General features: G+C 70.2%; 33 protein-coding genes and 2 rRNA genes. 17 read left to right on the top strand and 18 right to left on the bottom strand.

Translation table 11 applies throughout. The annotated features are described in order from the left end of the window. Together BFN33_RS48450 and rrf are read left to right on the top strand one after the other, a co-directional pair. Window positions 1-205: ribosomal RNA gene (locus tag BFN33_RS48450) — 23S ribosomal RNA — on the top strand; the annotation flags it as partial. A gap of 69 nt (window positions 206-274) precedes the next feature. Next, a 5S ribosomal RNA gene (rrf, locus tag BFN33_RS48445) occupies window positions 275-391 on the top strand. Between the two features lie 99 nt (window positions 392-490). Here the strand turns inward: rrf and BFN33_RS48440 are convergent. Genes BFN33_RS48440 through BFN33_RS48420 form a run of 5 tightly spaced genes read right to left on the bottom strand, consistent with a single transcriptional unit; the run spans window position 491 to window position 6,047 of the window. Continuing rightward, the gene (locus tag BFN33_RS48440; RefSeq protein ID WP_069766615.1) at window positions 491-1,801 is read right to left on the bottom strand and encodes a DUF58 domain-containing protein; all 1,311 of its coding nucleotides are present in this window, start codon (window positions 1,799-1,801) and stop codon (window positions 491-493) included. Beyond that, window positions 1,801-2,790, bottom strand: coding sequence for a MoxR family ATPase (locus BFN33_RS48435; protein ID WP_088245557.1), 990 nt, complete (start codon window positions 2,788-2,790; stop codon window positions 1,801-1,803). Before BFN33_RS48435 ends, BFN33_RS48440 begins: the two co-directional genes overlap by 1 nt. Continuing rightward, complete coding sequence (locus BFN33_RS48430) at window positions 2,790-3,992, bottom strand: DUF4350 domain-containing protein (RefSeq protein ID WP_069766613.1); 1,203 nt, start codon at window positions 3,990-3,992, stop codon at window positions 2,790-2,792. Before BFN33_RS48430 ends, BFN33_RS48435 begins: the two co-directional genes overlap by 1 nt. Next, window positions 3,989-4,705, bottom strand: a complete 717-nt coding sequence (locus BFN33_RS48425; RefSeq protein ID WP_069766619.1) for a DUF4129 domain-containing protein — start codon at window positions 4,703-4,705, stop codon at window positions 3,989-3,991. The genes BFN33_RS48430 and BFN33_RS48425 overlap by 4 nt, the downstream gene beginning before the upstream one ends. A gap of 31 nt (window positions 4,706-4,736) precedes the next feature. Beyond that, window positions 4,737-6,047, bottom strand: coding sequence for a glycerophosphoryl diester phosphodiesterase membrane domain-containing protein (locus BFN33_RS48420; protein WP_069766612.1), 1,311 nt, complete (start codon window positions 6,045-6,047; stop codon window positions 4,737-4,739). A gap of 140 nt (window positions 6,048-6,187) precedes the next feature. Here BFN33_RS48420 and mtnA point away from each other — a divergent pair, with 140 nt between their 5' ends. The 4 genes from mtnA to BFN33_RS48400 all read left to right on the top strand — a co-directional run bounded on the left by mtnA (window position 6,188) and on the right by BFN33_RS48400 (window position 12,080). Then, entirely contained in the window at window positions 6,188-7,336 is a 1,149-nt protein-coding gene (gene mtnA, locus BFN33_RS48415; protein ID WP_069766611.1) for an S-methyl-5-thioribose-1-phosphate isomerase, read from the top strand. Window positions 7,337-7,494: 158 nt separating this feature from the next. Then, window positions 7,495-8,172: a two-component system response regulator MtrA gene (gene mtrA / locus BFN33_RS48410; protein WP_009333493.1), complete on the top strand. Its 678-nt coding sequence runs from the start codon at window positions 7,495-7,497 to the stop codon at window positions 8,170-8,172. Between the two features lies 1 nt (window position 8,173). Then, window positions 8,174-10,246 carry an MtrAB system histidine kinase MtrB gene (gene mtrB / locus BFN33_RS48405; RefSeq protein WP_069766610.1) on the top strand — a complete coding sequence of 691 codons (2,073 nt, stop codon included), beginning with the start codon at window positions 8,174-8,176 and terminating at the stop codon, window positions 10,244-10,246. Continuing rightward, window positions 10,236-12,080, top strand: a complete 1,845-nt coding sequence (locus BFN33_RS48400; protein ID WP_069766609.1) for an LpqB family beta-propeller domain-containing protein — start codon at window positions 10,236-10,238, stop codon at window positions 12,078-12,080. The genes mtrB and BFN33_RS48400 overlap by 11 nt, the downstream gene beginning before the upstream one ends. 919 nt (window positions 12,081-12,999) lie before the next feature. Here the strand turns inward: BFN33_RS48400 and BFN33_RS55785 are convergent. Next, a complete protein-coding gene (locus BFN33_RS55785) occupies window positions 13,000-13,749 on the bottom strand; it encodes a hypothetical protein (RefSeq protein WP_069766608.1) in 750 nt (249 codons plus the stop codon). A 1-nt stretch (window position 13,750) separates the two neighbouring features. On the opposite strand from BFN33_RS55785, the gene BFN33_RS53580 reads away from it, so the two are divergent. The 3 genes from BFN33_RS53580 to BFN33_RS48385 all read left to right on the top strand — a co-directional run bounded on the left by BFN33_RS53580 (window position 13,751) and on the right by BFN33_RS48385 (window position 16,102). Further along, window positions 13,751-13,918, top strand: coding sequence for a hypothetical protein (locus tag BFN33_RS53580; RefSeq protein ID WP_176742664.1), 168 nt, complete (start codon window positions 13,751-13,753; stop codon window positions 13,916-13,918). A gap of 545 nt (window positions 13,919-14,463) precedes the next feature. Beyond that, window positions 14,464-15,156 carry a ribosome hibernation-promoting factor, HPF/YfiA family gene (gene hpf / locus BFN33_RS48390; RefSeq protein ID WP_069766607.1) on the top strand — a complete coding sequence of 231 codons (693 nt, stop codon included), beginning with the start codon at window positions 14,464-14,466 and terminating at the stop codon, window positions 15,154-15,156. Window positions 15,157-15,355: 199 nt separating this feature from the next. Continuing rightward, complete coding sequence (locus tag BFN33_RS48385; protein ID WP_069766606.1) at window positions 15,356-16,102, top strand: response regulator transcription factor; 747 nt, start codon at window positions 15,356-15,358, stop codon at window positions 16,100-16,102. Window positions 16,103-16,114: 12 nt separating this feature from the next. On the opposite strand, the gene BFN33_RS48380 is transcribed toward BFN33_RS48385, so the two are convergent. After that, on the bottom strand, window positions 16,115-17,326 hold the full coding sequence (locus BFN33_RS48380; protein WP_069766605.1) for a winged helix-turn-helix domain-containing protein: 1,212 nt from the start codon (window positions 17,324-17,326) through the stop codon (window positions 16,115-16,117). Window positions 17,327-17,376: 50 nt separating this feature from the next. Beyond that, window positions 17,377-17,949, bottom strand: a complete 573-nt coding sequence (locus BFN33_RS48375) for a GNAT family N-acetyltransferase (RefSeq protein WP_069766604.1) — start codon at window positions 17,947-17,949, stop codon at window positions 17,377-17,379. A gap of 270 nt (window positions 17,950-18,219) precedes the next feature. Here BFN33_RS48375 and secA point away from each other — a divergent pair, with 270 nt between their 5' ends. Further along, entirely contained in the window at window positions 18,220-21,060 is a 2,841-nt protein-coding gene (secA, locus tag BFN33_RS48370) for a preprotein translocase subunit SecA (RefSeq protein WP_069766603.1), read from the top strand. Between the two features lie 133 nt (window positions 21,061-21,193). On the opposite strand, the gene BFN33_RS48365 is transcribed toward secA, so the two are convergent. Next, entirely contained in the window at window positions 21,194-21,967 is a 774-nt protein-coding gene (locus BFN33_RS48365; RefSeq protein WP_069766602.1) for an Rv3235 family protein, read from the bottom strand. A 305-nt stretch (window positions 21,968-22,272) separates the two neighbouring features. On the opposite strand from BFN33_RS48365, the gene BFN33_RS48360 reads away from it, so the two are divergent. The 3 genes from BFN33_RS48360 to BFN33_RS48350 all read left to right on the top strand — a co-directional run bounded on the left by BFN33_RS48360 (window position 22,273) and on the right by BFN33_RS48350 (window position 28,993). Then, window positions 22,273-22,788 (top strand): hypothetical protein, encoded by a 516-nt coding sequence (locus BFN33_RS48360; protein WP_069766601.1) that lies wholly within the window; start codon window positions 22,273-22,275, stop codon window positions 22,786-22,788. Between the two features lie 88 nt (window positions 22,789-22,876). Beyond that, complete coding sequence (locus tag BFN33_RS48355; protein ID WP_069766600.1) at window positions 22,877-23,542, top strand: HAD family hydrolase; 666 nt, start codon at window positions 22,877-22,879, stop codon at window positions 23,540-23,542. Window positions 23,543-24,043: 501 nt separating this feature from the next. Next, window positions 24,044-28,993, top strand: a complete 4,950-nt coding sequence (locus tag BFN33_RS48350; RefSeq protein WP_069766599.1) for an NAD-glutamate dehydrogenase — start codon at window positions 24,044-24,046, stop codon at window positions 28,991-28,993. A gap of 91 nt (window positions 28,994-29,084) precedes the next feature. Here the strand turns inward: BFN33_RS48350 and BFN33_RS48345 are convergent, their stop codons facing one another. Continuing rightward, the gene (locus BFN33_RS48345) at window positions 29,085-29,900 is read right to left on the bottom strand and encodes an ABC transporter ATP-binding protein (RefSeq protein ID WP_069766598.1); all 816 of its coding nucleotides are present in this window, start codon (window positions 29,898-29,900) and stop codon (window positions 29,085-29,087) included. Next, a complete protein-coding gene (locus BFN33_RS48340) occupies window positions 29,893-30,810 on the bottom strand; it encodes an ABC transporter permease (protein WP_069766597.1) in 918 nt (305 codons plus the stop codon). The genes BFN33_RS48345 and BFN33_RS48340 overlap by 8 nt, the downstream gene beginning before the upstream one ends. 280 nt (window positions 30,811-31,090) lie before the next feature. Between BFN33_RS48340 and BFN33_RS48335 the strand changes: the two genes are divergently transcribed. Beyond that, complete coding sequence (locus BFN33_RS48335) at window positions 31,091-31,729, top strand: TetR/AcrR family transcriptional regulator (protein ID WP_176742663.1); 639 nt, start codon at window positions 31,091-31,093, stop codon at window positions 31,727-31,729. A gap of 191 nt (window positions 31,730-31,920) precedes the next feature. Here the strand turns inward: BFN33_RS48335 and BFN33_RS48330 are convergent, their stop codons facing one another. After that, window positions 31,921-32,853 carry an ADP-ribosylglycohydrolase family protein gene (locus BFN33_RS48330; RefSeq protein ID WP_069766596.1) on the bottom strand — a complete coding sequence of 311 codons (933 nt, stop codon included), beginning with the start codon at window positions 32,851-32,853 and terminating at the stop codon, window positions 31,921-31,923. Window positions 32,854-33,198: 345 nt separating this feature from the next. Beyond that, entirely contained in the window at window positions 33,199-33,612 is a 414-nt protein-coding gene (locus tag BFN33_RS48325; RefSeq protein ID WP_062050787.1) for an organic hydroperoxide resistance protein, read from the bottom strand. A gap of 125 nt (window positions 33,613-33,737) precedes the next feature. Here BFN33_RS48325 and BFN33_RS48320 point away from each other — a divergent pair, with 125 nt between their 5' ends. The 3 genes from BFN33_RS48320 (at window position 33,738) to BFN33_RS48310 (ending at window position 38,439) form a co-directional block, all read left to right on the top strand. After that, window positions 33,738-34,214 (top strand): MarR family winged helix-turn-helix transcriptional regulator, encoded by a 477-nt coding sequence (locus BFN33_RS48320; protein WP_069766595.1) that lies wholly within the window; start codon window positions 33,738-33,740, stop codon window positions 34,212-34,214. A 133-nt stretch (window positions 34,215-34,347) separates the two neighbouring features. Continuing rightward, window positions 34,348-35,328 carry a UDP-glucose 4-epimerase GalE gene (gene galE / locus BFN33_RS48315; protein ID WP_069766594.1) on the top strand — a complete coding sequence of 327 codons (981 nt, stop codon included), beginning with the start codon at window positions 34,348-34,350 and terminating at the stop codon, window positions 35,326-35,328. 288 nt (window positions 35,329-35,616) lie between these two features. Then, complete coding sequence (locus BFN33_RS48310) at window positions 35,617-38,439, top strand: PKD domain-containing protein (RefSeq protein WP_256123099.1); 2,823 nt, start codon at window positions 35,617-35,619, stop codon at window positions 38,437-38,439. A gap of 189 nt (window positions 38,440-38,628) precedes the next feature. On the opposite strand, the gene BFN33_RS48305 is transcribed toward BFN33_RS48310, so the two are convergent. The 5 genes from BFN33_RS48305 to BFN33_RS48285 form a co-directional block, all read right to left on the bottom strand. Beyond that, window positions 38,629-40,887 (bottom strand): bifunctional glycosyltransferase family 2 protein/CDP-glycerol:glycerophosphate glycerophosphotransferase, encoded by a 2,259-nt coding sequence (locus BFN33_RS48305; RefSeq protein WP_069766593.1) that lies wholly within the window; start codon window positions 40,885-40,887, stop codon window positions 38,629-38,631. Between the two features lie 141 nt (window positions 40,888-41,028). Continuing rightward, complete coding sequence (locus BFN33_RS48300; protein WP_069766592.1) at window positions 41,029-41,937, bottom strand: carbohydrate ABC transporter permease; 909 nt, start codon at window positions 41,935-41,937, stop codon at window positions 41,029-41,031. Beyond that, the gene (locus BFN33_RS48295; protein WP_079141437.1) at window positions 41,934-43,277 is read right to left on the bottom strand and encodes a carbohydrate ABC transporter permease; all 1,344 of its coding nucleotides are present in this window, start codon (window positions 43,275-43,277) and stop codon (window positions 41,934-41,936) included. Before BFN33_RS48295 ends, BFN33_RS48300 begins: the two co-directional genes overlap by 4 nt. Window positions 43,278-43,281: 4 nt before the next feature. Continuing rightward, on the bottom strand, window positions 43,282-44,676 hold the full coding sequence (locus BFN33_RS48290) for an ABC transporter substrate-binding protein (protein WP_069766591.1): 1,395 nt from the start codon (window positions 44,674-44,676) through the stop codon (window positions 43,282-43,284). A gap of 188 nt (window positions 44,677-44,864) precedes the next feature. Next, on the bottom strand, window positions 44,865-46,012 hold a 1,148-nt coding region (locus tag BFN33_RS48285), incomplete at its 5' end, for an FtsK/SpoIIIE domain-containing protein (RefSeq protein ID WP_256123098.1).

Below are 46,012 nucleotides of genomic sequence, written 5' to 3'. Positions count from 1 at the left end.
GTTCTGCCAAGGGCATGGCTGGTTGGCTACGTTCGGGAGGGATAACCGCTGAAAGCATCTAAGCGGGAAGCCTGCTTCGAGATGAGTATTCCCACCCCCTTTGAGGGGTTAAGGCTCCCAGTAGACGACTGGGTTGATAGGCCGGATCTGGAAGCCCAGTAATGGGTGGAGGTGACCGGTACTAATAGGCCGAGGGCTTGTCCATATTTGCTCGCGTCCACTGTGTTAGTTCTGAGGCAACGACCGTGTTTTTTCCGGTCGAACTTCATAGTGTTTCGGTGGTCATAGCGTGAGGGAAACGCCCGGTTACATTCCGAACCCGGAAGCTAAGCCTTACAGCGCCGATGGTACTGCAGGGGGGACCCTGTGGGAGAGTAGGACACCGCCGAACAAATTTTAGACGGAAAGGCCCACACCTTATGGTGTGGGCCTTTCTGCATTTCAGATTCGTTTTCTTCAAGGGGGGCGCTAGGCGCCTCCCTTTTTTCGTTTACAGCCGTCCTGCCGCCTTCAATGCCAGATAGGCATCGGCCAGCGCTGGAGCCAGGTCGTCCGGTGTCGCGTCGACGACAGTCACCCCATGACGGCGGAGTTGTTCCGCCGTGCGATGGCGCTCCGTCTGTGCCTGGGCAGCTGCTGCGGCCTCGTAGACCGCATCGGTGTTTCCGCGGGCCGTGGCCATGCGGGCGATGTGGGGATCCGCCACCGAGGCCAGAAGGACCGTGTGCCGTTGGGTGAGCTGGGGCAGGACGGGCAGCAGGCCCTCCTCGATCGGTGCGGCGTCGAGACTGGTGAGCAGCACGATCAGTGAGCGGCGAGGGGCCGTACGCAGGGCTGTGGCTGTGAGGCCCCGGGCGTTCGTCTCGACGAGTTCGGGCTGAAGGGGGGCCATCGCGTTGACCAGGGAGGGGAGGAGGTCCTTGGCCGTTCGGCCTTGGACCAGGGCGCGTACTCGGCGGTCGTATGCGAGAAGGTCCACGCGGTCGCCGGCGCGGGCTGCGAGAGCGGCCAGGAGCAGTGCCGCGTCCATGGAGGCGTCAAGACGGGGGACGTCGCCCACGCGGCCTGCCGAGGTGCGGCCGGTGTCGAGGACCACGAGGATGTGGCGGTCGCGTTCGGGGCGCCAGGTGCGTACGGCGACGGACGTCTGGCGGGCGGTGGCTCGCCAGTCGATGGAACGGGTGTCGTCGCCGGGGACGTACTCGCGCAGGCTGTCGAATTCCGTGCCTTCGCCGCGGGTGAGGACGCTGGTGCGGCCGTCGAGTTCGCGCAGACGGGCGAGCTTCGAGGGGAGGTGCTTGCGGCTGGTGAACGGGGGCAGGACGCGGACCGTCCAAGGGACCTTGTGGGTGCCCTGGCGGGAGAAGAGCCGGAGGGGGCCGTAGGAGCGAATCGTCACCCGGTCTGCCTGGCGGTCGCCGCGGCGGGTGGGGCGTAGGCGAGTGGTGAGGCGTCGGCGTTCGCCGGCGGGGACGGTCAGCTGGTGGCGCGAGGCTTCCACTTCCGTGCCGGGCTGCCAGCTGCTGGGGGGCCAGGCGTCGCGCGCGTGGGCGCGGAGGGGGCGACCGGACGGGTTGGTGATCGTGAGGGTGACGTCGGCGGCTTCGCCCAGGCGGGCGGAGGTGTCACCGGAGCGGGCCAGGCTGAGTCGTCGTACGGGTGCCGCCAAGGCGAAGTCGCAGGCGCAGGCCACTGCCAGGGGGGCGTTGACGGCGAGCATGCCCGTCCAGCTGGGTTCCCAGATGCCGACAGGGAGAGAACCCAGGGCCGCGAGGAGTGCGGCGCGCCCGGTGAGTGCCATCAGCGGGGGACCGGGACGTGGGCGAGGATCGCGTTGATGACGGAGTCGGCCGTCACGCCCTCCATCTCGGCCTCCGGGCGCAGTTGTACGCGGTGGCGGAGGGTGGGGAGGGCCAGGGCCTTCACGTCGTCGGGGATCACGTAGTCGCGGCCGGTCAGCCACGCCCATGCGCGCGAGGTGGCCAGGAGGGCCGTGGCGCCGCGCGGGGACACGCCCAGGGTGAGGGAAGGGGACTCGCGTGTGGCCCGGCAGATGTCGACGACGTAGGCGGTGATCTCGGGGGAGATCGTGGTCTTGGCGACCGCGGCGCGTGCGGCTTCGAGGTCGGCGGGGCCTGCCACGGGGCGTACGCCGGCGGCGCGCAGGTCGCGGGGGTTGAAGCCCTCGGCGTGGCGGGTGAGGACGTCGATCTCGTCCTGGCGGGAGGGGAGCGGGATCGTGAGTTTCAGAAGGAAACGGTCCAACTGGGCTTCGGGGAGGGGGTAGGTGCCCTCGTACTCCACCGGGTTCTGGGTCGCGGCGACCAGGAACGGGTCGGGGAGGAGGCGCGGGGTGCCGTCGACGGTCACCTGGCGTTCCTCCATGGCCTCCAGGAGAGACGACTGGGTCTTGGGCGGGGTGCGGTTGATCTCGTCCGCGAGCAGAAGGTTGGTGAAGACCGGGCCGGGCTGGAAGGAGAACTCGGCGGAGCGGGTGTCGTAGACCAGGGAGCCCGTCACATCACTCGGCATGAGGTCAGGAGTGAACTGGACGCGCTTCGTGTCGAGTTCGAGTGCGGATGCGAGGGCGCGGACGAGCAACGTTTTGGCGACCCCAGGGACTCCTTCTAGTAGCACATGTCCGCGGCAGAGGAGGGCGACGACGAGACCGGTCACGGCGGGGTCCTGGCCGACCACGGCTTTGGCGATCTCGGCGCGCAGGGCTTCCAGGGAGGCCCGGGCGGTGTCCGGGTCCCCGGTGGTCCCGGCGTTGTCAGTGGTCGGGTCCATCATGAACGGCGTACCTCTCTTTCGAGGGCGTCGAGTTGGTCGGCTAGGGAGATGAGAGCTGCGTCGTCGCCGGGCGGCGGGCCGAAGAGGAGGGAGTGCAGGGACTGTCCGTCTCCGTCTGCGTGGAGATGGGCGGACAGGGCGGGGAGCAGTGCTTCGGGTGCGTGCGCCTGGGTGGCGGGGACGCCTACGAGGGGGGCGAGGCGGGTGCGTGTGGTGGAGCGAAGAGCGGCGGCCGCCCGGTCGCGGGCGTTGGCTTTGCGGTAGAGGCGAGCGCGGCCTTCGACGGTTTCGGAGGCGCGGATCGCCACGGGGAGTTTCTCGGGCACGAGCGGGCCCAGTCGGCGTGCCCTCCACAGGGCGGCGAGTGCCGCCGCGAAGAAGAGCTGCAGTGTGCCCCACAACCAGCCCGAGGGGAGCAGATCGAGGAAGCCCTTTTCCTCGCCCGGGTCGGTGGCGGTCTGATCGGAGAGCGAGGGGAGGTACCAGACCAAATGGGGGCGGGAGCCGAGGAGTTGGAGGGCGAGCGAGGCATTGCCCTGCTCGTCGAGGGTGTCGTTGTAGAGAATGTCGGGGGCGCCGAGCACGACGGTGTCGCCGTCCCCGGTGGCCGCCGGGACGCGGACCAGGGTGGGCAGCCGCTCGCTGGGGTAGCACTCGTCGTAGCCGGGGACTGTGACGGTGTAGCGGATGCCGCCGGTGTCGGCGGTGCCCGCGCGCCGGGCCGCCGACAGGGCGCAGTCGGGGGAGAGCGTCGAGTCGAGGCTGGTGGCGGGGTCCGCGACGACGCCGGGGGCCAGCCTTTCCACGGACCAGCTGCCGGGGGCGACGAGGAGGGTGCGGCCGTCGGAGTCGGCGGTCGCGGAGTGCAGTTGGCTCTGCTGGCGGTGCGTCAGGAGGTCGGGTACGGCGATCAGGAGCGTGGTGTCGGGGCCGGCCGCGGCGCGTGCTTCGTCGAGGGTCGTGACCACTCGGGTGTCGACGCCTCGGTCGGCGAGGAGTTCGGCGACGGCGCGGCTGCCGTAGGGGTCCGCGGAGCGCGGGTCGAGGCCGCCGTGGCGTTCGGTGGAGCGGATCGCCGCGATCGCCACGGCCGCGACGAGAAGAAGCACCAGGGCGAGCACGATGCCTCGCGCGCGGGTCCACACCTGGCGGGCGGTGGGCGAGGCCGCGGTGGACGGGAGCGTGGCCTCGGTGGTCATTCGGCGGCCCCCTGGCGGGCGTTGTGGGCCGCGCTGTGGCTGCTCGCACTGGCCGCGAGCACCGGCTTGGTGCGTTCCAGGTCGCGGTCGAGTTCGGCGATGCGGTGGTACGACTGCTCGGTCGCGGCCCGGCCGCCGTACGTGACGTCGTCGAAGTCCCGGGCCGCGGAGCGCAGCCGGTCCGTGTGGGAGGGCAGGGCGTGGCCCGCTTCCGCGGCGGCCTCGTCCGCGGTGCGGCCGGGACGGACGTCGAGGAGGGTGCGTTCCTCCAGGGAGCGGACGATGGCTCGCATGCGTTCCTGGACGGCCTGGTTCCAGTGGCCCTGGGCGGCGTGTGCCTCGGCGGCCGCGCGATGGTCGGCTGCGCTGCGTGGGCGGTCGTCGAACAGGGCGGCGGAGGGGGCCGGGCCGCGGCGCGGAGTGCCCAGGCGCCACCACAGCGCGCCGGCGACCAGGAGGACGGCGGCTATGACGACGACGAGGCCGAGTGGTCCCCCTGGTGTCGCGGACGCAGCGGAGTTGAACAGCTTGTCGACCCAGTCCCAGAACGCGTTGAGGGCGCGCTGGAACCAACTGGGGTCGTTCTCGTGGTACATGCGCTTGGACAGCTCGCGGCGGGCCGCCTCTCGCGCGGGGTCACGCGGGATCGTCAGAGGCGGTTCGTCGGCGGACCGTGCCAGTGACAGCACGGATGTGTCGCCGGCGCCCAGCATGGTGAGCACTCCCCCCGGCAGGTTCACCGCATCAGCTCCCGGGAGTGGGGCCGGTGCCGTAGCCCTGGACGCCGGCTGCCCGGGCCAGTTCGAGGTCGAGGCCCTCGCGGCGGATGCGCTGGTCGATGTAGAGGAGCACGGTGACGCCCGCCGTGATCGGGAAGGTGATCATGGAGCCGATCACCGAGCCGATGCCGCTGATGATGAGGAACGTCCAGCCGAGGTCGCCGGTGCCGTTGATGAAGCCGCCGACGCCCTCGCCGCTGAGCGCTGCGGCGAGGAAGGTGAAAGGGATGACGACGATTGCCGCGACGATGTTCGCGATGATCCCGGCCAGCAGCTGAATGCCGAGGACCCGCCACCAGGAACCGCGGACCAGCTTCGTGGAGCGGCTCATCGACTTCACGATGCTCTGCTTCTCCAGCATCAGCGCGGGCGAGGCCAGGGAGAAGCGGATCATTAGCCACAACGCGACGACGCCGGCGCCGAGGACGCCCAGGACGACGAGGGCGATGCCGCCGCCGTTCGAGCCCGCGGCGGCCACGAGGATGCCGGGCAGCGCCCCGACGGCAAGCACACCGAAGGTGATGAGCAGCAGCAGGAAGATCAGGCCGAACAGCCTGGGTACCTGCGGGCGGGCGTCGCGCCAGGCCTCACCGGTGGTGACCGGCCTGCCGAGCACCGCCCGGCTGGTGACCGTTGTCAGCAGCGCGGTCGCGGCGACCGTGCCGATCAGGGAGATCAGGAAGACGACGGTGCTGCCGAGCAGGGTCTCGCCCAGGGCTCGGGTGAGCTCGTCGGCGCTGGCGCTGGGGTCGTTGAGGGCCTCGGTCCCTGCGCTGTCGTTCAGGACGAAGCCCTGGAGCAGGATGACGAGAACCTCGGTCACGACAGCGACGGTCAGCGAGATGCCGAGGACCGTGCGCCAGTACGTGCGCATCGTGGAGACCGCGCCGTCGAGGATCTCGCCCACGCCGAGTGGGCGCAGGGGGATCACGCCGGGCTTGGCCGCGGGCGGGGGGCCTCCCCAGCCGCCGTAGCCGCCGCCCCAGCCCGGGGGAGGAACGTAGCCTCCGGGCGGGCCGGCGGGGGGCTGGGATCCCCAGCCCGGGCCGGGCGGCGGGGGCGGAGGTGTCTGACCGGGAGCGGCGGGGCCTGTGGGGGCGGACCACTGACCGGGGGGTGGTTGCTCCTGGGACCACTTCGAGTCGGCGTCCTGCGGCTGTTGTGCGGGGTTCGCGGTCTCTGGCCGGTCGGCGGGCTCGGCGGGCTCGGACGTGCCGGGCTTGTGCCCGTCGGGCGGGGCGGATCCGGGCGAGGCCCAGCCCGGAGTGTCGTTCATCGTCGCTCCTTCACGGTGCCCGTCCGCGGTCGCGGCGGCAGGTTGGCAGCCATCGTGCCATGGGGTGGTCGGCGAAGGACCAGCCGCGGTATGGGCTGCGCACCTTCAATACTCCGGCGCACAAGGGGCAGACTGACGACATGGCTGATCAGTACGCGCAAACCGGCGAGGACAGCAAGACCACCGAGGTACCGGCGATCCGCTGGGAGGAGCCACCCGAAGGCCCCGTCCTGGTGCTTCTCGACCAGACGAGGCTTCCGGCCGAGGAGGTCGAACTTGTTTGTACGGACGCGTCCGCGCTGGTGGAGGCGATCCGTTCGCTCGCCGTGCGCGGGGCGCCTTTGCTCGGTATCGCGGGGGCGTACGGGGTCGCGCTCGCCGCCGCGCGTGGGTTCGACGTGGACGAGGCGGCAGCCGCGCTGGCGGGCGCGCGTCCGACCGCGGTGAATCTTGGCGTCGGGGTGCGCAGAGCCGAGGCCGCGTACCGGGCCGAGCTCGCCAAGAGCGGTGACCAGGAGCTGGCGGCCGGGGCTGCGCTGGCGGCGGCACGCAGGCTGCACCGCGAGGACGCGGCGGCCAGTGCCGCGATGGCCGAGCGTGGGCTGGCTCTGCTGGACGAACTGCTGCCGGGCGGCGGGCACCGGATCCTGACGCATTGCAACACCGGTTCGCTGGTGTCGGGCGGTGAGGGGACGGCGTTCGCGGTGGCGCTCGCGGCTCACCGGGCGGGGCGGCTGCGGCGGCTGTGGGTGGACGAGACGCGTCCGCTGCTCCAGGGCGCCCGGCTGACGGCGTACGAGGCGGCGCGCAGCGGGATGGCGTACACCTTGCTGACCGACAACGCGGCGGGCTCGCTGTTCGCGGCCGGGGAGGTGGACGCGGTGCTGATCGGAGCCGACCGGATCGCGGCCGACGGTTCGGTGGCGAACAAGGTGGGGAGCTATCCGCTCGCGGTGCTCGCGCGGTATCACCATGTGCCGTTCATCGTGGTGGCGCCGGTGACCACGGTCGATCCGGACACGCCGGACGGGGCGTCGATCGAGGTGGAGCAGCGGGCGGGGCACGAGGTGACCGAGATCGCGGCGCCCCAGGTGCCGGTGGTGGGTGTCGAGGCCGGCGGTGGGATTCCGGTGGCGCCGCTGGGGACGCAGGCGTACAACCCGGCCTTCGATGTGACGCCGCCCGAACTGGTGACGGCGATCGTCACGGAGGAGGGCGTGGTGTCGCCGGTGACGGCTGAGGCTCTTGCTGAGCTGTGTGCAAGGTCCCGGGAGGTGACGACCAGCTGATCCGGATGTGGTGGCCACGTATTCCGCCTGAATCCATGGCGGATCTTCGCGGCGGCGGCCGAGGCAGACAGTGACGGTCCAGTACGACTAAGGTCACTGGTCGGTGAGCTGTCTCACCACTGCCTTCACCACTGTTATGAGAATGGGATGATGTCTTTATGAAGGGACGAGTCCTTGTCGTCGACGACGACACCGCACTTGCCGAGATGTTGGGCATTGTGCTGCGTGGTGAAGGTTTTGAGCCGTCTTTCGTAGCCGACGGTGACAAGGCGCTGGCCGCGTTCCGTGAGGCCAAGCCGGATCTGGTGCTGCTGGATCTGATGCTGCCCGGGCGGGACGGCATCGAGGTGTGCCGCCTGATCAGGGCGGAGTCCGGCGTGCCGATCGTGATGCTCACGGCGAAGAGCGACACCGTCGATGTGGTCGTGGGCCTGGAGTCCGGTGCCGACGACTACATCGTGAAGCCGTTCAAGCCGAAGGAGCTCGTGGCCCGGATCCGGGCGCGGCTTCGGAGGTCGGAGGAGCCGGCTCCCGAGCAGCTCGCCATCGGTGACCTGGTCATCGACGTGGCCGGGCACTCCGTGAAGCGGGACGGGCAGTCGATCGCGTTGACGCCACTGGAGTTCGACCTGCTGGTCGCGCTCGCGCGCAAGCCGTGGCAGGTGTTCACGCGTGAGGTGCTCCTCGAGCAGGTGTGGGGCTACCGGCACGCCGCCGACACCCGGCTCGTCAATGTGCATGTGCAGCGGCTGCGCTCCAAGGTCGAGAAGGACCCGGAGCGGCCCGAGATCGTGGTGACCGTCCGTGGTGTGGGTTACAAGGCAGGGCCCAGCTGACATGTCCGGAGACAGTGCTGCTTCGTCGCCGGGACGGACCGGGGCGGGAGCGGGGCGGCCTGTCGGGCGGAAGTCGGCGGGTTCCCGCTGGGGTCGTTTCGTCGAGGGTGGGCTGCTTCAGGGTGGAGTCCAGGGCAGCCCGGTCCTCAGGCTCTTCATGCGCTGGGTGCGCCGGCCGCTGCTGCCCGTGATGCGGCTGTGGCGGCGCAACATCCAGCTCAAGGTCGTCGCAACGACTCTGCTGATGTCGCTCGGTGTGGTGCTTCTGCTGGGCTTCGTCGTCATCGGGCAGGTGCGCAACGGGCTGCTCGACGCCAAGGTCAAGGCGTCGCAGAGCCAGGCCACCGGAGGGTTCGCGGTGGCCAAGCAGAAGGCGGACGAGGCCGGTGCCGGGACCGACGAAGCCGCCCCGGCGGAGGGGCAGTCCGACCAGTTCGTCATCGAGTGGATGAGCAACCTCGTCTACTCGCTCTCCAGCGGCGGTCAGGGCGCCTTCGATGTGGTGACCCTGCCCGTGGGCGGAGACAGCGGGAGCGGGCGCGGACCGCGTGCCTCGGGCGACGTGGACCCGACGGCCAGCGTCCCCGAGGCTTTGCGCGAGAAGATCGACGAGAGCACCACGGCCGCCCAGAGCTACACCCGCATCGTCTACGACCCCTACCAGGATCCGCAGCCGGCCCTGGTCATCGGCAAGCAGGTCAACGACCCCAACGGCGACCCGTACCAGCTGTACTACCTCTTCCCGCTCACTCAGGAGGAGAAGTCCCTCAGCCTGGTCAAGGGCACGCTGGCGACCGCCGGGCTCTTCGTCGTCGTACTCCTCGGCGCGATCGCCTGGCTGGTGGTGCGGCAGGTCGTCACTCCGGTGCGGATGGCCGCCGGGATCGCGGAGCGGCTGTCCGCCGGGCGGCTCCAGGAGCGGATGAAGGTCACCGGTGAGGACGACATCGCGCGGCTCGGTGAGGCCTTCAACAAGATGGCGCAGAACCTTCAGCTGAAGATCCAGCAGCTGGAGGATCTGTCGCGGATGCAGCGGCGGTTCGTGTCGGACGTGTCGCACGAGCTGCGGACGCCGCTGACGACCGTACGGATGGCCGCCGACGTCATCCATGACGCCCGCGAGGACTTCGATCCGATGACCGCGCGGTCGGCAGAGCTGCTCGCCGACCAGCTGGACCGTTTCGAGACGCTGCTCGCGGACCTGCTGGAGATCAGTCGCTTCGATGCGGGTGCGGCCGCGCTGGAGGCGGAGCCAATAGACCTCAGGGAGGTCGTACGGCGAGTGGTCGGCGGGGCCGCGCCCCTTGCCGAGCGCAAGGGCTCCACGGTCCGGATCGTGGGCGACCAGCAGCCCGTCGTCGCCGAGGCCGACGCCCGGCGCGTGGAGCGGGTGCTGCGCAATCTCGTCGTCAACGCCGTCGAGCACGGCGAGGGCAAGGACGTCGTGGTCAAGCTGGCTTCGGCGGGCGGGGCGGTCGCGATCGCGGTGCGCGACTACGGCGTCGGGCTCAAGCCGGGCGAGGCCACGCGCGTGTTCAGCCGTTTCTGGCGGGCCGACCCGGCACGCGCGCGTACCACCGGCGGTACGGGACTGGGGCTGTCCATCGCCCTGGAGGACGCGCGGCTGCACGGCGGCTGGCTGCAGGCGTGGGGCGAGCCGGGCGGCGGTTCGCAGTTCCGGCTGACGTTGCCGAGGACGGCCGACGAGCCGCTGCGGGGCTCGCCGATACCGCTGGAACCCAAGGACTCGCGCCGCAATCGTGGACTCGATGACGCCGGTCTGCCGCGTGGGGGCGGCGACAAGGCGGCCACTGTGCCGGTTCAGCCGACGGGTGACCAGGTGACCTCGCGTGACCCGATAACGCCCAGGTCGGCCTCTGTGACACCCACGGCCGATCCGACGGCGCTGCCCGGCAACGGCGCGCGCGTGGTGCCCCGGCCGACGTCCGGTGCGCCCCGGCCGGACAGCACGTCCGCCGGGAGCAGGCCCGGTGGAGAGACCGTGAGCCGCCCGGACGTCGCCGGGTCGCAGGAGTCGTACGAACAGCAGGGGGAGGCATTCCGTGGGCGCTGACCGCGAGGGGTGCGGCCGGCGTACGCCGGGGCGGGCCATGGCGTACGCCGCCTGTGGTGTCGTACTGCTGGCGGGATGTGCCTCGATGCCGGACAGCGGGGATCTGCGTGGGGTCGACGCCACCCCGCAGAAGGACACTCAGGTGCGGGTCTACGCGATGCCGCCTCAGGAGGACGCTGAGCCACTGGACATCGTGCAGGGCTTTCTCGAGGCGCTGACCAGCGATGATCCGGACTACGAGACGGCCCGCAGGTACCTGACCCGTAGCGCGGCGAAGCAGTGGCAGCCGGGGCTGTCCACCACGGTGCTCGACGACGGACCCGGGGCCGACGTCGTGCCGCCCGTGGGCCGTGAGCAGCGCGACGACACGTCGTTCACGCTGACCGGCACCGAGGTGGCCGTGGTGGACGCGCAACAGTCGTACTCGCCGGCCTCCGGCGAGTACCGGGAGACCGTGCACCTCGTGCACGACAAGAAGACCAAGCAGTGGCGGATCGACAGCCCTCCGCCGGGTGTCGTCATGGGGAAGTCGGACTTCCAGCGCAACTACGTGTCCGTCAACAAGTACTACTTCGCCTCGAACACCAGGGCGGCGACGGCTCCGCAGACCGTGGCGGTCGCCGATCCGGTGTATGTGCGCGAACGCGTGGACCCCATGACGCAGTTGGTGCGATCCCTGCTCAGCGGGCCGACGAGCTGGCTCGACCCCGTCGTCAGGACGCGCTTCCCGACCGGGACCGCGCTGAAGGACGGTGTCTCCTCGCTGACTCCGGACGACCAGAACACGTTGACGGTTCCGCTCAATGACAAGGCCAGGCACGTCGGCTTGGACCAGTGCGAAGCGATGGGGACCCAGCTGCTGTTCACCCTGCAGAACCTCAGCCCCGCCGTGGACGATGTCGAGCTGCAGGCGGACGGCAAGCAGTTGTGTTCCGTGAAGGAGAACCAGGCCAACGGCGCCGCCACGCGCGGGTCGGTCGAGAATCCCGCGTTCCTGTACTTCGTGGACGGCCGGCACCGGCTGGTGCGGGTTTCGGCCGAAGCGGGTGCCGGCGGTACGAAGGCCGAGCCGGTGCCGGTGCCCGGAGCGCTGGGCGACGGTGACAAGGACCTGCGGTCGGTGGCCGTCTCGCGTGACGAGCACACGGCGGCCGGTGTCGGTATCGACGGCAAGGCGCTGTACGTCGGGTCGCTGGTGTCGGGCGGGTCACTCGGGGACCCGGTGCTGGTCAGCAACGGCAAGACGGCCGAGGACCGGCTGACCACGCCGAGCTGGGACACCGAGGGCGATCTGTGGGTGGCCGACCAGAACTCCGCCGATCCGCGGTTGCTGCTGTTCAAGGAGGGCGCGGGCAAGCCGCTGGAGGTGGCGACTCCCGGGCTGGACGGGCGTATCAGGGACCTGCGGGTGGCCGCCGACGGGGTGCGGATCGCGCTCGTCGTCGAGAAGGGCGGCAAGCAGTCTCTGTTCGTCGGGCGGATCGAGCGGGAGGGCAGGACCGGGGACCCGCAGAGCGTCTCGGTGCGGGAGCTGCGCTCCACGACACCGGATCTGGAGGAGGTCACGACCATGTCCTGGGCCGGCGACAGCAGGCTCGTGGTGGTCGGACGTGAGCAGGGTGGTGTGCAGCAGACGCGGTACGTCCAGGTCGACGGCTCCACGCCGGAGGGGCCGCCGCCGGCCGTGCTCACGGGTGTGAAGGAGATCGCCGCGTCCGAGGACGACGAGATGCCGCTGGTGGCCTACTCGGAGGACGGAATCGTACGGCTGCCTTCCGGGGCGCAGTGGCAGAAGGTGGACGCGGACGGGACGGCGCCGGTCTATCCGGGGTGAGCTGACGGGACCGCGCTGTCGGGAGCGGCCGCTTTTTGCCGGGGTGAGGCCCTGGTGGGGGTGGCCGCTTTTGTTTTGGGGCGGGTGGGTTTCCCGGTTCATCGGCCGAACTGGATTCGCTGGGTGGGACGGGCCGGATTGTCGTACGGATTCGTTGTACGAGGAACTTATTAGCGGGCTGCGTTCGGCCGACCGACGGGCTGTTTGGGAGCCCGGAGATTGTGGTGGGAACTGTTGTTCGTGTTGAAGGGTTGGTTTTTCCACAGGGAGTTATCCACAGGGGTGGCCGGTCGGCTTCGGCATTGGCACAGTGGTGGGCATGCGGGGGTGGTGGCAGGACCTGACTGATCTGGTGTTGCCGGCCGATTGCGGAGGCTGTGGGAGGCCTCGCACGGTGCTCTGTCCGGAGTGCCGTGCCGCCCTGGACGGGGCCGCACCGAGCCGGGTGCGACCGGTGCCGGAGCCGGCTGGACTGCCGGTCGTGCACGCGGCTGCTCGGTACGCGGACTCGGTACGGGCGGTGTTGCTGGCCCACAAGGAGCGGGGGGCGCTGGGCCTCGCTGGGCCGCTCGGTACGGCTCTGGCGGGGGCGGTGTGGGCGGCGGTGCGGGAGGTCTGTGAGCCGGGCGGTGGGGGATGTGCGTCGGAGGGACCTCGGGGGGCCTGGGAGGCGGGATACGGGGCTTTGGTTGAGCCCGGTGGCGCGGCGGAGAGTGCCTCTTCCGGTCGGGTGACGGTGGGCCTTGACGGGGGTCGGGGTGGCGCGGTGGGCGTGTACCTGGGGCCGGGTGACGTGATGGGTGCGTGCGGGGAGCGGAATGGTGCTGCGGGTGCGTTCGTGGACCGAGCCGGTGGGGTGGGGTGGTCGTGGACGGTCGGCGGTACAGGAGAAGCAGCTTTCGTCCGTGGCGGTGGCGTGTCAGGGGCTGAGGTCTCGGCCACGGGTGGTGACGCGCCAGGAGCGCAGGCTCTGGCTCGGGGTGGCGGCATGCGAGGAGTAAAAGTCCGGGCCGGGAGTCAAGATGTGCCAGGAGCGCAGGCTCTGGCTCGGGGTGGCGGCATGCGGGGAGTAAAAGTCCTGGCCGGGAGTCAAGATGTGCCAGGAGCGCAGGCTCTGGCTCGGGGTGGTGGCGTGCGAGGAGTAGAAGCTCTGGCCAGGAGTCGAGATGTGCCAGGAGCAGGAGGCCTGGCTGCGGGTGGCGTGCTGGGTGGTGCGGGCTCGGTCGGGGGGCGTGGCCTGCGGGCGGGGGCGTTCGGCGGGGGCAGGTGGRGGGGGAACGGGCTCGGTGTGCCGGTGCTTCTTGTTCCCGTGCCGTCCGCGCGGCGGGCGGTTCGGGCTCGGGGGCATGATCCGGCGCGGCGGATCGCGCTCGCGGCGGCGGGCGTGCTGCGCCGGGCGGGGATGCCGGCGCGGGTGGTGGCCGTACTGCGGCAGCGGCGGCGGGTGGCAGACCAGTCGGGGCTCAACTCGCGGCAGCGGCAGGACAATCTCGCGGGCGCGCTGACCGTGGTCCCCGGTGGCGGACGTCTGCTCGCCGAAGGGCTGGTCGTGCTGGTCGACGACCTGATGACGACGGGCGCGTCCCTCACCGAGGCGGCGCGGGCCGTCCGGGAGGCGCGGGCTCGGGAGAACTCCGGGAACCGCGGTGAACAGATGAGGACCGGACACCGTGATCAACGGCAACGGTGTCGGCCGCCGGAGACGGGTGCGTGGCCTGGTGATTGCCGACCGGGAGCAGGGGCACGGGAAGGTCACCGGCAGCCGGGGACAGTCGGACAGCGAGTCCAAGGGCGCCGGGGAAGGGACGAACGGCGTGGGCAACAGCGGCAGGACGTGAGTGGGCGCCGTGGTGGACGTGTGGTGGCCGGATGCGACGGTGAAGGGGCGGGCGCCGTGTACACCGCCGCAACTCGGGAAAGCATGGGGGAACGGTTGGTCACAGTGACGGAGGAGGACCCGGACCGCGAGCGCTGCTCGGTGACAGCGGCGGGCGTCGGTGGCGCCCGTGACGCGATCTGCGCAGCTGTGGTCGCGGCCTCACCGGATTCCTTCGAAATAAACCGGAACTGACTGCGTAGTTGCATCGTTGCAGGTTACGAGAGGGTAAATTCGCCTGAACGGAGGTACGCCGCAGTAGAGGGTGACGACATCCGTCCCAGCGAGATATGTTCGGTTGTGAGAGAAAGGCGCAGGCCACGCCTCGCAAATCCGAATGCCGTGCCCGCGGGATTTCCACCACCATCCGCGACGGTGGAATGGAGATCTTGCTCGCGGGGGAGGAGGTGGAAGTCACCGAGTCCGAGGTTCCGGGGCTCACCGGAGCCTGGTGCAAAAGGGAGATGCTCCGCATCGAGGCGGAGCGATCCGGGAACGGAGTTCTGCGTGGACATCGTCGTCAAGGGCCGCAAGACCGAGGTGCCCGAGCGGTTCCGCAAGCACGTGGCCGAGAAGCTGAAGCTGGAGAAGATCCAGAAGCTCGATGGCAAGGTGATCAGCCTCGACGTCGAGGTGTCCAAGGAGCCGAACCCCCGACAGGCCGACCGTTGTGACCGAGTGGAGATCACGCTCCGCTCCCGCGGTCCGGTGATCCGGGCGGAAGCGGCAGCCAGCGACCCGTACGCGGCACTCGACCTGGCGGCCGAGAAGCTGGACGCCCGGCTGCGCAAGGAGCACGACAAGCGCCACACACGCAGGGGCGCACGGCGACTGACGGCCGCCGAGGTCGCCGACCACGTTCCGGGCGCGGCGACGCTCAACGGCAACGGGCAGGCCGTCCACGAGGAAGAGTCGGACGGTGTGCCCACCAAGAAGATCGGCTCGCTGGAGATCAAGGGTGAAGGCCCCCTCGTGGTCCGCGAGAAGACCCACGTCGCCTCCCCGATGACCCTCGACCAGGCGCTCTACGAGATGGAGCTGGTCGGGCATGACTTCTATCTGTTCGTCGACTCCGAGACCAAGGAACCGAGTGTCGTCTACCGGCGGCACGCCTACGACTATGGCGTCATCCACCTGAGCACGGACCCGATGGTCGCCCGGGCGCACTCTCCCGCGGCCGGTGACACGACGGGTGGCTGACCCTTCCGGATGACAGCTGAGCCGGTGCCCCTGGAGCGCTTGTGCGCCCCCAGGGGCACCCGCGTGCGACCCTTTCGCGTACCGCTCTGTCACCTCACTGTCGTCCGGGCATGAAATCATGGCCACACCGGCCCAACCGGTGGGTCGTTGCCTTGGGTTGGCGATGGCACAGCAGCCACAGCCTTCAGGGGGAGGAACGATGGCGGACAGCTTCGGACCGCTGCACGGCGAAGACGCCGGCGACGGCGTCGTCAGCATGAGCACGGACGCGGGCTCTCCACGCAAGGAGCCGATCCGGGTTCTCGTCGTGGACGACCATGCCCTCTTCCGGCGCGGACTGGAGATCGTGCTCGCAGCCGAGGAGGACATCCAGGTCGTGGGGGAGGCAGGCGACGGCGCGGAGGCCGTCGACAAGGCCGCCGACCTGCTGCCGGACATCGTTCTGATGGACGTGCGGATGCCCAAGCGGGGCGGGATCGAGGCCTGCACCTCCATCAAGGAAGTGGCACCCAGCGCCAAGATCATCATGTTGACGATCAGCGACGAGGAAGCCGACCTCTACGACGCGATCAAGGCCGGCGCGACCGGATATCTCCTCAAGGAGATCTCCACGGACGAGGTGGCGACCGCCATTCGCGCGGTGGCCGACGGACAGTCGCAGATCAGCCCCTCCATGGCGTCGAAGCTGCTCACCGAGTTCAAGTCGATGATCCAGCGGACGGACGAGCGGCGTCTCGTGCCCGCCCCGCGGCTGACCGACCGTGAGCTGGAGGTCCTCAAGCTCGTCGCCACCGGGATGAACAACCGCGACATCGCGAAGGAGTTGTTCATCTCCGAGAACACCGTGAAGAACCACGTGCGCAACATCCTGGAGAAGCTGCAACTGCACTCCAGGATGGAAGCGGTGGTCTACGCGATGCGGGAGAAGATCCTCGAGATCCGCTGATTCGGCTCCCGGTCAGCGCAGGGCCGTAGCCAGCACTCCGGTGACCTCCTTGGCGAGGGGCTCGCGCAGGTCCGGCGCGTCCACCCGCTCGACCCGGATTTCCGTGCAGTCCACCCAGCTCGCCGCCTCGACCAGGGCCTGGGCCACCGCCGGGACCGCCTTCGGGCCGTCCAGAGTGACCTGCCTGGCCACCAGCGTGCTCCCCTCCCGGGCCGGGTCCACGCGGCCCACGAGACGCCCGCCGGCCAGCACCGGCATCGCGAAATAGCCGTAGACCCGCTTGGGCTTGGGGACGTAGGCCTCCAGTCGGTGGGTGAAGCCGAAGATCCGCTCCGTGCGCGCGCGTTCCCAGACAAGGGAGTCGAACGGGGACAGCAGGGTGGTGCGGTGGCGGCCGCGCGGGGGCGTGCTCAGGGCCGCGGGGTCGGCCCAGGCAGGCTTGCCCCAGCCCTCGACCGTGACCGGCACCAGGCCGGAGTCGGCGATCACCGCGTCGACCTGTTCGCCCTTGAGGCGGTGGTAGTCGGCGATGTCCGCGCGGGTGCCGACACCCAGGGACTGGCCGGCGAGACGCACCAGGCGGCGCAGGCACTCGGTGTCGTCCAGTTCATCGTGGAGCAGGTCGGCGGGGACGGCGCGCTCGGCGAGGTCGTACACACGCTTCCAGCCACGGCGCTCCACGCAGACCACCTCGCCGTACATCAGGGCGCGCTCGACGGCGACCTTGGTGCCCGACCAGTCCCACCACTCGCTGGTCTTCTTCGCTCCGCCCAACTCCGTGGCCGTGAGGGGCCCTTCGGTGCGGAGCTGCTTGATGACCTGGTCGTAGGTGCCGTCCGGGAGCTGGTGGTTCCAGTGCGGGCGGCTGCGGTAGGCGCGGCGGCGGAAGGCGAAGTGGGGCCATTCCTCGATGGGGAGGATGCACGCCGCGTGCGACCAGTACTCGAAGGCGTGGGGTCGTGCCGGAGACGCCCCAAGGGGAGTGGTCGTCCAGTAGGCGCTCTCCACCGTCTTGCGGCCCACCGCGCCGAGCCGGGCGTACGGGATCAGCTCGTGGGAGCGGGCGAGTACCGAGATGGTGTCGAGTTGGACCGCCCCGAGGTGACGGAGGACGCCGCGGACTCCGGCCCGGCGGTCGGGGGTGCCGAGGAAGCCCTGGGCGCGCAGCGCGATGCGGCGGGCCTCGTCGGCCGAGAGGTCGGTGGTGGGAGGCGGGGTCGTCATGGGTCCGAACGATAGGGCCCGGCACTGACAGTGCGGGGCGACCTGCGGATCTACTCGGAGGCGGGAAGATACTGCGCCGTCGACGGCAGGCTCAGGTCCGAGGGCAGCAACGCGCCCACCCAGCAGTCCCGGCGTACCCCCTGGTGGACGAGCGAGGAACGCAGTACGCCCTCGATGGTGAAGCCGGCGCGCTCCGCCACCGCGCGCGAGGCGTGGTTGCCGACCTCCGCGCGCCATTCGACGCGGTCGATCGACCACTCGCCGAAGGCCCAGCGGGCGGCGGCCTCGACGGCCTCGGTGACATAGCCGTTGCCGCGTTGTTCCTTGGCGATCCAGTAACCGATCTCGGCCGTGCCCGTGGAGCGTCTGGTGAGGCCCAGCATGCCCACCAGCTCCTCTCCTTCGGGAAGGAAGAGGCCCCAGGTGAGCATCGTGTCATCCGCCCAGCCCTCCGGGACCAGTTGCTCAGTGAAACCCTGGGCGTGCTCGGGCAGGTACGGCGAGGGCATCGTGGTCCAGCGCAGGATGTCGGGGTCCTGCACGGCCGCGAAGACGGTCTCGGTGTCCCGCGCAGTGGGCGTGCGCAGCAGGAGACGGGCTGTTGTCAGGATGACGGGTTCCATCAGCCGATTCTGCTCAGGTGTTCGGTAAGGACGCCATCGATTTCGCTGTGAGTGAGCAGGCGATCACAATTCGCGCAATTCGTGAGCGGGGCGCGGCACCATCGGTGTTCCCCGTCCGTTGTCCCCTTTGAAGCACATTTGAAGGAGCTGACAGTCGGCGTACCCAGCAGGCTCCCGACGCGGCGGGGTCCTCGCATACGATGGCCGTTGCTCAGTGAGTCAAATGGAAACCGACCGTCCCAGGCCCGACCGGCAAGGAGACCAACCCCCGTGTCCGTCCTCTCGAAGATCATGCGTGCAGGCGAAGGCAAGATCCTGCGCAAGCTGCACCGCATCGCGGACCAGGTCAACTCCATCGAAGAGGACTTCATCGACCTCTCCGACGCCGAGCTGCGGGCCCTCACCGAGGAGTACAAGCAGCGGTACGCCGACGGTGAAAGCCTGGACGACCTGCTCCCCGAAGCGTTCGCCACTGTGCGCGAGGCCGCCAAGCGTGCGCTGGGCCAGCGCCACTACGACGTGCAGATCATGGGCGGCGCCGCCCTTCACCTCGGCTATGTGGCCGAGATGAAGACCGGTGAGGGCAAGACACTCGTCGGCACGCTGCCGGCGTACCTGAACGCGCTGTCGGGCAAGGGCGTCCACCTGATCACGGTCAACGACTACCTGGCCGAGCGCGACTCCGAGATGATGGGCCGCGTCCACAAGTTCCTGGGCCTCGAGGTCGGTTGCATCCTCGCCAACATGACGCCGGCCCAGCGCCGCCAGCAGTACGCGTGCGACATCACGTACGGCACGAACAACGAGTTCGGCTTCGACTACCTGCGCGACAACATGGCGTGGTCCCAGGACGAACTCGTCCAGCGCGGCCACAACTTCGCCATCGTCGACGAGGTCGACTCCATCCTGGTTGACGAGGCCCGTACGCCGCTGATCATCTCCGGTCCTGCCGACCAGGCCACCAAGTGGTACGGCGACTTCGCCAAGCTGGTCACCCGCCTGAAGAAGGGCGAGGCCGGAAACCCGCTCAAGGGCATCGAGGAGACCGGCGACTACGAGGTCGACGAGAAGAAGCGCACGGTCGCCATCCACGAGTCCGGTGTCAGCAAGGTCGAGGACTGGCTGGGCATCGACAACCTCTACGAGTCGGTCAACACCCCTCTGGTGGGCTACCTGAACAACGCCATCAAGGCGAAGGAGCTCTTCAAGAAGGACAAGGACTACGTCGTCATGGACGGCGAAGTCATGATCGTCGACGAGCACACCGGCCGTATCCTCGCCGGCCGCCGTTACAACGAGGGCATGCACCAGGCGATCGAGGCGAAGGAAGGGGTGGACATCAAGGACGAGAACCAGACCCTTGCCACGATCACCCTCCAGAACTTCTTCCGCCTCTACAAGCGCCACGACCACAACGGCAAGGAACAGCCGGGCCTCTGCGGCATGACCGGTACGGCGATGACCGAGGCAGCCGAGTTCCACCAGATCTACAAGCTCGGCGTCGTCCCGATCCCGACCAACCGGCCCATGGTCCGCAAGGACCAGTCGGACCTGATCTACCGCACCGAGGTCGCGAAGTTCGAGGCGGTCGTCGACGACATCGTCGAGAAGCACGAGAAGGGCCAGCCGATCCTCGTCGGTACGACGTCGGTCGAGAAGTCCGAGTACCTCTCCCAGCAGCTCAGCAAGCGCGGCGTCCAGCACGAAGTGCTGAACGCCAAGCAGCACGACCGGGAGGCGACGATCGTCGCCCAGGCCGGCCGCAAGGGCGCCGTCACCGTCGCCACCAACATGGCCGGCCGTGGTACCGACATCAAGCTCGGCGGCAACCCCGAGGACCTCGCGGAGGCGGAGCTGCGCCAGCGCGGCCTCGACCCCGAGGAGCACATCGAGGAGTGGGCCGCGGCCCTGCCCGCCGCCCTGGAGAAGGCCGAGCGGGCGGTCAAGGCGGAGTTCGAGGAGGTCAAGGACCTCGGCGGGCTCTACGTCCTCGGTACCGAGCGGCACGAGTCGCGCCGCATCGACAACCAGCTGCGCGGTCGTTCCGGCCGACAGGGCGACCCCGGCGAGTCCCGCTTCTACCTCTCCCTGGGCGACGACCTGATGCGGCTGTTCAAGGCCCAGATGGTCGAGCGCGTGATGTCGATGGCGAACGTCCCGGACGACGTCCCGATCGAGAACAAGATGGTCACGCGCGCGATCGCGTCCGCGCAGTCGCAGGTCGAGCAGCAGAACTTCGAGACCCGTAAGAACGTCCTGAAGTACGACGAGGTCCTCAACCGCCAGCGCGAGGTCATCTACGGCGAGCGGCGCCGCGTCCTGGAGGGCGAGGACCTGCAGGAGCAGGTCGTGCACTTCATGGACGACACGATCGACGCGTACATCGCGGCGGAGACCGCCGAGGGCTTCGCGGAGGACTGGGACCTCGACCGGCTGTGGGGCGCGTTCAAGCAGCTCTACCCGGTGAAGATCACCGTCGAGGAGCTGGAGGACGCGGCGGGCGACCGCGCGGGCCTGACCGCCGAGTACATCTCCGAGTCGATCAAGGACGACATCCACGAGCAGTACGAGGCGCGTGAGGCGCAGCTCGGCTCCGAGATCATGCGTGAGCTGGAGCGCCGGGTCGTGCTGTCGGTCCTGGACCGCAAGTGGCGCGAGCACCTCTACGAGATGGACTACCTCCAGGAGGGCATCGGCCTGCGCGCGATGGCGCAGAAGGACCCGCTGGTCGAGTACCAGCGCGAGGGCTTCGACATGTTCACCGCCATGATGGAGGGCATCAAGGAGGAGTCCGTCGGCTACCTGTTCAACCTGGAGGTCCAGGTCGAGCAGCAGGTCGAGGAGGTCCCGGTCGAGGACGAGAAGCCGTCCCTCGCCAAGCAGGACGCGGTTCCGGCGCAGGCCGGCTCGCGTCCCGAGATCCGCGCGAAGGGGCTCGACGCCCCGCAGCGCAGGGACCTGCACTTCTCCGCGCCGACCGTGGACGGCGAGGGCGGTGTCGTCGAGGGCGAGTTCTCCGACGACGACGAGCCCGTGCGCTCCGAGGCGGACGGCCTCACGCGCGCGGAGCGGCGCAAGCAGTCCCGTAGCCGGGGGCGGCGCAAGAAGTAGTGCCTTACGGCGCGATGGGCGCCGTAGCGGATCGATGTGACGGCGCCTGGGGCGCCGTGGCGTAGGAAGGGCCGGTCACCTCGGGTGGCCGGCCCTTCGGCGTGTGACGGACCAGCGGGCTTCTGCGGGCCTGTCAGTCGTCGTCCGGACGGGGAGCCCGGGAGCCGCCCAGCTCGACCGCCGTGCAGCGCCAGCGGAGGTCCTGGCCCTGTTCCAGGCGGAAGGCCATGGCGCGCAGCTGGTCGCCGGCACCGATACGGGCGAAGGCCTCCACGGCGCCCGGTCGGGGGACGTAGTAGCCGATGTCCCGGACGACGGGACGGGTGCCGCGGGTGCGCAGGGGACCGCGTTCGGCGAGCCAGGCCAGTTCGTCGTAGGCCCGGCCCGCGGTGTGCCGGAGCATCGAGTGGACCGGGCGCTGACCGCTCAGGACGGCGAGGAGGAGATCGGCGAAGAGGTCGGTGGGGCGGGGCTGGGGGACCAGGGGGCGGCGAGGGGTCTGGGACGGGACTACGGGGGCGCGACGGGGCTGGGCGGCGGCGTCGGGGGCTGCGGCGCGTCCGTCGGCGGGTGCTGCTGCGACGCGGGTGGTGGACGTGGAGCCGGCCGTGGTGTTCGTGTCGGTGGTGGTGCCGGGCGTCCCGGGACCTGCCGTGGTGCTGCGCCTCGAAGCTCCGGTGGTCCTGTCGTTCGGACCCGGGGTGCTCTGCGGGCGGGTGTCCGTGGGACGGGTGCGAGCGCGGGGGCCGCCGCCGGGGGAGCCCGGTGGGCGGCCGTCGCCCGGGGCCGTGCGCGGCGCGCTGCCGCCGGGAGTGCGGGGTGGCGTGCCGCCCGGTCGGCGGGAGTCGCGGCGAGCCGGCGGGCGGGTGCCGGGGTGGTGCTGAGCCCTGGTCATGACCTTGTTCATGGGATCCCCGTTCTGCGAGCCCGGAAAGTACCGGGCGGTAACTTCGTTGAGGATCTTGTACGGGGCCGTGGACCGCGGCGGCAAGCAAGCGACGGGCCGCGTCGGGCGGCCGGAATGTTCACCTATCAGGGTGGTCGGAGAGGGTGGAACCCCGTGACCCCGGGGGCGGGGCGGGTGAATTCCGGGCCCGGGGTGGACGCCCGCCGAGGTGTGGGCAGGGACTCGAAAGGGGACGCCCGCACGTATCCTGAAGGCCTTCGCGGAGCCCTTCCGATCACGTTCTCCGACCACGAAAGCGGCCAGCCATGCGCGTCTACGTCCCCCTGACCCTCTCCGGTCTCGCCGAGGCGTACAAGACGGGTGAGCTGGGGGCCGGACCGCTCCTCGCCTACGCCGTCACGCCCGCCCTGCGCGAGTGGTACCTCTCCGACGACATCGAGGAGCTGGAGTACGCGGCGCTGAACCGGGCCGCGCTGGCCTCGTTGCGGCTGCTCGCGGCGGACGACGGGGCCGCGCGGCGCCGGGTCGTGGTGGCCGTCGACGTGGCCGACGGGGCGGCGGTCGCCGACCCCGACCGGGCGCTGGATCCCTCGGCGCTCGGTGAGGTGCGGGTGGCCGGGACGGTGAGGCTGGCCAAGGCGGCCGCGGTGCACGTCGACTCGGACGACGCGGAAGCGGACGTCACCGCCGCCGTGAACGCGCTGGAGGCGGCCGACGCCGGGGACGACGACGCGCAGTTCGTCGTGGACGGGGCCGAGGACCACGAGCTGCTGTGGTACGCGACGCAGGAGATCCCGAACCTGGTGGGGCTGGGCGGCTGAGCCTGTGATCGGCCCTGCCGGGTCGCTGCTTCACCCTCTTTGACCTGCTGGTCTCTTGATTGTCAGTGGGGGCGGGTACGTTTTTGGCATGGGGAAGCTGACAGGGGCGCACATCGTCTGGGACTGGAACGGCACGCTGTTCCACGACAACGACGCGATCATCGGGGCGACGAACGCGGCGTTCGGCGAGCTGGGGCTCGCGCCGATCACGATGGAGCAGTACCGGGCGCTGTACTGCGTGCCGGTGCCGAAGTTCTACGAGCGGCTGCTCGGCCGGCTGCCCACCGACGCCGAGTGGGAGGTCATGGACGAGACCTTCCATCGTTACTACACCGAGCATCGGGTCGGGTGCGGGCTCACCGACGGGGCGGTGGAGTTGCTCGCGGGATGGCGGTCGGCCGGGCACAGCCAGTCGATCCTCAGCATGTACGGGCACGACGAGCTGCTGCCGCTGGTGCGCGGATTCGGGATCGAGGCGCACTTCCTGCGGGTGGACGGGCGGACCGGGCCGTCCGGGGGGAGCAAGGCGGAGCACATGGAGCGGCATCTCACCGCACTGGTGGGGGTCGAGGCGGCTCGGACCGTGGTGATCGGGGACGCCGCGGACGACGCGGTGGCGGCGATGCGGGTGGGGGCTCGAGCCGTGCTCTACACCGGGGGGTCGCACAGTCGGGCCAGTCTCGAGGTGGCGGGCGTACCAGTGGTGGACACCCTGGCGGAGGCGGTCGCGGAGGCCGAGCGAATAGCGGCGTGACCGGTTCCTGTCGGTTGCGCGACCACGGCGGCATGCGGGTGCCCCGTCGGCCAACGGCGCGTTCGCCGTGGGCACTGTGCAGAGTGTCAAAGTTCCACCCCCGGTTTTGTACACATACGGCTCATGACGGCCCCCCTGTAGGGAGCGATAGCCTTGTGGCGTGATCAGCGCGATAGTTCGCGGGGGCGCTGTGGCCCCCGCCCTGCGCCCGGTGTGCACGGAAACCCTCCGTGGCCGGGCGGCGGCCGCTGGTCCTCGCGGGCGGGACGGGGCCGTAGGGGCCCTCATGACGCCGAGTACACCCTCGTCACCGGCGCGGCAGAGAGCAGCGTCACACCTGGCGGGCGTGTCGAGAATGGCTGATATACCCCCGCTCATCTCACCTTGCGGCATAGCGTCGGAGCAGACCGGAGACCCCGGGGCCGTGGCGTCGAGCCGCAGGGGAAGAGACCGTACTTCCTTCTACGTCACGCAACGGCGCGCGACAGGAGTCAGAGGACAATGCAGACCAAGCTGGACGAAGCCAAGGCCGAGCTGCTCGAGAGGGCCGCACGGGTAGCTGAGAACAGCCCGGCCGGGGGGCACCTACCGACTGGGACGACGGACGACGACACCCCCCGCACCCCGGACACCCCGGACAGCGAGACCGTCCTCGCGTTCCTCCAGCGTTACTACCTGCACACGGCCCCGGAAGACCTCACCGGCCGCGACCCGGTCGACATCTACGGCGCCGCTCTCTCCCACTTCCGGCTGGGCGAAACGCGCCCGCAGGGCACGGCCAACGTGCGGGTGCACACGCCCACGGTGGAGGAGAACGGATGGACGTGCACCCACACGGTCGTCGAGGTGGTCACCGACGACATGCCCTTCCTCGTCGACTCCGTCACCAATGAGCTGACCCGGCAGGGGCGCGGCATCCATGTCGTCATCCACCCCCAGGTCGTCGTCCGCCGTGACGTCACCGGCAAGCTGATCGAGGTCCTCACGGTCCCGCCCGTCGGCGATCTGCCGCACGATGCGCACACCGAGTCCTGGATCCACGTCGAGATCGACCGCGAGACCGACCGCGGCGACCTGAAGCAGATCACCGCCGACCTGCTGCGCGTCCTGTCCGACGTCCGGGAGGCCGTCGAGGACTGGGAGAAGATGCGGGACGCGGCCCTGCGCATGGCCGACGAACTGCCCGCCGAGCCCGTCGCCACCGATCTGCGCGACATGGAGATCGACGAGGCCCGCGAGCTGCTGCGCTGGCTGGCCGCCAACCACTTCACCTTCCTCGGCTACCGGGAGTACCAGCTCAGGCCGGACGACTCCCTCGCGGCGGTCCCCGGCACCGGCCTCGGCATCCTGCGCTCCGACCCGCACCACGCCGGCGAGGAGGGTCACCCGGTCAGCCCGTCCTTCGAGCGGCTGCCCGCCGACGCCCGCGCGAAGGCCCGCGAGCACAAGCTGCTCGTGCTGACCAAGGCCAACAGCCGGGCGACGGTGCACAGGCCGTCGTATCTCGACTACATCGGCGTCAAGAAGTTCGACGCGGACGGCAATGTCGTCGGCGAGCGGCGTTTCCTCGGACTGTTCTCCTCCGCCGCCTACACCGAATCGGTGCGCCGGGTTCCGGTCATTCGGCGCAAGGTGGACGAGGTGCTCGAAAGGGCCGGTTTCTCGCCCAACAGCCACGACGGCCGCGACCTGCTCCAGATCCTGGAGACCTACCCGCGCGACGAGCTCTTCCAGACCCCGGCCGACGAGCTGGAGTCCATCGCCACCTCCGTCCTGTACCTCCAGGAGCGGCGGCGGCTGCGCCTCTACCTGCGCCAGGACGAGTACGGCCGCTACTACTCGGCCCTCGTCTACCTGCCCCGCGACCGCTACACCACCGGCGTCCGCCTCAGGATCATTGACCTCCTGAAGGAGGAACTCGGCGGCATCAGCGTCGACTTCACCGCCTGGAACACCGAGTCGATCCTCTCCCGGTTGCACTTCGTGGTCCGTGTTCCGCAGGGCACCGAGCTGCAGCAGCTCAGCGACAGCGACAAGGAGCGCATCGAGGCTCGCCTGGTCGAGGCCGCCCGCTCCTGGGCCGACGGCTGGACCGAGGCGCTCAACGCCGAGCTCGGCGAGGAGCGCGCCGCCGAGCTGTCGCGCCGCTACGGCACCGCCTTCCCCGAGGGCTACAAGGCCGACCACACCCCCCGCTCCGCGGTCGCCGACCTCGTCCAACTCGAACGGCTCGGCGAGGAGAACGACTTCGCGCTCAGCCTCTACGAGCCCGTGGGCGCCGCCCCCGAGGAGCGCCGCTTCAAGATCTACCGCAAGGGCGACGCCATCTCCCTGTCCGCCGTGCTGCCGGTCCTCAGCCGGCTCGGCGTCGAGGTGACGGACGAGCGGCCCTACGAACTGCGCTGCTCGGACCGCAGTATCGCCTGGATCTACGACTTCGGCCTGCGCATGCCCAAGTCGCAGAACGGCGGCGGCGACTACCTCGGTGACGACGGCCGCGAGCGCTTCCAGGACGCCTTCGCCGCCACCTGGACCGGCAAGGCGGAGAACGACGGCTTCAACGCCCTGGTGCTGAGCGCCGGCCTGGGCTGGCGCCAGGCGATGGTGCTGCGGGCGTACGCCAAGTACCTGCGCCAGGCGGGCTCGACGTTCAGCCAGGACTACATGGAGGACACCCTCCGCAACAACGTTCACACCACCCGGCTGCTCGTCTCCCTGTTCGAGGCGCGGATGTCGCCGGACCGCCAGCGCGCCGGGCACGAACTCGTGGACGCCCTCCTGGAGGAGCTCGACGCGGCCCTCGACCAGGTGGCCTCGCTGGACGAGGACAGGATTCTCCGCTCCTTCCTGACCGTCATCAAGGCGACCCTGCGCACCAACTTCTTCCAGGAGGCCGCGGGCGGCAAGCCGCACGACTACGTCTCCATGAAGTTCGACCCGCAGGCCATGCCCGATCTCCCGGCCCCGCGCCCGGCGTTCGAGATCTGGGTGTACTCGCCGCGCGTCGAAGGCGTGCACCTGCGCTTCGGCAAGGTCGCGCGCGGCGGTCTGCGCTGGTCCGACCGGCGTGAGGACTTCCGCACCGAGATCCTCGGCCTGGTCAAGGCACAGATGGTGAAGAACACCGTCATCGTGCCGGTCGGCGCCAAGGGCGGCTTCGTCGCCAAGCAGCTGCCCGACCCGGCCGTCGACCGTGACGCGTGGCTGGCCGAGGGCATCGCCAGCTACAAGATGTTCATCTCGGCCCTGCTCGACATCACCGACAACATGGTGGCCGGCGAAGTCGTGCCACCTGCCGACGTCGTGCGGCACGACGAGGACGACACCTACCTAGTGGTAGCGGCCGACAAGGGCACGGCGACGTTCTCCGACATCGCCAACGGGGTCGCGGAGTCGTACAACTTCTGGCTCGGCGACGCCTTCGCCTCCGGCGGCTCGGCCGGCTACGACCACAAGGGCATGGGCATCACCGCCCGCGGTGCCTGGGAGTCCGTCAAGCGGCACTTCCGCGAACTGGACCTCGACACCCAGTCCGAGGACTTCACCGTCGTCGGTATCGGCGACATGTCCGGTGACGTGTTCGGCAACGGCATGCTGCTCTCCGAGCACATCCGCCTGGTCGCCGCCTTCGACCACCGGCACATCTTCATCGACCCGAAGCCCGACCCGGCCACCTCCTACGCCGAGCGCCGCCGCGTCTTCGAACTCCCGCGCTCCAGCTGGGCCGACTACAACACCGAGCTGATCTCCGCGGGCGGCGGCGTCTTCCCCCGCACCGCCAAGTCCATTCCGGTCAACGCCCACATCCGCGAGGCCCTCGGTATCGAGGACAAGGTCGCCAAGATGACCCCGGCCGACCTGATGAAGGCGATCCTCAAGGCGCCGGTGGACCTGCTGTGGAACGGCGGCATCGGCACCTATGTGAAGGCCTCCACCGAGACCCACGCGGACGTAGGCGACAAGGCCAACGACCCGATCCGCGTCGACGGCGCCGACCTGCGCGTGCGGGTCGTCGGCGAGGGCGGCAACCTGGGCCTGACCCAGCTCGGCCGGATCGAGTTCGCGCTGCACGGCGGGAAGATCAACACCGACGCCATCGACAACAGCGCCGGTGTGGACACCTCCGACCACGAGGTGAACATCAAGATCCTGCTCAACGGCCTGGTCACCGAGGGCGACATGACGGTCAAGCAGCGCAACAAGCTGCTCGCCGAGATGACCGACGAGGTCGGCCGCCTGGTCCTGCGCAACAACTACGCGCAGAACACCGCCATTGCCAACGCGCTCGCCCAGTCCAAGGACATGCTCCACGCCCAGCAGCGCTTCATGCGCCACCTGGTGCGCGAGGGCCACCTCGACCGGGCCCTGGAGTTCCTGCCCACCGACCGCCAGATCCGCGAACGCCTCGGCGCCGCACAGGGCCTGACCAGCCCGGAGACGGCCGTCCTGCTGGCGTACACGAAGATCACGGTCGCCGAGGAGCTGCTGCACACCTCGCTCCCGGACGACCCCTATCTGCACGGCCTGCTGCACACGTACTTCCCGGCCGCGCTGCGCGAGAAGTTCCCCGAGCAGATCGACAACCACCCGCTGCACCGCGAGATCACCACGACCGTCCTGGTCAACGACACGGTCAACACCGGTGGTACGACCTATCTGCACCGTCTGCGCGAGGAGACCGGCGCATCGCTCGAGGAGATCGTCCGGGCGCAGACCGTGGCCCGCGCCATCTTCCGCTCCGGCGTGGTGTGGGACGGGGTCGAGTCCCTCGACAACCAGGTCGAGGCCGCCGTACTGACCCGGATCCGCCTGCACTCGCGCCGGCTGGTCGAGCGCGGCACGCGCTGGCTGCTCAACAACCGGCCGCAGCCGCTCCAGCTCGCCGAGACCGTCGAGTTCTTCGGCGACCGCGTAGAACAGGTGTGGTCGCAGCTGCCGAAGCTGCTGCGGGGCGCCGACCTGGAGTGGTACCAGAAGATCTACGACGAGCTGAGCGGCGCCGGGGTCCCGGACGAACTCGCCACGCGCGTGGCCGGGTTCTCCTCCGCCTTCCCGACGCTGGACATCGTCTCGGTGGCCGACCGCATGGGCCGCGACCCGATGGACGTCGCCGAGGTGTACTACGACCTCGCCGACCGCCTCCACATCACCCAGCTCATGGACCGCATCATCGAGCTGCCCCGCGCCGACCGCTGGCAGTCCATGGCCCGCGCCTCCATCCGCGAGGACCTCTACGCGGCCCACTCGGCGCTCACCGCGGACGTCCTGGCCGTCGGCAACGGCACCTCGACCCCCGAGCAGCGCTTCAAGGCCTGGGAGGAGAAGAACGCCCCGATCCTGAGCCGGGCGCGCACCACCCTGGACGAGATCCAGGGCTCGGACGCGTTCGACCTGGCCAACCTGTCGGTGGCGATGCGCACCATGCGGACGCTGCTGCGGCAGCATTCATAAGTGAGCGGCAGCATTCATAAGTGATACGACGACGAGGGCGCCCGGGACCGTGAAGTCCCGGGCGCCCTCGTCGTCGTGGAGCGGCCGTGGGTCAGGCCGCGACCTTCGTCTTCGCCTTGTCCGGGCCACCCGTGAAGTCCTCGTAAGCCGCCAGGACCTCGTCGGTCGGGCCGTCCATGCGCAGCTCGCCGCGCTCCAGCCAGAGCACCCGGTCGCAGGTGTCGCGGATCGACTTGTTGCTGTGGCTGACCAGGAACACCGTGCCCGCGGTCTGGCGAAGCTCGCGGATGCGGGCCTCGGAGCGCTTCTGGAAGGAGCGGTCGCCGGTGGCGAGGGCCTCGTCGATGAGCAGGACGTCATGGTCCTTGGCGGCGGCGATGGAGAAGCGCAGGCGGGCCGCCATGCCGGAGGAGTAGGTGCGCATCGGCAGGGTGATGAAGTCGCCCTTCTCGTTGATCCCCGAGAAGTCGACGATCTCCTGGTAGCGGTCCCTGACCTGCTCGCGGGACATGCCCATCGCGAGCCCGCCGAGGTGGACGTTGCGCTCGCCGGTGAGGTCGTTCATCAGGGCCGCGTTGACACCGAGGAGGGAGGGCTGGCCGTCGGTGTAGATACGGCCGTTCTCCACCGGGAGCAGACCCGCGACCGCCTTGAGCAGGGTCGACTTGCCGGAGCCGTTGGTGCCGATCAGTCCGACCGCCTCGCCCTTGTAGGCGACGAACGACACGTTCTTGACGGCGTGCACCTTGCGTACGCCCGCAGCCTTCTCGGTCTGCCCCCGGCGCATCATGCGGTTGAGGGCGGCGGTGGCGGAGCCCCTGCCCGCGCCGGTGCCGTTGACGCGGTAGACGATGTCCACACCGTCGACGACGACGGTGGGGATCTTGTCGTTCTCGATGTCAGCCACGGCCGTACGTCTCCTCAGCCTTCCAGAAGTAGATGAAGCCGCCGACGCCGGCGACCAGCGCCCAGCCCACCGCGAGCGCCCACACGTGGTGCGGCAGCTGGCTCGCGTGGAAGCTGTCGATCAGGGAGTAGCGCATCAGGTCGATGTAGACGGCGGCCGGGTTGGCCTGGAGGACGGGGACCACCCAGGACGGCCAGTCGTGGTGCCCCTTGGCCAGCTTGTCGATGCTCCACATCACGCCGGAGACGTACATCCAGGTGCGCAGCACGAACGGCATCAGCTGCGCGATGTCCGGCGTCTTGGCGCCCATCCGCGCCATGATCATCGAGACGCCCGCGTTGAACGTGGACTGCAGGACCAGCGCAGGGATCGCCAGCAGCCAGGACGCGGCGATCGGCACCCCGAAGCAGAGCAGGATGACGACCAGGGCGGCCATCGAGAAGAGCAGCTGCTGGAGCTGCTGGAGGGCGAACGAGATCGGCAGCGCGGCCCGCGGGAAGTGCAGGGCGCGCACGAGGCCCAGGTTGCCGGAGATCGCGCGGGTGCCCGCCATGATCGAGCTCTGCGTGAACGTCCAGATGAACACGCCCGTGACCAGGAACGGCACGTAGTCCGGCACGTTCCTCTTGGTGCCCAGCAGCACGCCGAAGATGAAGTAGTACACCGCCGCGTTCAGCAGCGGGGTCATGACCTGCCAGACCTGGCCCAGCTTCGCCTGGCTGTACTGCGCGGTGAGCTTGGCGGTCGAGAACGCGGTGATGAAGTGGCGCCGAGCCCACAACTGGCGGACGTACTCCGTCAGCGAGGGACGGGCGCCGCTGACCGCGAGGCCGTGCCGGGCGGCCAGGGCCGCGAGGTCGTCGTCGGCCGGGGGCGCTGTCGGGGGCGGTGTGTCGAGGACCTGGCTCACATCCGCTGCTTTCGCTCGGGGGGTGTGGGGGTGGTGCGCGTGCGGTCGACGTGGCCGTCACCCGATGTTTCCTTACGTGACTCTTCACGTTCTCTTACGTCGGGACGGGACCGTATCGTCGCAACGTGAGCGTAGGACGAGTGAGCGTCGGAACGCAACCGTTTCGTCGTGACGGATGACGATGGAACGTAACCGTATCGTCGTAACGCGCCACGTCGGGACGCACCTGTCTCGTCGCGCCGACGCGCGTCGGGACGGGACCGTTTCGTCGCTACGCCCTATGCTGGTCCGCATGACGACCAACGCCGACGCGCCGCCGACCCGTCCGCGCCGCCGTGCCCCGGCAGGAGCCGCCGTACTCCGTGAGGATGTGACGGAAGCCATCCGGGCGGCCGTCTTCGAGGAGCTCGCGGCCGCCGGCTACGCACGGATGTCGATCGAGGGCATCGCGCGCCGCGCGGGCGTCGGCAAGACCGCGGTCTACCGCCGCTGGCGTTCCAAGCTGCACCTGGTCCTCGACGTCGTCTCGGAGATCGCGGTGATGGGCCTGCCGGTGCCGGACACGGGCTCGCTGGAGGACGACCTGCGGATGCTGTACGAGGTGACGTCCCGGGCGCTGCGCCACCCGGTGGCCTCGCAGGTCATCCCGGACCTGCAGGCCGAGGCGGCCCGCAACCCGGAGATCGCCGAGGCCCTGCAGAACGCGTTGCAGAAGGGCCAGGAGGGCGTCGCCAGCAAGATCATCACGGCGGCGGAACAGCGCGGGGAGCTCCGCACGGGCTTCAACGACGAGCTGGCCCTGGACCTGATCTCCGGCCCCCTGTACTGGCGCTCCGTGGTGATCCGCAGCCCGAAGCTGCCGAAGGGATATCTCGCGGCACTGGCGCGGGCGACGACGGAGGCGCTGAAGGCGCTCTGAGCCGGCCTCAGCCACTGTGGCGGGTGTATTGCGCCGTGTGCACGGCGAGGAGTTCCGGGGCGAACCCCAGGATCCGGCCGCCGCCCGAACGCCGTGCCGCCCGAACGCCCTACCGCCCGACCCGCTCACCGCGCGGCCGCCTGCACGGGGCCGCGTATCGGACCGGCCCCGTCGCTCCTCCGACGCTTCTGTCAGCCGGTGAGGCGATGGGTGAGGTTCGCCAAGTCGGACGTCCTCAGGACCCGGTTGGCGAAGCCCGGCAGTGGTACGTGCAGGGGTGCTGTCCAGCGTTCCGGGACGGCCGCGAGGCCGTACACCGTTCCGGCCAGGCCACCTGTCACCGCTGCCACCGTGTCCGTGTCGCCGCCCAGGTCGATCGCGGCGCGTACGGCCGTCTCGTATGAGGTCGTCGTGCGCAGGGCCCAGACCGCGGAGCCCAGGCAGGGCCATACGGCGCCGTTGAACTCCGTGGCCTGGTCGGGGTGCCAATCGGTGGCCAGGACGGTGGCGTAGCGCGGGCGGTGCTCCGGGTGGACCGCATCGAGGGTGGCCTCCAGGGCGTCCAGCGGGTCGTCGCCGGCGAGGGCCACCCGGATCAGCTCGTGGAAGACGGCCGTGCCCTCCCAGGCCGCCCGGTCGCCGTGCGTGAGGGCGGCGAGCCGGCGGGCGGCGTCCATGGTGGCTTCGCGGCCCTGAGGAGCGAAGTGCACGGCGGAGGGGGCCGCGCGCATCAGCGCTCCGTTCCCAGCGGCTCGCTGGTTCACCTGGAAGTGGAGTGCGGCGGCGGTGTCCCAAGGGTCGCCGCTGCTCAGCACGGCCTCGGTCTGGAGGCCGATGTCCTTCGGCTCCGCTGCCGCCCACCGCTGGAACCGCCGGAAGATGTCGGGGAGTTCGAGCCCGCCGCACTCCAGCAGGGACTCGGCGACCAGCACCGCCATCTGTGTGTCGTCGGTCGCCTCGCCCGGGTCCCAGCCGCCGCCTCCGCCCATCTCGCTGCCGTGCCCCGGCTCCGGAAAGCGGTCCGAGAAGGCGCCCTCGGGCCCGAACTCGAAGGGTGCGCCCAGCGCGTCTCCCACGGCGGAACCGATGACAGCGCCCAGGGCGCGCTCTGCGCGAACGACCATCCGCGCAGGTTAGCCCCGAGCGGTTACGGCCTCCCGCGCGGGTCGCTCCCGGCTGGGAACGCCCCTCCGTGCGGATCGCCCCTGACCTGGAACGCTCCTCCGCGCGGGCCGGACCAAGCCGCCGACCATCCGCGCAGGTTAGCCCCGAGCGGTTACGGCCTCCCGCGCGGGTTGCCCCGGCTGGGAACGCTCCTCCGCGCGGGCCGCCCTCGACCCGGAACGCTCCTCCGCGCGGGCCCGACCGAGGCGCCGACCCTCCGCGCGGGCAAGCCCTCGTCCGCCCCCCCGTGCGACGGCCGGCCGCCGTGGTCGGTACCGCCGTCCCGGGAGGTCGGGTCCGCGGATCTACTCGATGACGAGGTCGACCTCGATGTTGCCGCGGGTGGCGTTGGAGTAGGGGCAGACCTGGTGGGCCTGCTCGACGAGCTTGCGGCCGGTCTCCGCGTCCACGGAGTCGGGCAGCTCGACACGGAGGGCGACCTTGAGGCCGAAGCCCTCGCCCTGCTTGCCTATGCCGACCTCGGCGGTGACTGCGGCGTCGCTGACGTCCACCTTGGCCTGACGGCCGACGACACCGAGGGCGCTGCCGAAACAGGCGGCGTAACCGGCGGCGAACAGCTGCTCCGGGTTGGTGCCCTGTCCGTTGCCGCCCAGCTCCACCGGCGGGGCCAGCGCGACGTCGATCTTGCCGTCGTTCGTGTAGGCCCGGCCGTCGCGGCCGTGGGTGGCGGTGGCGACAGCGGTGTAGAGCGCGTCCATGAAAGACCATCCCTCTCGAAGTTCTCGTCGGTGAGGCGGCTTTTCCGCGCCGCCTCACGATCACAAGTAGAGCACACAATTCAGTTGTGTACAACTAAATGGCCCGCAAGAGCTATCCTGGGCACATGACCACGCCACCGACCGCCACCGACTGGCTCCGCCTCGACCAGCAGATCTGCTTCTCCCTGAACGCGGCCTCACGCGCCTTCGGCAGCGTCTACCGCGTGATCCTCAAGGATCTGGGGATCACCTACCCGCAGTACCTGGTGATGCTGGTGCTGTGGGAGCACGGCGACCTGCCCGTCAAGAAGCTCGGCGAGCACCTGCGGCTCGACTCGGGCACCCTGTCCCCGCTCCTCAAGCGCCTGGAGACGGCCGGCCTGGTCCGGCGCGAGCGCAGTGCCCGTGACGAGCGCTCGGTGGACGTGCGGCTCACCGAGCAGGGCGTCGCCCTGCGCGAGCGCGCGGTGCAGGTGCCGCGCCGGATCGCCTCGGCGACCAGCTTCGACATGGACGAGATCCGCGACCTGCGGGCGCGCCTGGACCAGCTCACCTCGTCCCTGGACGCGGCGGTGCACGCCGAACTTTCCGAAGAGGTCTGACACTTGCCGAGATCGGTTCCGGCACCGCGTGTCCCGGCATTCACTCGCGGTCACCACAGCGCCACCTGTCGGCCTCGCCCGCCTGGTTGACTGATACGCGGAAACGGGTCAACCGAAGAGGGGACGGCCGTACATGACCTGGCTGATCACCGGCGGCGCCGGCTACATCGGGGCGCACGTCGTGAGGGCGATGACCGAGGCGGGCGAGCAGGCGGTCGTGTACGACGACCTGTCCACCGGCATCGCCGCGCGCGTGCCGGCCGACGTGCCGCTGGTGGTGGGTTCCACGCTGGACGCCGAGCGGGTCGCGCACACCCTGGCGGACCACGAGGTCACCGGCGTGGTCCACCTCGCCGCGAAGAAGCAGGTCGGCGAGTCGGTGGATCTGCCGCTGCACTACTACCGGGAGAACGTCGAGGGCCTGCGCGTCCTCCTGGAGGCGGTGACGGCGGCCGGGGTCCCCTCCTTCGTCTTCTCGTCCTCCGCGGCGGTGTACGGCATGCCGGACGTCCCGTTGGTGACGGAGGAGACCCCGTGCGCGCCGATGTCCCCGTACGGCGAGACCAAGCTGGCCGGTGAGTGGCTGGTCCGCGCGACGGGCCGCGCGACCGGCCTCTCCACGGCCTGCCTGCGCTACTTCAACGTGGCGGGAGCGGCGAGCCCCGAGCTGGCCGACACGGGCGTCTTCAACATCGTCCCGATGGTGTTCGAGAAGCTCACGGCCAACGCGGCCCCGCGCATCTTCGGCGACGACTACGACACCCCCGACGGCACGTGCGTCCGCGACTACATCCACGTCTCCGACCTGGCCGAGGCCCACGTGGCCGCCGCCCGCGCCCTGCAGTCCTCGCCCGGCCGCGCCCTCACCGTCAACATCGGCCGCGGCGAGGGTGTCTCCGTCCGCGAGATGATCGACCACATCAACGCCCTCACCGGCTACGACCGCCCCCCGACGGTCACTCCCCGCCGCCCCGGAGACCCCGCCCGAGTCGTCGCGTCGGCCGACCTGGCGGCCACAGAACTCGGCTGGAAGGCCAAACACGACGTCCAGGACATGATCACGTCGGCCTGGGAGGGATGGGTACGGCTGCATCCGGAGGCGGCCCGGGGCTAGGGCCCGTCGCGAAAATGGATCTTGGTCGTGGGTGATCAGGTCTTGTGGGGTGTCGTGATCTGACGAACAGCCAGTGGGCCAGGCCGGAGCCGTAGTTGCCGCAGGGCATCAAGCCAGCCGTCGTCCGGTGTGGATGCGGCGGCCGGGCAGCTGATGGTCGGCATTTCGTGCCAGGGGCGGCCTGACCGAAACACGTTCAAGCGGATAGAGGATCAAGGGCAACGCAAGACCCCCTCTTTGTGGTGCCGGTGCCAGACTGCGCGCCAGGACATCCGATCTGTTGGGGGAATGGTGGGCTCGTCACGCTTCGTCGCCCTGGCCGCGAGCACGCTGGTCGTCGTGAGCGCTCCGGCCGGGGCGCCGGCCGCTGCGGCGGACACCGGGCAGCCCGGGACGTTGTACGTGCGGGGCGTCGACTGGTGCAGCGACACGGGCCCGGGCACGCAGGACGTGCCCTTCTGCTCGGTGCAGGCCGCCGCCGACGTGGTGGTGCCGGGCCAGACGGTCGACATCGTCGGCCCCCCGCGCTACGGCGGGAAGGTGACCATCACCCGGTCCGGTACTCCCTCCGCGCCGATCACCTTCCAGGGCGTCACCTCCAACCCCTTCGGCATCCCGACCGCCGAGATCACGCCGCCGCTCCTGGGCGGAACGATCACTCTGTCGGGCGCGCACGATGTCCACGTCTCCTACCTCCTGCTGGACCACACCACGACCGACGCCGTCGACGTCAAGGGCGCGCAGGACGTGGTGCTCGACGGCCTGTACATCGCCCAGCAGGGCCCCGAGGACGCGACCGCGGCCACCGACGGGGTCTCCGTCGACGGCGCCTCGTCGGACGTCACCGTCTCCCGCAGCCGGATCTACGACAGCCACGGGAACGCCGTCCAGGTCGCGTCCGGCGCGCACGACGTCACCGTGACGACCAACGAGCTCGAAGGCAGCAGGTACGCCGAGATCGCGGCCAGCGGCACCACCGCCGATCTGACGGGCAACACCCTCGACGACGCATGCGGGCCGGCCCTCACCCTCGACGGCGGCTCCTCCGCGACGGTGGAGAACAACGTCTTCACGGGCACCGGGCACGGCACCGTCTGTCTCGCCCCGACGGCCCCCGCGTTCTCCGTCGCCGCCGACTCGGCGGCCTCCGTGACCGCCGACTACAACGCCTTCGCGCCCCACAACGGCCGGACCGAGTACTCCTGGGGCGGCACCGGCTACACCACGGTCGCCGCCTTCACGGCGGCCACCGGCCAGGGCGCCCACGACCTCGACGACGTCGGCTACGCATACCCGGACGCCACGGACGAGAACTCCCCGGTGATCGACTCGGCCGACGCCGATGCGCCGGGCGAACCGGCCACCGACGTGAACGGCGCACCCCGGGTCGACGACCCCCTCGCAGCGGACACCGGCACCGGCGCCCGCACGACGTACGACCGCGGGGCCTTCGAGCGGCAGGACACGCTCTCCGTGGCCGGCGGCGCCACGCCGTCCAGCGGTATCGGCCCGCTCAGCGTGTCGGTGACGCCGCGCGGCGCCGGCTCCTGGGGTCTGCCGCTGACGTACTCGGTGGACTTCGGCGACGGCAGCCCAGCCGTCACGGACGCCTCGGGGACCGTCACGCACACCTACACCGCCCCCGGCGTCCATGCCGAGAAGGTCACCGTCACCGACGCCAACGGGTCCACCGCGACCCGGACGACGAAGGTCACCGTCGGTACGGCAACGCCCCCGGCCACGTCATTGGCCGTGAGCCCGGACATCGCCCAGGGCACCGTCGACGCGGGAACCGCCTTCCTCACGCTCGACCACTCGGACAACTGGGAGCTCGCCTCGCGCACGATCTCCTGGGGCGACGGCTCGTCCAGCAGCGTGCCGGTCACCGCGGGAGCCACGGGGCATGACTACGACGAGCCGTTCCGCAGCTACCCGCTGACGCTGACGCAGACCGACATCTTCGGGCGCACCGCCACCGCCACCGCCACCTTCCGGCCGGCCGACTCCTACACGCCGCTGACGCCGCCGGAGTACGACTACCAGGGCACCGTCAAGGCACACGGCCTCCTCGACCTCACCAGCAGCACCCTGCACACCGATTCGAACGGCGTCGACGCGGTAGCCCTGAGGGTCACGGTCACCGGCGGCACCGCGGGCGGCTATCTGACCCTCTATCCGGACGGCACGGCACGGCCGTCCGTCTCAGCTCTGAACTTCGCCGCGCACCAGACCACCGAGAACGGCATGACGGTCAGGACGGGCCCCGCCGGGGACGTGTTCCTCTACAACGGCAGCGCGGCCTCCGTCAGCGTGAAGGTCGTCACCGCCGGGATCTTCAGTCACGCCCAGCACGGGCACTCCTACGCGCCCGTCACCCCCGTCCGCGTGCTCGACACACGGAACGGCACGGGCGGCGTCACCGGCCCGGTGGCGGCCGGAAAGTCGATCACCGTCAGTGTCGCCGGGACCCACGGCGTCCCGGCGGACGCGGCGGCCGTCGTCCTCGACGTCCAGACGACGAGCGCCCAGGCTTCCGGGTCGCTCACCGTCACCTCGCACGGCATCGCGGACTCGGCCGTCACCACGTCGTACTGGACCAAGAGCCAGACGGTGTCGAACCTGACCGTCGTGCCACTCGCCGACGGCAAGGTCGTGCTGCACAACAGCAGCAGCGGCTCCGTGCAGCTGGTCACCGACGTCTTCGGCTACGCCGACACGACCGGCACCGGTTCGCTCTACCTGCCGTCCACGCCCACCCGGATCCTCGACACCCGGAACGGCACCGGCACCGGGGGCCGCATCGCCAAGCTAGGGGCGCACCAGACGCTGAAGCTCAGGTTCAGCGGCGTCCACGGCATCCCGTCGTCCGGCACCACCGCCGCCGACCTGGTGCTGACCGCCGTCAGCCCCGCCACCGGCGGCTACCTGACCGCCTGGGCCGACGGAACCACCCGGCCGGGTACGGCGAGCCTGGACTACGGCACCGGGCGGACGACACCGAACGAGATCATGCCCCCGGTCGGCTCGGACGGGTACGTCGACATCTACAACGGCGGCTCGGCGGCCGTGAACGTCCTCGCCGACCAGTACGGCGCCTACGTGGCCCAGTGATGCCGCAACCCGCGCGGGCGGAGCCCGCAACAGGCCATGGACGACACAGCCCAGGAGCCGACGCTCAGAAGCGGGTGCCGGACGCCGCCTCGCAGCAGCGGAGCCGGCGCCCCGGGCGTCCCACCGGGCGCCAGGTGGACGGACGGGTCGGGGTGGGGTGGGACGGGCCGGATGACATGGGGACCCCTTCTAGTGGGACTCGGTGACGGGCGTGTCCATCGCGGAGCGGTGCACGGTGGCCAGCGGGAGGCGGTCGAGCGCCGCCGCGGCCGACGGCACCGGGTGGCGCTCCGCGAGCGGGATCACCGGGGGCAACTCGGTCTCGCCCAGGACGACATGGCGTACGACCCGCTCGGCGGCGCGGCCGTCGTCGTAGGGGCAGAAGCGCTCCCGGAACGCCGAGCGCAGCTGGGTGGAGCGGGAGCCGCGCCAGTGGCCGGTGGCGAAGATGTCGGTCAGTTCGTCCTCGCTGTGCGCGACCGCGCCCGGCGCGAAGGACCGCAGGTCGAAGTAGGTGCCGCGGGCCGCCTCGTACGCCTCTTGGTCGTCGGCGTGGATCACGATCGGGCGGTCCAGGTTGGCGTAGTCGAACATCAGGGACGAGTAGTCGGTGACCAGGGCGTCCGAGGCCAGACACAGGGACTCGACGCTCGGGTGGTCGCTGACGTCGATGACCCGGCCGGTCGCGGGGGAGAAAAGCGGGCCGCCGTGGCGGTGGTGGGCTCGGGCCAGCACGACGAAGCGGGGGCCAAGGCGGCGCAGGAGGCGGTCCAGGTCGAGGGTGGCGCGCTGGGTGCGGCGGTAGTCGCGGTGGGTCGGCGCGTACAGGATCGCGACCGACCCCTCGGGAACGCCGAGGGACTCGCGCAGCCGCCGTACGTCCTCCGAAGTCGCCCACTGGAAGACGTCGTTGCGGGGATAGCCGTAGGGAAGCATGGTGTAGCCGCCGGGGTAGACGCGTTCCCAGGTCAGGGTGGTGTGGCGGTTGGGGGACAGGAGGTGGTCCCACTGGTCGACGCCGCTGAGCATCTCGTCGAAGTCCAAGTCCCCTGCCGCCGCCGGGCGTTCCTGGAGGTCGAGGCCCATGTGCTTGAACGGCGTGCCGTGTTGGGTCTGGACGAATACCTGGCCGGGGCGCTTGACCGGGCGGCGGTCGAAGTCGGTGTTGTTCACCAGGTACTTGGAGCGGGCGAGCGCCGTCCAGTAGGCGGCGGTGCCGGGGCGCAGCCTGAGGGTCGCGGTCGGGATCGTGTGATGGTGCTCGGGGTCGGCGATCCACGCGGTGCGGATGTGTGGGGCGAAGGTGCGGAACGCCTCCTCCAGTGCGCCCGGGTTGCAGCCGTGGCCGCGACCCCCGTACGCGGCGAAGACGGCCCGGTCCTCGCGCAGCGGCAGGCGCAGTTGGACGCGGTAGTGGAGCCGCAGGGCCGCCGCGTGCAGGGCCTTGGCGAGGCGGACGACCGGCCCGGTGGCCCGCTGCCTGAGTCGCCGGGCCGGCTCCACGACCCGATAAGTGCGGTACAGGCCCAGGTGGATCACCTTGTGGCGCGGCCAGGAGCGCACCGGGACGGGGTGGCCCGGGGTGCGGTGGGCGCGGTAGTGGTCGCGGGCCTGCCGCAGGAACTCGGCGCGGCTGCCGCGCGGGAGACGGTCCCGCTCCGCGAACACCGCCCAGAGGTCGTCCACCATGCGGCGGAACAACAGCGGCCGCCACCGCGCGAGTTCGGGGCGCGAGTCGACGTGGGCGAAGACCCTGTCGTACTGGTCGAAGACGTCGAAGTGGCCGGCCGTGCCGAGGGCCCGGCTCCGTCGGCGCTGCCGGTGGTGGACGCAGGCCCGGTCCAGGGTGGCGATCGACTCCCCGGTCATCAGGACCCGGTAGGTCCAGGGCGTGTCCGCGTGGTGACCGGGCGGGAAGGCGAAGCCCCCGCTTTCGATGAACTCCCTGCAGTACGCCATGTTCCAGGCCGCCGTCGGTGCCCGCAGCAGCCCCGGGCGGTCCTCCAGGAGGAAGGGGGCCGGGCCCTGCTCGGTGAGCTGTCCCGTGGGGGCGTTGCGGACGGTCTCGCCGGACCAAGGGACAAGCGCGTGGTCGTAGAGCAGGACGTCCGGTTCGCCGGTCTCCTTCAGCCGGTCGGCGATCGCCCGCAGCGCGTGCGGGGTGAGGGTGTCGTCGCCGTCCAGGAAGACGAGGTAGTCGCCCGTGGCCTGCGAGATCCCCGCGTTGCGGGCGGGACCGAGCCCCGTGTTCCGCGCCAGGTGAACCGCCCGGACACGTGGATCGCGGGCCGCGAACTCGTCGGCGATCTCTCCGCACGCGTCCGGCGAGCGGTCGTCGACCGCGATCAGTTCCAGATCCTCGTACGACTGTGACAGCACCGATTCCAGGCATGCGGACAGGTACGCCTGAACCTTGTACGCGGGGACGATGACACTGAACCTGGGCACGGCACCTCCATGGGGTCGGCGCGGGAGTCCTGCCCGGGAACGCCCCATAGGGGAGCTTGGTTACGGCGTGTACGGCATTCGGGCGAACGCGAAGGGGCGGACCGGTATCGGTCCGCCCCTCCAAGTCGGCTGTCTGACGGGCTACTTGACCGCGCCCGCCATCACGCCGGACACGAACTGCCGCTGGAACGCGAAGAACACGAGCAGCGGAATCACCATGGAGATGAACGCGCCCGGTGCCAGGACGTCGACGTTGTCGGCGAAGGCGCGCATCTGGGTCTGCAGGGCGACCGTGATCGGCTGGCTGTCGGCGTCCGTGAACACCAGGGCGATCAGCATGTCGTTCCACACCCACAGGAACTGGAAGATGCCCAGGCTCGCGATCGCGGGCGCGCCGAGCGGCAGCACCACCCTGGCGAACAGGCGCAGTTCACCCGCGCCGTCGAGCCTTGCCGCCTCCAGGAGTTCGCGGGGGATCTCCGCGAAGAAGTTCCGCAGCAGGAACACCGCGAAGGGCAGACCGAAGCCCGTATGGAAGAGGATCACCCCGAAGATGTTGCCGAACAGGCCCAGTTTGCCGAAGAGTTCGGCGATCGGGATCAGCGCCACCTGCACCGGCACCACCAACAGGCCGACCACGCCCATGAACCACCAGTCGCGGCCCGGGAACTCCATCCACGCGAACGCGTAACCCGCGAGCGCGCCGATGACGATCACCAGGACCGTCGCCGGGACCGTGATCAGCACGGTGTTGACGATGGAGCCGGTGATGTCGCTGTTGTGGAGCAGCTTGTCGTAACTGTCCAAGGTCAGCTGGGACGGCTCGGTGAAGACCTTCCACCAGCCGGTCGCGGCAAGGTCCTGCGGGGCGCGCAGCGAGGAGATCAGCAGCCCGACCGTCGGCACCAGCCAGAACAGGCCGACGAGGATGAGGACGACGCTGATCAGGCCGCCGCTGACGCGTTCGACGAGCCGTGAGCCGAGCGACTGCTTCGCCTGCACCCCGTCGGCCGCTGCCGTCTCGGGAAGCCTTTCGGCCTGAGTGGTCATCGCCGTACCTCCCGCCTGAGCCGACGAATGTTGAACCACATCACCGGGATCACCAGCAGCAGCAGGAACACCGAGATGGCGCTCGCGATGCCGGGCTGGTCCTCGGCGAAACCCTTGCGGTACAGCTCAAGGGCGAGGACGTTCGCGTCGTCCTGCGAGGAGCCCGGAGGGATGATGAAGACCAGGTCGAAGATCTTCAGCACGTTGATCATCAGGGTCACGGTGACGACCGCGAGAACGGGCGCCAGCAGGGGGACCGTGACCCTGCGGAAGACCTGCCACTCGCTCGCGCCGTCGACCCGGGCCGCCTCCAGGAGTTCGCGGGGGATACCCGCGAGCCCGGCCGCGATCAGCACCATCGCGAAACCGGCCCACATCCAGATGTACGACCCGATGATCGCCGGTGTCACCAGCGACGGGCCGAGCCAGTCGATCCCGTTGTAGGCCTCCTTGAAGTTGCTTGCCGGAAGCCGCAGTTGGGCCCCGTCGGCCTTCTCCGAGAAGGAGAACGTTCCGTCGTCCCCGGCCTTGGCCGTCTCGACGACCTTGCCGTCCTTGACCGCCTCGATCTTCATGCCGGGGTAGCCGAGTTCGGTCGGGTCGACCCCGCCGAGCTTGCCGACGCCCTTGCCGCGGGTGAAGTCCTGCCAGGTCGTGCCGGTGATCCGGCCCGGGTCCGCCTGCGGAGCCACGGCCTTCTTCGCGTCGCCGGGCATCTGGTCCGGGGCGACGCCCACCAGGGGCAGGGTGACGGTGCCGCCGGTGTGGACCGGTGTCTTGGTGATGAACCCGCCGCCCTGAGCCACCAGCGGCGACTCACGGCCCGGGTGCGCCTTCGGGAACGCCGAGGACTGACTGAACGTGTCGTGCACGCCCACCCACACCGCGTTCGCGAATCCCTTGTCCGGGTCCTGGTCGTAGACGAGCCGGAAGATGATGCCCGCCGCCAGCATCGAGATCGCCATCGGCATGAAGACGACCAGCTTGAACGCCGTTCCCCAGCGCACCCGTTCGGTCAGCACCGCGAAGACCAGACCGAGCGCGGTGCTGATCGTCGGCGCGAACACCACCCAGATGATGTTGTTCTTCAGGGCCGTACGGATGCCGTCGTCGGTGAACAGCGCCTTGTAGTTGTCGATTCCGGCGAAACCGTCACCGGACTGGTTGTAGAAGCTGCGGACGAGCGAGTACCCGATCGGGTAGACCACGAGCGCGCCCAGCAGCACGAGAGCGGGCAGCAGGAACAGCGCTGCCACGGTCCTTCGCGTGCCGGTCACGCTCTTGCGCGACTTGGGGGAGGCAGGGGCCGGTGGGACCCCTGCCTCGGTGGCCGACGTCATCGCGTCAGTTCCCGTACGCGGCCGCCGCGTCGGCCTCCAGCTTGGCCTGCGTGCCCGCGATGTTCTTCGGGTTCGTCAGGAAGTCCTGGAGCGCCTTCCACTCGCCCTTGCCGGGTGTGCCGCCGAAGGCCTGCGGTGCCTGGTCGGACATGTCGAAGCGGAAGTCGTCACCGGAGTCGATCAGAGCCTTGGCGATCTTCTGCTGCACCGGGTTCGGATACACCGAGATGTCCACGCTCTTGTTCGGCGAGAGATAGCCGCCCAGCTTGGCCTGGATGGTCGCCGCGTCGGGCGAGGCCAGGAAGGTCGCCAGCGCCTGCGCCGCCTTGGAGTCCTTCAGGATCACGGCCGCGTCGCCGCCGGAGACCACGGGGGCGGTGTCGCCGACCTTCGGGAACGGGAACACCTTCGCGTCCGTGCCGACCTTCGCCTTGGCCGTCTGGATGTTGACCTGCGCGAAGTCGCCCTCGTAGACCATCGCCGCCTTGGGCTGGTCGCCGCCGGTGAAGGTCTGCGTCACCGAGGCGGGGAAGTCCGTCTGCAGCGCGCCCTTGGCGCCGCCCGCGACATAGTCCTTCTTGCCCCACACCTGGGCCAGCGTGGTCAGCGCGTCCTTCACGGACGGGTCCGTCCACTTGATCTCGTGCTTGGCCAGCTGGTCGTACTTCTCCGGGCCCGCCTGGGAGAGATAGATGTTCTCGAACCAGTCCGTCAGGGTCCAGCCCTCGGCGCCGCCGACGGAGAACGGGGTCACACCCGAGTCGTAGACCGTCTGGGCGGTGGTGAGCAGTTCGTCCCAGGTCTTCGGCTCGGTGGCGCCCGCGTTCTCGAAGACCTTGGCGTTGTACCAGATCAGGGACTTGTTGGCGGCCTTGTAGTAGACGCCGTACTGAGTGCCGCCGATCTTGCCGATGTCCTGCCAGCCCTGCGAGTAGTTCTTGGCGAGCTCGGCCTTGGCCTCGGTGCCGAGGGGCTTGGCCCACTTCTTGTCCACGGCCTGCTTGATGGCACCCGGCTGCGGGAGCATCGCGATGTCCGGCGGCTGGCCGCCCGCGACCTTCGAACCCAGGAAGTTGACGATCGGGTCCTGGGCGGGCACGAAGGTCACCTTCGCGCCGGTGCGCTTCTCGAACTCCGCGAGGACCTTCTTGAAGTTGGCCTGCTCCTCGCCGCTCCAGACGGCGGCGACCTGGAGGCTCTGGCCGTCCAGCTTGGGCAGGGTGAGGCTGGTGCCTGTCGCCTTGCCACCTGTCGGGCCCGAGTCACTGCTCTTGTCGTCGTCTCCGCCGCATGCGGTGAGCGACAGGGCGAGGGCTGCCGCGAGGGCGGCGGCCGCCGTTTTCGCGGAAGCCCTGTTCGCCGGCCTGGGCTTCCGGTTGGTGCTGCTCGTGCTACGCATCACGACCCCGTTCTTCGTTCCTCGTCGAACGTTCGAGGGCTGTCCCGTGCGAACTGGTCTACGCCGGGGAAACGAGGTCGGCAAGTGGGCGTCCGCTGTCAACCGGAAGATCGTGATGCCGTCGTGACCAGTGCCGGTGCGTTGTGGCAGGCGTCGTCGGGGGGCGGTGCCCCCGGAGCCCTTCACGTCTAGAGCAGCGACGGGACTTCTGCTGCTTCGACTTCCCTCGCCGCCCGTTCCAATGCACTGGCCAGCAGGGCCAGATCCGTCGGGCCGTTGCCCAGTTCCCGGACCGGTCGGCGGGCCGGAGGGTCGCCCATGCGTTCCCACTCCAGGGGGACGACCGTGGGGCGGAGGGTGGCCGTGCGGGGGATACGGCCGGTGACCCGGCCGGCCTGGAAGGTGGTGACACGGCCGTCGGACCAGGTCAGCAGGCCGCGGCCGGGAGCCGGTTCGTCCGGCCCGGTGGCCGGGGTGTCCAGGGTGACGCGGAGGGTGGCCCGGCGGGCCGCTTCGGACTCCGCCGTACGGCCGCCCGGGCCGGTCGCGGCCACCAGGTGGACGCCCAGGCGCTCGCCCTCGCGGGACACCGCCTCCAGCGCGCGTATGACGGAGCCGGCGGCGGGCCGGCCGGGGGAGCCCAGGGGAGGGGAGACCAGGGCGTCCAAGTCGTCCACGATCACGACCAGACGGGGGAGCGGGGGTGCCGTGTCGGTCCGCCGGCGGGCCGCCGCCGGGCGCAGCCGGATCGTGGAGCTGGGCGGCGAGTCCAGGTCACCTGCGGCCGTGTCGCCGGAGGTGACCGCGCCACCGGTGCCGCTTGCCGTGCCTCGCGCGGCTGCCGTGCGCTGGGCGACCATACGGCCCGACAGCTCCCGGCCGGTGTGCCACTCCGCGAAGTCGGAGCGGCCGAGCAGCTCCGCGCGCCGCTTCAGCTCGGCACTCAGGGACTGGGCGAACTCCCGCATGCGGACCGGGTCGTTGGCGGTGAGGTGGGTGGTCACGTGCGGCACGTCCGTGCACACACGCAGACCCTCACCGTGACCGCCTGCTCCGGAGGCGGTGCCTCCGGAGCTCACACTGTCCCGGCCGTCCATCAGCACGATGCTCAGACGGTCGGGGCGCTCGGCCGCGGCCAGCGAGGCGACGACCGCCCGCAGCAGTTCCGTACGGCCGCTGCCCGCGGGCCCCTCGATCAGCAGGTGCGGGCCCTCGGCCACGAGGTCGGCGCAGACCGGGCCGCGCGGTCCGGCCCCCAGCACCGCCCACGCCCGGCCGCCGAGCGACTCCGGGTCGTCGGCCGCGTCCGCCCAGCGCGTCATCAGCGACGGCGGGG

The sequence above is a fragment of the Streptomyces sp. LUP47B genome (assembly GCF_001746295.1).
Taxonomy (GTDB): Bacteria; Actinomycetota; Actinomycetes; order Streptomycetales; family Streptomycetaceae; genus Streptomyces.
The sequence above is the reverse complement of the archived record's forward strand: the minus strand, read 5'-3'. Positions and strand labels throughout refer to the sequence as shown.

Excerpts from the sequence above, each read along its gene's own strand:
- BFN33_RS48440 (WP_069766615.1), bottom strand. The coding sequence starts at position 1,801 with ATGGCACTCACCGGGCGCGCCGCACTCCTCGCGGCCCTGGGTTCTCTC.
- BFN33_RS48435 (WP_088245557.1), bottom strand. The coding sequence starts at position 2,790 with ATGGACCCGACCACTGACAACGCCGGGACCACCGGGGACCCGGACACC.
- BFN33_RS48430 (WP_069766613.1), bottom strand. The coding sequence starts at position 3,992 with ATGACCACCGAGGCCACGCTCCCGTCCACCGCGGCCTCGCCCACCGCC.
- BFN33_RS48425 (WP_069766619.1), bottom strand. The coding sequence starts at position 4,705 with ATGCTGGGCGCCGGCGACACATCCGTGCTGTCACTGGCACGGTCCGCC.
- BFN33_RS48420 (WP_069766612.1), bottom strand. The coding sequence starts at position 6,047 with ATGAACGACACTCCGGGCTGGGCCTCGCCCGGATCCGCCCCGCCCGAC.
- mtnA (WP_069766611.1), top strand. The coding sequence starts at position 6,188 with ATGGCTGATCAGTACGCGCAAACCGGCGAGGACAGCAAGACCACCGAG.
- mtrA (WP_009333493.1), top strand. The coding sequence starts at position 7,495 with ATGAAGGGACGAGTCCTTGTCGTCGACGACGACACCGCACTTGCCGAG.
- mtrB (WP_069766610.1), top strand. The coding sequence starts at position 8,174 with ATGTCCGGAGACAGTGCTGCTTCGTCGCCGGGACGGACCGGGGCGGGA.
- BFN33_RS48385 (WP_069766606.1), top strand. The coding sequence starts at position 15,356 with ATGGCGGACAGCTTCGGACCGCTGCACGGCGAAGACGCCGGCGACGGC.
- BFN33_RS48380 (WP_069766605.1), bottom strand. The coding sequence starts at position 17,326 with ATGACGACCCCGCCTCCCACCACCGACCTCTCGGCCGACGAGGCCCGC.
- BFN33_RS48375 (WP_069766604.1), bottom strand. The coding sequence starts at position 17,949 with ATGGAACCCGTCATCCTGACAACAGCCCGTCTCCTGCTGCGCACGCCC.
- BFN33_RS48365 (WP_069766602.1), bottom strand. The coding sequence starts at position 21,967 with ATGAACAAGGTCATGACCAGGGCTCAGCACCACCCCGGCACCCGCCCG.
- BFN33_RS48360 (WP_069766601.1), top strand. The coding sequence starts at position 22,273 with ATGCGCGTCTACGTCCCCCTGACCCTCTCCGGTCTCGCCGAGGCGTAC.
- BFN33_RS48355 (WP_069766600.1), top strand. The coding sequence starts at position 22,877 with ATGGGGAAGCTGACAGGGGCGCACATCGTCTGGGACTGGAACGGCACG.
- BFN33_RS48350 (WP_069766599.1), top strand. The coding sequence starts at position 24,044 with ATGCAGACCAAGCTGGACGAAGCCAAGGCCGAGCTGCTCGAGAGGGCC.
- BFN33_RS48335 (WP_176742663.1), top strand. The coding sequence starts at position 31,091 with ATGCTGGTCCGCATGACGACCAACGCCGACGCGCCGCCGACCCGTCCG.
- BFN33_RS48330 (WP_069766596.1), bottom strand. The coding sequence starts at position 32,853 with ATGGTCGTTCGCGCAGAGCGCGCCCTGGGCGCTGTCATCGGTTCCGCC.
- BFN33_RS48325 (WP_062050787.1), bottom strand. The coding sequence starts at position 33,612 with ATGGACGCGCTCTACACCGCTGTCGCCACCGCCACCCACGGCCGCGAC.
- BFN33_RS48320 (WP_069766595.1), top strand. The coding sequence starts at position 33,738 with ATGACCACGCCACCGACCGCCACCGACTGGCTCCGCCTCGACCAGCAG.
- galE (WP_069766594.1), top strand. The coding sequence starts at position 34,348 with ATGACCTGGCTGATCACCGGCGGCGCCGGCTACATCGGGGCGCACGTC.
- BFN33_RS48310 (WP_256123099.1), top strand. The coding sequence starts at position 35,617 with ATGGTGGGCTCGTCACGCTTCGTCGCCCTGGCCGCGAGCACGCTGGTC.
- BFN33_RS48300 (WP_069766592.1), bottom strand. The coding sequence starts at position 41,937 with ATGACCACTCAGGCCGAAAGGCTTCCCGAGACGGCAGCGGCCGACGGG.
- BFN33_RS48295 (WP_079141437.1), bottom strand. The coding sequence starts at position 43,277 with ATGACGTCGGCCACCGAGGCAGGGGTCCCACCGGCCCCTGCCTCCCCC.
- BFN33_RS48290 (WP_069766591.1), bottom strand. The coding sequence starts at position 44,676 with ATGCGTAGCACGAGCAGCACCAACCGGAAGCCCAGGCCGGCGAACAGG.